Origin of the sequence: Methylobacterium organophilum (assembly GCF_022179465.1) — a bacterium.
Lineage (GTDB): Bacteria > Pseudomonadota > Alphaproteobacteria > Rhizobiales > Beijerinckiaceae > Methylobacterium > Methylobacterium organophilum.
The window spans coordinates 227,299-281,344 of sequence record NZ_BPQV01000001.1 but is presented as its reverse complement, the minus strand read 5'-3'; the positions used below and the strand labels follow the sequence as shown (position 1 = coordinate 281,344).

The following is a 54,046-nucleotide window of genomic DNA, read 5'->3' as shown; positions in this document are numbered from 1 at the left end:
TGAGGAAGCTGCGCGAGGCCTTGGCCGCATTCACCAGGGCTTCGGAGCGCTCGGCCGGGTTGGCCGTGGCGCTCTCCAGGCTGCCCAGCACCTCCAGTACGGCGCCGCCATAGGAGCGGGTCTCGCCCCGGTCGAGCCGGGCCAATTCCTCGATCAGGATGCGCGCCTCGGGATCGAAATCGACCACCGGCACGTAGCGCTCCCGCCGCTCCACCAGCCAGCCGGCATCGAGCAGGCGCCGGTAGACGGCGGAGCGCCGCTCCACCGGGTCGATGGGTGTGGTCTCGTCGTCGGCGATCTCGGGCTGCGTGAAGGCCGCGGAGAAATCCCCGATCGCGGCTAGAAGCTCGCTCTTGCGCACCGGCTCGGCGGTGTCCGCGAAGACCTTGGCGTTCAGGTGCAGCAACAGAGCCGCGTTGAAGGCGCGGCTGGGGGAGGCCAGGGGGCGGAAGAGATCGTCCGAGAGGCGGGTGAAGAGCATTGCGCCGGACAGAATCGACTTTCGTGTCCCCGACGGCAAGGGCCGCCCCTTGCATCGTCCCCGCCTCTTGTCCGTTGTGGCGATGACCTCGCGAGACGATCGCGAAACGACGGCAAGGAGGCCGCCATGCGCATCGAGACCGTCTTCCTGTTCGATCTCGACGGAACGCTCGTCGACAGTGTCTATCAGCACGTGCTCGCCTGGAAGGAAGCCCTCGACGCGGAGGGCATCCCGCTCTCGGTCTGGCGGATCCATCGCAAGATCGGCATGAGCGGCGGCCTGTTCACCAACCAACTCCTGCGCGAGACCGGCCTCGAGATGAACCCGGAGCGGATGGACCGGCTGCGCCGGCTCCACGCGGAGGCTTATGCCCGCCTGTCCAAGGGCGTGGTGCCGCTCCCCGGCGCGAAGGCGCTGCTGCGCACGCTCACGGAGAACCGCATTCCCTGGGCGATCGCCACCAGCGGCCGGATGGAGACGGCGGGCCACAATCTCGTCGCCCTCGAGGTTGATCCCGAGAGCGTGCCGGTGGTGACCCGCGACCTCGTGAAATACGCCAAGCCCGACCCGGACCTGTTCCTCGCCGCCGCGGCCCGGCTCTCGGCCCCGATCGAGCATGCGGTGATCGTCGGCGATTCCATCTGGGACATGCTGGCGGCGCGCCGTTGCCGGGGGCTCGGCGTCGGACTGCTTTCGGGGGGCTACGGTTCGGACGAGCTGGAGCGTTCCGGCGCGGCGCGGGTCTACGCGGATCCGGCCGAGCTGCTCGAGCATCTGGACGAGGTCGGCGGACGGCGTTGAAGCGGGGCGCAGATGCGTCGGTCTGCCGCGCGGGGAGAACCGAATCCCTCGCTCCGTCGTTGGAGGGCCATTCGCTTCAGGCAGGGTTCAGCTTGCCTGTGGCAATTTCGCTTCAACAATCGAGGAGTTGATCGATGAAGAAGATCGCTGTGCTCTCGGCCGCTGCCCTGATGGCTGCCGGCACCCTTGCCTCCACCGGTGCCGAAGCGCGCGGCCGCGGTGGAGCGATCGCCGCGGGTGTGGTCGGTGGCCTTGCCGCCGGCGCTCTGCTCGGTGCCGCCGCCTCCAACAGCTACGGTTACGGCTATGGTGGGGGCTATGGCTACGCCGCCCCGGCCTATGGCTACGGCTACGCTCCGAGCTACGGGTACCGCAGCGTCGGCTACGACGATTACTACTATGCCCGTCCGCGCCGGGTGTATCGCAGCTACGACTACGATGCCGGCTATTCCTGGGGCGGCCCGACCTATTACGGCTACGGTTACTGAGCCGAGACTGACAGAGTCGCACGGATGGAGGGGCCGCACCGGAGGGTGCGGCCCCTCTCTCGTTTCAGGCCGCGTTCGACGCTGCGGCGTCGCGCTGCGCGATCGTCTCCGACCAGACCACGGCACGCCGAGCCATGCTGATATGCTGGCGCTCGTACATGCGCCCCTCGACCTTGATCGCGCCGCGCTTGGCGTTCTCGGGCAGGTCGAAGGCATCGATCACGAGGCGGGCGCGACGGACCTCCTCCTCCGTGGGGGCGAAGGAGGTGTTGGCCGGCTCGATCTGGTTCGGGTGAATCAGGGTCTTGCCGTCGAAGCCGAGATCGCGGGCCTGGCGGCATTCCTCGCGGCAGCCATCCACGTCGGCGATGTCGTTCCAGACGCCGTCGAGGATGGTCAGCCCCTCGGCACGGGCGGCGGCGAGGGTGAACATCATCCACGGCAGCATCGGTACCCGGCCGCGCACCAGCTGTGCCCAAGTGTCCTTGGCAAGGTCGTTGGTGCCGAGCACGAAGCAGGTGAGGCGGGAGCGCCGGTCGCGCCGCGCCTTGGCAATCTCCTGGATGTTGAGAATGGCCGCCGGCGTCTCGATCATCGCCCAGACCGCGATGTCGTCGGGGGCATCGAGCGCCTCGAGATGGTCGGCGATGCTTTCCAGCACTGCCGGGGAGGAGACCTTCGGCATCAGGATCGCGTCGGGCCGGGCCTCGATCGCCGCCCGTAGGTCCGCCTCGCCCCACGGCGTCTGGGGGGCGTTGACGCGGATGATGAGCTCACGGTGGCCGTAGCCGCCGCCCTTGACCGCGGCGCAGACCTGCTCGCGGGCGAGCACCTTCTCGTCAGGTCCGACCGCATCCTCGAGGTCGAGGATCAGGGCGTCGGCCGGCAGCGTCTTCGCCTTGTCGAGGGCTCTCTGGTTCGAGCCGGGCATATAGAGCACGCTGCGGCGCAGGCGCGGATCGGACATTGGCGTGGACTCCCTGTTGTGAAGCCATGGTAGCGCAGCGCAGCACTCATGCCAGCATTGCGCTCCCGCAATGCGGAAAGGCCGGCCACGTTTGAAACACCGGGCTTCGGGGCGCTAATAAGCGAGTCCGATCCGCAACAGCCAGAGTCGGGCGCCTCCCCCAATAGTCCGGAACGACCGATGCCGCTCATCCGCTTCGACCTGATCGAAGGCCGCTCCAAGGCCGAGCTGAAGACTCTGCTCGACGCCGCACACGAGGCGATGCTCGAAGCCTTCCAGGTGCCTGCGGGCGACCGCTACCAGATCGTCACCGAGCACAAGCCTTCGCGCATGATCGTCGAGGATACCGGCCTCGGCATCCCACGGACGAAGGACGTGGTCGTAGTGCAGGTGATCACCCGGCCGCGTGGTCGGGAGAAGAAGGAGCTGTTCTATCGTCTCCTCACCGAGAAGCTGCAGGCCGCCTGCGGCATCGCACCCGCTGACGTGATGATCTCGATGGTGGAGAACACCGACGAGGATTGGTCATTCGGTCACGGCCGCGCCCAGTTCCTCACCGGCGAACTCTGAGGTTCGATCTGCGGCGGCCCGCCCAGGCGAGCCGCCGCGTGCGATACGCCGAGGTCAGGGATGGACAGGACCAGCATCGGCCGGGACACGACCCTGTGCATGTCCCTGGCAGCCCGGCCCGGCACCTTCGGCTCGCGCTTTCATAATCATCTCTACGAACGGCTCGGCCTCGACTACGTCTACAAGGCCTTCACCACGACGGATCTTTCCGCTGCCATCGGGGGGATCCGCGCGCTCGGCATTCGTGGCTGCGCGATCTCGATGCCGTTCAAGGAGGCGGTGATCCCGCTCCTCGACGGGCTGGCCCCATCCGCCCAGGCGATCGACAGCGTCAACACCATCGTCAACGAGGGCGGTCGGCTCACCGGGCACAACACCGATTACAGCGCGGTCCGCAGTCTCCTCGAACAGTCGGGGATCGACCCGGCCACGCCGTTCCTGCTGCGCGGCAGCGGCGGGATGGCCAAGGCCGTCGCTGCGGCGCTGCACGATGGCGGCTTCCGGCAGGGAACGATCGTTGCCCGGAACGGGCGGAGCGGCCCGGCCCTGGCGGAAGCCTACGACTATGGCTGGGCGGAGGATCTCGGGAGCCTCACCGCGCCCGTCCTGATCAACGTCACGCCCCTCGGCATGGCAGGGGGCGGCGAGGGGCAGCTCGCCTTCCCCGAGGCGATGATCGCGGCGGCGCAGGCTGTGTTCGACGTCGTCGCCCTGCCGGTGGAGACACCCTTCCTGCGGGCGGCCCGATCGCGGGGCAAGGCGACGATCTCGGGGGCCGAGGTCGCGGTGCTGCAGGCGCTCGAACAATTCGTGCTCTATACCGGCATCCGCCCCGAGCCAGCGGCCGTCGAGGCGGCGGCTGTCTTAGCCCGCGTCGGCTGATCGCCCTCTTCGATCAGAAGAAGACCGGCCGGGCCGTCGCCGTGTGCTCGGTCAGCACCGAGCCGGTGGCCGGATCGACCTCCTTGAGGAGGACGTCGTAGCCCCAGAGATTGGCGAGGTGCTGCAGCACGCGCCGGGCATCGTCCTTCTGCAGGGTGATGCGATTGAGCGCCTTGTGGTGCAGGATCAGCTTGCGATCGCCTTCGAGGTCGACATCGACCACCTCGATGTCGGGATCGAGCCAGGCCACGTCGTATTGCCGGGCGAAGGAGCGGCGCATCTTGCGGTAGCCGCGCTCGTCATGGATCGCCTCGACCCGCATCTCGGGTTCGTCGGGATCGTCGACGACGTGGAACAGGCGCATGTCGCGCATGAGCTTCGGCGACAGGAACTGGGCGATGAAGCTCTCGTCCCGATAGTTCTCCCAGCAATCGCGCAGGATCTCCATGCCGTCGCCACGGCCGGCGATGTCGGGGAACCACGCCCGATCCTCGTCGGTCGGGTCCTCGGCGATGCGGGCGATGTCCTGCATCATGGCGAAGCCGAGGGCATAGGGGTTGTGGCCGCCGAAGCCGCGCTCGTCGAAATTCGGCTGGCGGATGACGTTGGTGTGCGAGGTCAGGAACTCGAGATAGGCCGCCTCGTTGATCTGGCCCTTCTGCGAGAGCGCGTTCATGATCCGGTAGTGGCAGTAGGTGGCGCAGCCCTCGTTCATGACCTTGGTCTGGCGCTGCGGGTAGAAATACTGCGCCACCAAGCGGACGATGCGCAGGATCTCCCGCTGCCAGGGCCGCAGTCGTGGGGCCACCTTCTCCAAGAAGTAGAGCAGGTTCTCCTGGGGCAGCTCCAGAAGCGCACGGCGGCGGTCGAGGGCCGGATCGGCCTTGGCGGCGCCGGCCTTCTGCGGCAGCGTGCGCCAGAGATCGTTGAAGATCTGCTCGCCGTGCTCCTCCCGTTCCCGCTCCCGGCGCTGCTCGGAGGCGAGGTCCGGCCGCTTCTTGCGGGGATAGCGGTGAACGCCCTGGCTCATCAGCGCATGTGCCGCATCGAGCAACTGCTCGACGGCATGGTGGCCGTAGCGCTCCTCGCAGCGCGCGATGTAGCGCTTGGCGAAATCGAGATAGTCGAGGATGCCCTCGGCATCCGTCCATTGCCGGAAGAGATAGTTGTTCTTGAAGAAGTGGTTGTGGCCGAAGGCGGCGTGCGCGATCACGAGCGTCTGCATCGTGGCCGTGTTCTCCTCCATCACGTAGGAGATGCACGGATCCGAATTGATGACGATCTCATAGGCGAGGCCCATCAGGCCGCGCCGGTAGCTCGACTCGTGCTGAGCGAAGTGCTTGCCGAAGGACCAGTGCTTGTAGAACAGCGGCATGCCGATCGAGGCATAGGCGTCGAGCATCTGCTCGGCGGTGATGATCTCGATCTGGTTCGGATACCAGGACAGGCCGAGTTCGGGGCCGGCGATGCCCTCGCAGGCGTCGTGAATGCGCCGGATCGTATCGAAATCCCAGTCGTTGCCGGTGAACAGCAACTCGCCCGGTTTGGGCGCCGTGGACTTCGTGCGGCTCAGGCTCGCGGCCATGCGAGAATCCTTCTCGACGCGTCTCCCCTCTCCCATGTGGGGAGGGGCAAGGGTAGGGGTGGTTCAGGAGGCCCCGCCGGGCTTTTGTCCGGCACCGTCCCCACCTCCGACTCCTCCCTCGCGAGGGGGAAGAGCATAGAAGCTAGGCCTCCGCCTTGGCGTCCTGGCTTCGCCCGAACAGCTCGCGGAAGACGGGGTAGATATCCCGGCGGTGGTTGACCTTGCGCATGGCCAGCGGTTCGCCCGCCTTGGCCAGCGCCTCGTAGGTGCGCCAGAGCGTGGTCCGGTGCTCCACGAAGCCGGCGCGGGGGCCGTTCTCGTCACCGACCTCGAGATAGGCGAAATGCTGGCAGGCCGGCAGGATGTGGCTGCGCAGAAGCTCGGTCGCGGTCGGTCCGTCGCTCGACACGTTGTCGCCGTCCGAGGCCTGGGCCGCATAGATATTCCAGTCGGCTGGGTCGTAGCGCTCGGTCACGATGCGCTTCATCTCGACCAGAGCCGAGGAGACCAGCGTGCCTCCGGTCTCGCGGGAGCCAAAGAAGGTCTCCTCGTCCACCTCCGTCGCCTTGTCGGTGTGGCGGATGAAGACGATCTCGACATGCTTGTAGCGGCGCGTCAGGAAGATGTGCAGCAGGATGTAGAAGCGCTTGGCGAGGTCCTTCATGTGCTCGGTCATCGAGCCGGACACGTCCATCAGGCAGAACATCACCGCCTGGGCGATGGGCCGCGGATAGGGCTCGAAGCGGCGGAAGCGCAGGTCGATCGGATCGACGTAGGGGATGCGCTTCGAGCGCTCGCGCAGGGCCTCCAGCTCCGCCGTCAGCTTGGGCAGGTCGGGATCGAATTCGTGGGTCTCGGCGATGCGGGCCTCGAGGGCGGCAAGCTCCTCGAGCTTCGGCCGCTTCAGCGCGATGCGCCGGGACATCGAGTTGCGCAGCGTGCGCGACAGGGCGAGGTTCGCCGGGGAACCGGACACCGTATAGCCGGCCCGGCGCAGGCCCTCCGTCTCGACCACCGACAGGCGGCGCTTGGCGAGATCGGGCAGTTCCAGGTCGTCGAGGAAGAGTTCCAGGAACTCGTCCCGGGTCAAGACGAAGTGGAAGGCGTCCTCGCTGTTCTCGGAGCCTTCGCCCCCCTCGCCGGCACCGCCCCCGCCGCCGCCCGGCGGCCGCTCGATGCGGTCGCCCTCGACGTAGGTCTTGTTGCCGGGGATGATGTAGTCCTGCAGGCCCGTGCCGGGCTGGCGGCTGAAGCGGGGCTCGCGCACCCCGTCGCCGGGCACCGAAATCCGGCCATCCTTGCCGAGATCCTTGATGTCCTTCTCGCGGGCCGATTCCCGGACCGCGCGTTGCGCCATGTCCTTGACCCGACGCAGGAAGCGCTGGCGGTTCGGGAGGCTCTTGCCTCCCGGATTGAGCCGACGGTCGACGATGTGCATCCGGTGTCGCTTAGCGCCTCGTCTTCGAACCCTGGTCCCGGCCTGTCCCGGTCCGTGGGACCGGGACAACCGCCTTGAACGTGCGGCGGAGAGTCGGGCAGGCGCCGCATCGTCCGGGGCAGCCCGCTCAGCCCGCCTGTTTGACCCTCATGTACCACTCGACCAGCCGCCGGACCTGCCGTTCGGTATAGCCCCGCTCGGTCATGCGATCGACGAACTCGCCGTGTTTCTTCTCGGTCTCGCTGTCTTTCTTTGAACCAAAGGAAATGACGGGCAGCAGTTCCTCGACCTGGCTGAACATCCGCCGCTCGATCACCTCGCGCAGCTTCTCGTAGGAAGTCCAGGACGGATTGCGCCCGCCATGCTGGGCCCGCGAGCGCAGGGCGAACTTCACCACTTCGTTGCGGAAGTCTTTCGGATTGGCGATGCCCGCCGGCTTCTCGATCTTGGTGAGCTCCTGATTCAGGAGTTCGCGGTTGAGGAGCTGACCGGTCTCGGCGTCCTTGAAGTCCTGATCCTCGATCCAGGCATCGGCGTAGTCGATGTAGCGGTCGAACAGGTTCTGCCCGTAATCGTGGTAGGACTCGAGATAGGCCTTCTGGATCTCGTGGCCGATGAACTCCGCATAGCGCGGGGCCAGCTCGGTCTTGATGAACTCCAAGTAGCGCTTCTCGGTTTCGGGGGCGAGCTGCTCGCGCCGGATCGCCTGTTCCAGCACGTACATCAGGTGCACGGGGTCGGCGGAGACCTCCGTGGTGTCGTGATTGAAGGTTGCGGCAAGCACCTTGAAGGCGAAGCGGGTCGAGATCCCGTCCATGCCCTCGTCGACGCCGGCGGTGTCCTTGTATTCCTGCATCGAGCGGGCGCGGGGATCGACCTCGCGAAGACTCTCGCCGTCATAAACGCGCATCTTCGAGAACAAGTTCGAATTCGCGTGCTCGCGCAGGCGGGAGAGCACCGAGAACCGGGCCAGCATCTCCAGCGTGCCCGGGGCGCAGGCGGCCTGCGACAGCTCTGAGCGGGAGATCAGCTTGTCGTAGATGTGCTGCTCCTCCGTCACTCGGAGGCAGTAGGGCACCTTGATGACGTAGATACGGTCGATGAAGGCTTCGTTGTTCTTATTGGTCTTGAACGACTGCCACTCGGCCTCGTTCGAGTGGGCCAGGATCACGCCCGTGAAGGGGATCGCGCCGATATTCTCGGTGCCGACATAGTTGCCCTCCTGCGTCGCCGTGAGCAGGGGGTGCAGCATCTTGATCGGCGCCTTGAACATCTCGACGAATTCGAGAACGCCCTGGTTCGCCCGGTTGAGGCCACCCGAATAGGAGTAGGCGTCCGGATCGGCCTGGGAGAGGGTCTCAAGACGGCGGATATCCACCTTGCCGACGAGCGAGGAGATGTCCTGGTTGTTCTCGTCGCCCGGCTCGGTCTTGGCGATGGCGATCTGGCGCAGGCGCGAGGGCCGGATCTTGATGACCTTGAAGCGCGAGATGTCGCCGTCGAATTCGTCGAGGCGCTTGAGCGCCCAGGGGCTCATCAGGCCGGTGAGCCGGCGCCGTGGGATGCCGAAGCGCTCCTCGATCTCCTGGCCCATGGTCTCGGGATCGAACAGGCCGAGCGGGCTCTCGAAGACCGGCGAGACCTCATCCCCTGCCTTGAGCACGTAGATCGGGTGCACCTCCATCAGGGCCTTGAGGCGCTCGGCCAGCGAGGATTTGCCGCCGCCGACCGGCCCCAGCAGATAGAGGATCTGCTTGCGCTCTTCGAGACCCTGGGCCGCGTGGCGGAAGAACGAGACGATCCGCTCGATCGTCTCTTCCATGCCATAGAATTCGGAGAAGGCCGGGTAGATCCGGATGGTCCGGTTCATGAACACGCGGCCGAGGCGGGGATCCCGGGCGGTGTCGACCATCTCCGGCTTGCCGATCGCGTCGAGAATGCGCTCGGCCGCGCTCGCGTACATCAGAGGCTCGTCCCGGCAGGCCTCAAGATACTCGGAGAGCGTCATCTCCGTGTCTCGGCGCGCCTCGTAACCACGAGCGAAGCTCTGGAACAGGTCGTTCGTCGAGTGCGTCGGCATTCGAACACCCCTTCACGCTGGAGACAGCTTCATCCTGTCTCGACTCCGATGCAACTGACATCGCATGTTTTGTCGCACCGCAATGACGACGGATCCACCGCGTGGGAAACGGGTCACACCTTTAACGAACGAAGTCGGTTAGATGCCTGGTTACCTCGGTATTGCCCCGCGCACAGGGGCAACAGAGCCCCTGTGCGCTGCAGCAAGCAGGCCTGGAGAGCCGCGCGCTGTTCACAGGTCTGTCGTGCCCTTGGAGCCGACGTCCTTCTTCTTCTCGTCGGCCTTGCCCTCGCCGGCCTTCGCATCGACGGTGATGCGGATATCCTGCTTCTCGACCGTGCCCTCGGCGGTCTTGATTTCCACCGTCACCGCATCGGCGCCGCTGAAGCCGGCCTTGCTCTGGTAGTAGAGCGCCTGCACCTCCGCTTCCTTGTTCGGGCAGCGGTAGCTCGCAGGCGTCTTCAGCTTGGTGGCTCTCGTGACGAGCTTGCCGTTCTTCGGAGCTTCCGTCACGCGGATCTCCGGGGTCGGGCCGGGCGAGCAGTCCTTCTTGAGGTTGGGGGCGATCACGAGACGGACCACCTTGCCCGGTGCCGCGGTCTCGCTGCGGGTCACCGTGGTCTGGGCCAGGGCTGGGCTCGCTGTCAGGAACAGCGCGGCACAGAAGGCGGTGGTCGGACGGAGGGCGGGCATCGTCAGGTCTCTCCCGGTAACACGGCGCGGTTCGTCGCTCGGATCCGCGTCCCCGATGTGGGAGGCGGCGGACGCCACGTCGAGGGTGATCGCGCTGGTTGTGGACCGATCAGTGTTGGAGGGCGGCGGCGACAGCCCCGGTCACCCGGGCGAGCTGGGTTGCGTCAAGTTCTCCGCTCAGGGCCGCGAGCAGATGCTTCTCGATGCGCTCGCGCTCGCCGAGATCGGCAATCGGTGTGACTGGGATGTCGTTTTCCTTGAGCGCGCAGGCCTTGCGGATGGTGTCGGCGGCCTTGAGTAGGTGCTCGCGCTCGCCTGGTCCCATCTCCCAGAGGGGATTGCGCAGGCGGCTGATCACCCGGCGCGCATCGCGATATTCGCGATCAACGGTGGTTAGCGCCTCGATCTGGCTGACGAGGAACATCAGCTCGAGCACTTCCGAGGCGGCATCGGGGCAGATCCGCACGATCCGCATGACGCGGGCGATCAGCTCCTGGGTCGGCGACATCTGGCGGCGGGGCTCGGCCATGGCGCCTCAACGCCCTTCCTCACGCAAAGTTCGATCACGGCCCTCGCGGAGTCAGGGCTCTTCGGAGTCCCCGGCCTCGAGCCGCTGCAGCAAGGCACGGCAGCCTCGAAGCTCGGCGAGCGCGCCCTCAAGGGCGACGCGCCCGCCGGGCGACAGTGTCTCCCCGGGAGCGGCTTCGTTCTCCGGTTCCGGGGCGCCCGCCTCGGCTTCGCCGCGCCCGACCGCCTGCACGAAGCGCACGCCTTTCTCTTTCAGGACACGCTGCGCGCCCTTGATGGTGTAGCCCTGGCGATGGAGCAGGTGCTGCACGCCCTTGATGAGATCGACGTCGTCGGGCCGGTAGTAGCGGCGGCCGCCCGCCCGCTTCAGCGGCTTGATCTGGGGAAAGCGCGTCTCCCAGAAGCGCAGCACGTGCTGGGGCGTCGCCAACTCCTCGGCGACTTCAGTGATGGTTCGGAAGGCGCCGGGGCGCTTGTCGGTCCGATCCTCGTTCGGGCCGGAGGCGAGATTGAGGGCGAGCGGCATCGGTGAGGCTCAGCGGACGGCGTTTCGCGAGACCAGCGACACTTCGGCCCCCTCAATCCTCGTCGGAATCCGCGGTGCCGTTCAGGCCATTGATGCGGGCCTTCAATACGTTGGAGGGCTTGAACACCATGACCTGGCGGGGCTCGATCTCGACCTCGACGCCAGTCTTCGGATTGCGGCCGACCCGCTTGCCCTTGGAGCGCACCACGAAGGAGCCGAAGGAGGACAGCTTCACCGTCTCTCCGGCTTCGAGGGTCCCGCAGATCTCGGCGAGCACGGTTTCGACGAGAGCCGCCGATTCCGAGCGCGACAGGCCGACCTGCTGATAGACGGCCTCGCTCAGATCGGCGCGTGTGACCGTCTTCCCAGACATGCGTTCACCCCCTTTGGGCCGACTCGACCGCGACCGCGTATCTCTATGATGCGGAACGCTAATCGGCGTACAGGCGTGGGTCAACCGAAGCTTGCGGTTGACAGCTCATGCCGCTTCGGGCAACGGCGCCGGCCCGCTCACCAGCGGATCAGGGCGGCGCCCCAGGTGAAGCCGCCACCGATCGCCTCGATCATCACGAGGTCGCCCTCGCGAATGCGCCCGTCCCGGCAGGCGGCATCAAGGGCAAGCGGGATCGAGGCGGCCGACGTGTTGCCGTGCCGGTCGACCGTCAGCACCACCTTCTCGCGGGCGATGCCGAGCTTGTCGGCAGAGGCCTCGATGATCCTGCGATTCGCCTGATGCGGCACGAACCAGCTGAGATCCTCGGCGGTGGTGCCCGAGGCGCGGAAGGTCTCCTCGATCACATCGGTCACCGAGCCGACGGCGAAGCGGAAGACCTCCTTGCCCTCCATGCGCAGCTTGCCAGTGGTCCCGGTCGAGCCCGGACCGCCATCCACGTAGAGCTTCGCGCGGTGACGCCCGTCCGAGCGCAGGCAGCTCGCCAGAACGCCGCGATCGGCTGTGGTGCCGTCGCCCTCCCGCGCTTCGAGGACGACGGCGCCCGCCCCGTCGCCGAACAGCACGCAGGTGGTGCGGTCCTCCCAGTCGACGATGCGGGAGAAGGTCTCTGCCCCGACCACGAGGGCACGCTTGGCTGCGCCGGTGGCGAGATAGCGGTCGGCGGTCGCGACGGCGAAGACGAAGCCGGCACAGACGGCCTGGAGGTCGAAGGCGAATCCGGTCTCGATGCCCAGCATCGCCTGGATCTGGGTGGCGGTGGACGGGAAGGTGTGGTCTGGCGTCGAGGTGGCGCAGATGACGAGATCGATGTCGGCGCCGGAGAGACCAGCCCGATCGAGGGCTGCCTTCGCCGCCTGCGCTCCGAGCACGGAGGTGGTCTCGTCGGGGCCGGCGATGTGGCGCTGCCGGATGCCCGTGCGCTGCACGATCCACTCGTCCGACGTCTCGACCCGGGTTTCCAGATCGGCATTCGTGACGACCTGCCTCGGCAGGTAGGAGCCGCAGCCGACGACGACGGAGCGCAGGAGCGCCATCTGATCGGTCCTTTCTAAATCTGCACGACCGCGGGCGTGCGCTCGAGCATGTCACGGATCGTGCGCATCAGATCGTGGCGGGCCATGTCGTGGGCGAGGTCGACTGCCGCCGCGAAGCCCTGCGCGTTCTCCGAGCCGTGGCTCTTGATGACGATGCCTTCGAGCCCGAGGAACACGCCACCATTGGCCCGGCTCGGATTCATCTTCTCGCGCAGGGCCGCGAAGGCCTGGCGCGCGAAGAGATAGCCGATCTTGGCCGAGAGCGTGCGCCCCATAGCCGCCTTCAGATACGTCGCGATCTGCTTAGCTGTTCCCTCGGCGGTCTTGAGGGCGATGTTACCGGTGAAGCCTTCGGTGACGACGACATCCGTCGTGCCACGGCCGAGATCGGTGCCCTCGACGAAGCCGTAATAGGAGAAATTGGCGGGGTCGTTCTCGCGCAGCAGACGGGCGGCCTCCTTGACGGCCTCGTTACCCTTCATCTCCTCGGTGCCGACATTGAGCAGGCCGACCGAGGGCGTGTCGATGTCGAGGACAATGCGGGCCATGGCCGCGCCCATCACCGCCATCTCGACGAGATGCTCGGCATCGGTGCCGATGGTGGCGCCGACATCGAGCACCACGCTCTCGCCGCGGATCGTTGGCCACAGACAGGCGATGGCCGGGCGTTCGATGCCCGCCATGGTCTTCAGGCAGATCTTCGACATCGCCATGAGCGCGCCGGTATTGCCCGCCGAGACCGCGGCCTGGGCCTCGCCGTCGCGCACCGCCTGGATCGCGCGCCACATCGAGGACTTGCCCCTGCCCTGGCGCACCGCCTGGCTCGGCCTATCGTCCATGGCGACGGAGACCGTGGTGTGGCGGATCTCGACGGCGCCTTTCAGGCGCGGCTCGGCCTCGACGAGGGGGCGGACCACCGCCTCGTCACCGAACATCAGGAAGGTGGTCTCGGGATGCCGTTCCCGGGCGATGGCCGCGCCCGGGACGACGGTCGAGGGTCCGTGATCGCCGCCCATGGCGTCGAGCGAGATGCAAACGCGTGCCGACATGTCTTCCGTGTCGCTGCCTCGGGGAGAGGCTCAGCTTCCGCGGGACCCACGCCTGTCACGCGGCCCGCCCAATGGCGCGCGGAAAATAGCGATCGAGCGGCGGGGGGCAAACGAAAACTGCGGGGCTCGGCTCAGCCCTCCCCCTCGCGCAGGCGACCGAGTGCTGCGAATGGGCTCGTATCTGCCCCGACGCTCACGGTCTCGAAGTCGATGCCGGGCTTGCGCGGATAGGGATCGAGCCCGAGCGCGAGGAACTCCGCGGTGAGAGCGCCGAAATCGATCCGGCCGTTTGTGATGGGGTCGGGGGTGTCGACGTTCTCGGCACCGTCTCCGGCCTCGTCCATCGCGAGGTCGGAGAAGGTGATGTCCACGGGCTCGGACACCGCCGCCTCGAAGCCTTCCAGGCTCGCCGTGCAAGTCTGCGTCACGATGGCTTCGACGCTTCCCGTCACGTGAAGCCGCTCCTGCGAGCCCGAGAGCCGGAAGCGGCCGACGAGGTCGCGGATCGCCGGGAGGCCGAAATCCTGCGCCAGCGCCACGCATTCCGCCTCGCTCGCCTCGACGACGATCTCGGCGCGGTTGCGCAGGAGCCGCTCGACCGGCATCGACCGCGAGAGCGGGCTGGTCTCGGGCCGGGTCGGCCCGGATCGGGTGTCAGAACGCGTCATGCAGCCCTCCCTGGGTGGTGGAATGATGCCGGGTCGGCGAAGCACGGGCCGGACCCGAGCAGGGCGTCGAGATCGAGGCCGGACAGGGTCCCGGCGCTGGCCATCACATAATCGGCCAGGGCGCCGGCTCCCGCCTCGGCCGCCTCGGCGCCGAGCAGGTTGCGCGCCAATGCCGCGGCGAGGCCGGCCCGGTCGCCCGCCCCGAGGGGCGCGCCGTAGCTGTCGGCCCGCCCGTAGAAGGCGGCGGCGAGCTTCTTCATACGCTTGGGAACGCCGATGTCGCCGACGCCGAGCTCGCGCAGGGAGGCGTCGAGCTGGCGGAAGACGGAATCGACGAGGTCCTGCGCCACGTCGGCCGCCGGCGCGGGCAGCGCATCCAGGCGGCGCAGGACGAGGATCACGTGCAGGCACAGGGCCTCGAACCGGCCCTCGACCGTGTCGGGAACGCCGAGCCCCTCGTAGAGGGCCGGCGCCCGGGCCGCCGCGTTGACGCGGGCGTGGAGGAGGCGGATCGCCGCGCCGTTCGGATCCCGGCGGCGCAGGAAGCTCAGGATCATCGCATCCTCCGGATGCCGGCCCGCTGTGGCCGAGCTTGCCTTGTCAAAGCCATAACCCCGCGGTACGGCAGCCAACGGTCAAGGTGCAAGCCCGGTAGACGCGCGAGAGAAATCGCGGTGGGCGCCACCTCCGGAACAAGGGGCCTCGATGTCGCGCCGTCTCGTCTCCTCGCTCGCACGGCTCGCCGTGCTCGGTCTGGTCGGCACGGGGCTCTCCGCCTGCATCGGCGAGGAGCTGCGTCACGGCTACCAGGTCGATCAGGCGGCGCTCGCCACCGTCAAGCCCGGCATGAGCGCCGAGCAGGTGCTGCAGATCCTCGGCACGCCCTCCACCGTGTCCACCGTGGGCAACAAGTCCTGGTACTACATCACCCAGAACACCCGCCGCACGGTGCTGTTCCTGGGCGAGTCGGTCGAGGACCAGAAGGTGACCGCGGTCTATTTCAACGGCGGCATGCGGGTGGAGCGGGTGGCGCTCTACGGCCTGCAGGACGGCCGCATCTTCGACTTCATCGAGCGCACCACGCCGACGAGCGGCGCCGACCGCGCCTTCCTCAGCCAGCTCTTCCGCGGCCTGACCCGCTACGAGCCCTTCGGCTCGGGCGCGGGCGCCTCGGTGGTGCCGGGCGCGAACCGGGGCCAGTAAGGCCCCTCGCCAAGAACCCTCCGCGGAAAGCCAGCCTGAGCCTCAGGCCGGCACCAGGGCTTCGAGCAGCGCCTCCGGCCGGCTCAGCAGAAGATCGGGGCCGCGCGCCGCGAGCGCGTCCGCCCGCGTGTAGCCCCAGCCCACGGCGCCGAAGCGGCAGCCGACGGCGCGGGCGGCCTCCCAGTCCCGGATCTCGTCCCCGATCGACAGCGCCGCGCCCGGCGGGACGCCGCAGCGCCGCAGCAGCGCCTGGAGGCGCCGGGCCTTGCCGAACAACGCCGCGCCGCAGGCGTAGTGCCCGATCCGGGCGGCCGCCTCCGGCCCGAGGACGCGGCGCACATTCGCCTCGGTGTTCGAGCTGAGCAGCGCCAAGGCGAGGCCCTGTGCCTGGAGCGCGGCCAGCATCTCCGGGATGCCGGGAAACAGCCGCATCGTCCCGGCATCCCGGGCGGCGAGCCCGTGCATGTGACGGGCGATGGCGGGGACCTTCCACAGGGGCACGCCGAGCTGCTTGAGAACGCCGTGGGCGTCGAGGCCGCGCAGGGTGTCGATCTCGTGCGCCGCGACCCGGCGGAAGCCGAAGCGGTCGGCGACCTCGTTCAGCACGCCGCAGAACCAGGGAAAGGTGTCGGCGAGCGTCCCGTCGAAATCGAACACGACGAGGCGACAGGCAGGGCGCGTGACGGCGTCCAAGGGGTGGCCTTCTCGTTGGGGTCCGCGGGAACGAAAAAGGGCGCCGCTCGCGCGGCGCCCTCCCTCGTGCGGTCCGATGGCGGGTGCTTACGCGGCCTTGGCCGCGTCGAGGGTCGGATAGTCGATGTAGCCCTCCGGGCCCTGGCTGTACCAGGTCGGCATGTCGTCCTTGTTGAGGGGCGCGCCCTCGGCGATGCGGCGGGGCAGGTCGGGATTGGCGAGGAAGGGGCGCCCGAAGGCGATGGCGTCGGCCTCGCCCGCGTCGAGGGCGGCCTGCGCCTTCGGCCCGTCATAGTCGCAGTTGAGGATGACGGGGCCGCCGAAGGCCTTCTTGATCACCGGGGCGACCGGAGGGACTGTGGCCTTGCCGAAGGTGCCGTTCGGCCCCGGCTCGCGCAGCTCGATATAGGCGAGGCCGATGCGCGCCATCGTCTCGGCGGCGAGCGCGAACAGCGGGTGCGGGTTCGAATCGTCCACGCCCTGGACCGGGCCGTTCGGCGAGAAGCGGATGCCCGTGCGCTCGGGGCCGACCACGCCGGCCACGGTCTGGGCAACCTTGGTCACGAGGCGGACGCGGTTCTCGATGGAGCCGCCGTAGCGGTCGGTGCGCTTGTTGATGCCGTCGCGCAGGAATTCGTCGAGCAGGTAGCCGTTGGCGGCATGGATCTGCACGCCGTCGAAGCCGGCCGCGACCGCGTTCTTGGCCGCGTTCTCGTAATCCGCGAGCAGGCGCGGGATCTCGTCCTCGCGCAGGGGCCGCGCCTCGCCGTAGGGCTTCTTGCCGTCGTAGGTATGGGCCTCGCTCGGTGCGGTCGCGACGGAGGAGGAGACGGGCTTCTCGCCGCCGAGGAAGTCGGGATGGACGAGGTAGCCCATGTGCCAGAGCTGCAGGGCGATGCGGCCGCCCGCATCGTGGACCGCCTTCACCACCGGCTTCCAGGCCTCGACCTGCTCCTGCGACCAGATGCCCGGCGCGTAGGGCCAGCCGAGCCCCTCCTGGCTGATGCCGGTCGCCTCGGAGATGATGAGGCCGGCGCTCGCGCGCTGGGCGTAGTACTCGGCCATGATCGGGGTCGGCACGTGCGTGCGCGTCGCGCGGCCCCGGGTCAGGGGCGCCATGAGGATGCGGTTGGGCAGCTCAAGGCTGCCGAGGCGGATCGGATCGAACAGGGACGGCATGAAATCCTCGTGATCGGCGCGGCCCGCGCGGGGTGCCGGCCCAATTGCCCACTCGGAGAGAGCAGGTTGGGCGGGATCATCCCGCGCGCCAGGGGCGGGAGGTGCGCTCGCGCACCTCTTTCGCACCGCAGCGGGCGGGCTCAGTCGTCGGACAGCGCCTTTTCGTAGCACCAGGCCTCGGTGCCATCCTCGTAATAGTCGGGTTTGGCGCCGTAGCGGACATAGCCGCTGCGCTCGTAGAGGCGGATGGCGGGGCCGTTGTCGACCCGCACCTCGAGGCGCAGCCGGGTGCGGCCGTGGCGGCGCGAATCCGCCTCCGCCGCTGCGAGCAGCTGGGCGCCGAGGCCCTGCCCGGCCCGGGCCGGGGACACGGCGATGGAGGAGAGCCGGGCGATCCGGCTGGTCTTGCGCCGCTCCAGCGTCGCCGCGCCGATGAGGATGTCGCCGTCGCGCTCCTGCGCGACCGCCACGAGCAGGCTCATGCTGGGCGAGCGGATGGCGTGGCGCAGCGCCCGGCGCTCGGCCCGGTCGCCGGCGAAGGCGGCATGCTCCAGGGCGACCAGCGCATCGAGGTCGGCGATCCGCGCCGGCCGGATGGTCGGGGCGAGGCGGGGCGCCCGCTCGGCAGCCGCGGCGCTCACGCGACGGTCCAGGGAAACGACCAGGTCTCGGTCAGCGTGCGGTCCTTGCTGCGCAGGAAGGCGCGCAGCTCGGTGGTGCCCGGCCCGTCGAGGACCGCGTCGACGGCGACCCGGAAGCCGCGCACATACGGGTTCGGCGTGATCGAGGTGGCCGCGATCCGCCCCGCCGTGGCGCTCGCCACGACTTCGAGGGCGGAGGGATCGGGCAGGAAATAGGGCAGGTCGCCCCCGCCGAAATCGATCAGGAAGCGCCGGCGCCGGCGGGCGTCCTGGTCCTCCGGCCTGCGGGCCCCGCCGCTCGCCGCCGAGGCGGCGAGGAAGGTGTTGAGCACCTGGCCGTTCGGGTGGAGCTTGACCCCGGCGAGGGCCCGCATCCGGTAGTTCAGGCGTACGGGGGCGCCGGCCGGGTAGGGCTGCCGCGGGCGCCAGAAGGCGACGATGTTGTCGGCGGCCTCGTTGTCGGTCGGCAACTCGACGAGGACCACGTCGCCCTCGCCCCAGGCCCCCTCCGGCTCCACGAAGTAGCTCGGACGGCGCTGATAGGCGGCCTCCAGGTCCTGGTAGCTCGAGAAGTCCCGGTCGCGCTGCATCAGGCCGAAGCCCTTCGGGTCGCGGTCGCCGAAATAGGAGATCCGCCGCGCCTGCGGGTTGTCGAGGGGGCGCCAGAGCCATTCCCCGGATCCGGCCGCGATCTGCAGCCCGTCGGAATCGTGCAGCTCCGGGCGATAATCGTCGCTGTGGCCCCGGTCGGTCTCGCCGATGAAGTACATCGAGGTCAGCGGCGCGATCCCGACGAGGCCGAGGGCGCGGCGGGGGAACAGGGTCGTCTGCACGGAGACGATGGTCTCCTCGCCCGGCCGCACCACGAAGCGGTAGGCGCCGGTCTGCGAGGGGCCGTCGAGCAGGGCATGGAGCGTGACGGTCTCGGCATCCTTGCCCGGCACCTCCACCCAGAACTCGCGGAAGAACGGGAACTCCTCGGGGCCGTCCTTCGCCTCGGTGTTCACGGCGAGCCCTCGGGCCGAGAGCCCGTAGACCTGGTCGCGCCCGAGGAAGCGGAAATAGCTCGCGCCGACGAAGACGATGAGCTCGTCGAGCAGGTCCGGCTTGTTGAGCGGCGTGTGGATGCGGATGCCGGCAAAGCCGAGATCGAGCGGCAGCGGCCCCGAGACCTTGGTGCGCCCGAAATCGAACAGGTCCGCCTTGTAGGGGATCGGCGTGGCGATGCCGCCGCGCACGAGGTTCACCGTCACCGGCCGCTCGTAGAGGAAGCCGCGGTGGAAGAGCTGCAGGCGGAAGCGGCTGCCCTCCTCCCCGAGGAAGGCCTTGCCCGGCTTGAAGCGGATGTCGCGCCAGGCGTCGTAATCGAGCTGCGCGAAGGCGGGGGGCAGGGCCGGCACCCGGGCGTCGAAGGGTGCGGCGGCGAGCGCCCGGGCCCGCTCCTCGACCTCCTCGAAGCCGAAGGGGCGGGGCGCGTAGCCCTTCTCCTCGGCCGTTGCCGCCAGACCGGACAGGCTCAAGGCTCCGCCTGCGGCAAGGGCCGAGACGACGGCGCGGCGGGTGGGCTCTGTCATGATTCCGTGCAGGCTGCCGGGCCGTCCGCGGGGCCGGCGCGTGGGGTCGAGCGGGGCGGACGAGCCGGATCAATGGACCGTTCCCGCGCCCTTGAAAAGGTGCGGGCGGCCCGGCTGCGGCCATTCTGCAACGTTCCCGTGAGGGCTGGGAAAAACCGCTCGGAATCGCGCGGAGGGCGCTTGTTCCCGAAGGGGCCGATGCGTATATGGCGCCTGCCCAATTTCGCACGTGCCTGTGGCCGCGTGTCGGTTGGTGGGCATCCGGTCAACTGCCGGACAGCCGCCAGGGGTCTTAAAGGATCGATGGTCGCAAGGGTGGATCCCTACGGCCGGCATCCGGGTGGCGACACCAGACCCCGACAACAACCGACAGCCGGAGGCGAAACCGGCGAACCCCGCTCTCCACGGGGGACGCAGCTTAAAGCAACGACGAACGGGCTTTTTTGGTCTCGTCGGCCCTCCAAAGGCCGACACCGAAGAGGCTTGTTTCTCTTTGCCCGGCGTGCGGTTGGGGATTCCCCATCCAATCCACGGCAGCTTCCGGGTGCTCTGCGCCCGCACGGACGTTCGTGTCTCCAAAGCACGGTCGGCCGCGCGACGCATCGCCCCCTGACGCCGACGGCTCCCCGGAGCCGTCCCGATTCGATTCTGCGCCCGAAGACGGCGCCTCGAACCTGGTGGGGACGACCAATGACCGATCGCATCCGCGATTTCCTGCGCGTGCGCCGTGATCTCGGCCGTGACGAGGGCCCGGTGATGGTCCTCGACCTCGAGGTCGTGCGCGAGAACTACACCGCCTTCGCCCGCTCGTTGCCCGACACGCGCGTCTTCTACGCGGTGAAAGCAAATCCCGCGCCGGAGGTGCTGCGCCTGCTCGCCGAGATGGGCTCCTGCTTCGACACCGCCTCCGTCGCCGAGATCGAGATGGCGCTCGCCGCCGGCGCGACCCCCGACCGCGTCTCCTTCGGCAACACCATCAAGAAGGAGCGCGACGTGGTGCGCGCGCTCAAGCTCGGCATCCGCCTCTTCGCGGTCGATTGCCAGGTCGAGGTCGAGAAGATCGCCCGGGCCGCCGGCGCGGCCGGTGTCGAGACCGGCGACATCCAGGTCTTCTGCCGCATCCTCTGCGACGGCGCCGGCGCCGACTGGCCGCTCTCGCGCAAGTTCGGCTGCGAGCCGGAGATGGCGGTGACCGTGCTGGAGCACGCCCACCGGGAGGGCCTGCAGGCCTACGGCGTGTCCTTCCATGTCGGCTCGCAGCAGGCCAACACCGAGGCCTGGGACGGGGCGCTCGCCTCCGCCTCCATGATCTTCCGCGAATGCGCCCTGCGCGGCATCGGCCTGTCGATGGTCAATCTCGGCGGCGGCTTCCCGACCAAGTACCTCAAGGCGGTGCCGGGCGTGGAGAGCTACGGCGATGCGATCTTCCGGGCGCTCACCAAGCATTTCGGCAACCGGATCCCGGAGACGATCATCGAGCCGGGCCGCGGCATGGTCGGCAATGCCGGCCTGATCGAGGCCGAGGTGGTGCTCGTCTCGAAGAAGTCCGAGGCCGAGGACGAGGTGCGCTGGGTCTATCTCGACATCGGCAAGTTCGGCGGCCTCGCCGAGACCATGGACGAGTCGATCCGCTACGCGATCCGCACCGACCACGACGAGGACCGCATGGCCCCCTGCGTGGTCGCCGGCCCGACCTGCGACTCGGTCGACGTGCTCTACGAGAAGAACCATTACCCGCTGCCGGTCTCCCTCTCGATCGGCGACAAGGTCTGGATCGAGGGCACCGGCGCCTACACGACCACCTATTCGGCGGTCGCCTTCAACGGCTTCCCGCCCCTCGAGCAGATCGTGATCTGAACCGGGCGTCCGGTCAGGCTCCGTTCACGCCTTTTCCGCCAGAAGCACGGCGCGGAATGCCCCGCGCCGCTGATCCACCGACGTGTCCCGGACGGCCTGCCCCGGCAGGTGCGAGGGCTGTTTCTTCCCGCTCGATGCGACCTTGGGAGGGTACGGCCGTGATCCAGATCCGTGATGAGATCGCCTCGGACGTCGCGGCTCGCGAGCGCCTGCTCGATGCCTGCTTCGGCCCGGGCCGTTTCCTGAAGAGCTCCCAGCGCCTGCGCGAGGGCCGCCTGCCGGCCGAGGGCCTCGCCCTGGCCGCCACCGACGACGAGGGCCGCCTCGTCGGCACCGTGCGCCTGTGGGACGTGGAGACCGGCTGCGGCCGCCCCGCGCTCCTGCTCGGGCCGCTCGCGGTCGATCCCGCCCTGCAGGGCGCCGGCCTCGGCGGCCGCCTGATGCGCGCGGCCCTAGCCCGCGCCGCCGGGCTCGGCCACGCCGCGGTGCTGCTCGTGGGGGATGCGCCCTACTACGCCCGGTTCGGCTTCGCGCCGGAGAAGGCGGAGGCGCTGTTCATGCCCGGCCCCTTCGAGCGCGAGCGCTTCCTCGGCCTGGAGCTGACGCCCGGCGCCCTGGCCGGGGCCGCCGGCACCCTGCGCCCGACCGGTGCGCCCGATAGGGTCCCCCTCGTCGCGCAGGGCGCGGTGGGCGCCGATGCGGCGGCGGCACGACGACAGGCCGCCTGAGGCGCGGGCGCCCGCGCCCCGCCACCTGCCCGAAACGGGCTAAGCCCCTGCATCCGGGGGACGCTTTCCTTCGGCAAGGACGGCTCGCCCGATCCGCGCGCCGCCGCGCCCGTGGGGCCTTGCGAAAAACGCCGGTTCGTTGCCTGCGCAAACACGGTTGACGCTCGCGGGGGCGCGGGGCAACAGGGCGCCGCCGCGCTTTCCGCGGCCAGGACGGAGCCGCAGACGCATGTCATCCGCAAACCCGCCCGCCATTTCCCCGCTCGCCCCGACCTCCTATCCCGAGCTTCCCCCGATCGCCGGGGTGCGGATCGCCACCGCCGAGGCCGGGATCCGCTATGCGGGGCGCACGGACGTGCTCTGGGTCTCCCTTGAGGCCGGCACCACCGCCGCCGGCGTGTTCACCCGCTCGAAATGCCCCTCGGCCCCGGTCGACTGGTGCCGGCAGGCCCTCGTCGAGGGCGGCGGCGCGGCCCGGGCCCTCGTCGTGAATTCGGGCAACGCCAACGCCTTCACCGGCCTGAAGGGCCGCGACGCCGTGGCGCTGACCGCCGAGATCGCCGCCAAGGCCGGCGACTGCGCCCCGAACGCGGTCTTCATCGCCTCGACCGGAGTGATCGGCGAGCCGCTGGACGCCCGCAAGTTCGAGGGCGTGCTCGAGGCCTGCGCCGCCCGCGCCGAGACCGGCGCGTCCGCCTGGAACGCGGCGGCCCGCGCCATCATGACCACGGACACCTTCCCCAAGCTCGCCACCCGCCGGGTCGAGATCGGGGGCGTCGCGGTCACCCTCAACGGCATCGCCAAGGGCGCGGGCATGATCGCCCCCGACATGGCGACGATGCTGTCCTTCGCCTTCACGGATGCCGCTTTGCCGGCTCACGTTCTCCAGGAGCTGCTTGCGGCCGGCACGCGCAAGAGCTTCAACTGCGTGACCGTGGACGGCGACACCTCGACCTCCGACACGCTGCTCCTGTTCGCCACCGGCAAGGCCGGCAATCCGGCCATCGAGCGCGCCGACGACCCGCGCCTCGACGCTTTCCGGACGGCGCTCGACGAGATCCTGATCGAGCTCGCCCAGCTCGTCGCCAAGGACGGGGAGGGCGCGCGCAAGTTCGTCACCGTCCTGGTCGAGGGCGCCGAGAGCGACGCATCCGCCCACCGCATCGCCCTCTCCATCGCCAATTCGCCGCTGGTGAAGACCGCGGTCGCGGGCGAGGACGCCAATTGGGGCCGCGTGGTCATGGCCGTGGGCAAGGCCGGCGAGCCGGCCGACCGCGACCGCCTCGCGATCTGGTTCGGCGATGTGCGCGTCGCCCACCAGGGCGCCCGCGATCCGGATTACAGCGAGGCCGCGGCGAGCGCGGTGATGCGCGAGCAGGATGTGACCGTGCGGGTCGATCTCGGCCTCGGCGCCGGCCGCGCCCGCGTCTGGACCTGCGACCTGACCAAGGAATACATCGCCATCAACGGGGATTACCGCTCGTGAGGCGGCTCGTCCTCGCCGCCTTCGCGGCGCTGCCCCTCGCCGGTCCGGCGCTCGCGGACGACGAGGGCCGCCTCCGGGTGATCGGCCGGGCCGAGAGCCAGCTGCCGCCGGATTTCGCGGCGGTGATCGTGGGCGTCGAGAGCCGGGGGGCGACCCCGGCGGCCGCCCTCGACACGGCGAGCAAGGCCGCCCGCGGCCTCATCGACACGGCCAAGGGCATGGGCGTGCCGGAGGCCGATATCGGCACCTCCTCGCTCTCGCTCCAGCCGGCTACCAAGTCCGTGCGCCAGCCCGACGGCACGGTGCGCGAGCAGCCGGACGGCTACGTCGCCTCGAACCGCGTCGAGATCCGCCTCGGCGACATGCCGAAGCTGGGCGAGCTGATGCGGCGGGCCCTCGATTCCGGTGCCAACCGCATCGAGGGCGTGAGCTTCGGCCTGCGCGATCCGGCCGCGGCCCTGGCCGCGGTTCAGGTCGCCGCGATGAAGGATGCCCGTGCCCAGGCCGAGCGTCTGGCCCAGGCGGCGGGCGTCACCCTCGGGCCGGCCCTCGCTATCACCACGCCGCCGCGCAACGAGATCGTTACCCGCCCCGCCCCCTATGCCGCCATGGCCAAGGCCGACCGGCGCCAGCGGGCCGCCGTTCCGATCGAGGCGGGCAGCATCGAGACCGGGGCCGAGGTCGAGGCCGTGTTCGTGATCAAGCCGTGAGCGAGACCGCGCCGCTCCGCCTGCTCCTCGTCGTCGCCGTCGCCCTGGTGGATGCGGACGGGCGGATCCTGCTCGCCCAGCGCCCCCCGGGCAAGCAACTCGCCGGCCTGTGGGAGTTCCCCGGCGGCAAGGTCGAGCCGGGGGAGCGGCCCGAGGCGACGCTGATCCGCGAACTGGCGGAGGAGCTCGGCATCGTCGTGAAGGAGCCCTGCCTCGCCCCGCTCACCTTCGCGAGCCACGCCTATCCCGATTTCCATCTGCTGATGCCGCTCTATGTGTGTCGGCGCTGGGAGGGGATCCCCCGCGCCCTCGAAGGCCAGGGGCTGAAATGGGTCAGGCCCGCCGCCCTGCGCGACATGCCGATGCCGCCGGCCGACGAGCCGCTCATCCCCTTTCTGATCGATCTGCTCGGGCCGTGACCGCGGCCCCGTGAGGCGAAGGGCATGGCGCGCAGGACGGCCCCGAAGGTTTCCGGATCCGATGCGAAGCCGGCCCGCAAGCGCGCGAGCCGCTCGACCACGCCCTCCGAGGAGACGCTCGCCGCCCTCGACGCCGCGACGCTGATCCGCCTCGTCCTGGAAGAGACGGGGATCAATGCCGCCTTCCGCAAGCGCGTCAGCGCCGCGCTCGCCGGGTTGCAGGGGGCGGATGCGGTCGCGTCCCTCGTCGACCGCCGGCTCGCCGCCCTGGAAAAGGCCCGCGGCTTCATCGACTGGCAGAAGCGCAAAGCCTTCGCCGCCGATCTCGCGGCGATGCTCGCCACGATCCGCGTCGATCTCAGGCGCCTCGATCCCGGCATGGCGCTCGACCGCCTGGTCCGCTTCCTCGCCGGAGCCGGAGGCGTGCTGGAGCGGGTCGAGGATTCGAGCGGCCAAGTCTACGGGCTCTACGAGACGGCGGCGGAGACGGCCTGTGAAATCGCGGCCGGCCTGACGCCGGAGGCGGCGCTCGCCACCGCGCGGGCCCTGGTGCCGCGGCTCGCGGGGGACGGGCTCGGCCTGCTCGCCGGCGTCGTCGCCGCCCTCATCCCCCCGCTGTCGGGAGAGGCGCTCGAGGCCTTCGACGCCGATCTCGCCGCCGCGACCCCGCCGCTTCCGGCCCGGACGCGGAAGGGGGGCGCCGGCGTCCTCGACTGGGAGACGCGGCTCGACCGGATGCGGCTGATCGAGCTCCGTCAGGCGGTGGCCGATGCCCGGGGCGACGTCGAGGCCTTCATCGCCCTGGAGACGGAGCGTTCCCCCGAGCGGCCGAACGGGGCGGCCATCGCCGAACGACTGATCGCCGCCGGGCGGCCGCAGGAGGCGCTGGACTGGCTGCGCAGGCCGTCCCGGCCCGGCCTCGTCGTCCTGACCCGCGCGGACATGATCGCCGGCACGGCGGGGCCGCGGCCGGACGACCGGCACAGCCGGATCGTGGAAATCGCCGCCCTGGAGGCGCTCGGCCGCCCGGAGGAGGCGCAGGCCCTGCGCTGGGGCCAGTTCGAGCGCGGGCTCGATCCCCAGGCCTTGCGCGACTACCTCGCCCGGCTGCCGGATTTCGAGGACGACGAGGCCCTGGCCCGCGCCTTCGCCCATGCGGCCGCCCGCACGGATCCGCACGGCGCACTCTATTTCTTCCTGCGCTGGCCGGATCTCGGCCGGGCCGCCCGCCTCGTGATCGACCGGCGCACGGAATGGGAGGGCCGAAACTGGGAATTGCTCGCGCCCGCTGCCGAGGCGCTGGAGCCGGACCATCCGCTCGCCGCGAGCCTCCTCTACCGGGCACTCATCGACGACATCCTCGAACGAGGCCGCGCCCCGGCCTATGGCCACGGGGCGCGCCATCTCGCCCGGCTGGAGGCCCTGGAGGCCGAGCTGGCGCCGGGCAGCCTCGTGCCCGACCACGCCGCCTATCGCGAGGGCCTGCGCAGGACCCATGGCCGCAAGAGCGGCTTCTGGAGCCAGGTGGAGGGCTGACGCAGGCGCCGAACGGATCAGCTCATGTAGTTCACGAGGGAGAGCTGCGCGATCTTGGAGGTGAGCTGGTAGCTCGCCTGGAGCTGGGTCTGCAGATCGAGGAGCTTCACCATCACCTCCTCGGTCGAGATGCCCTCGACGCCGTCGATGGCGTTCTGCAACGTCACCTTGGTCTCCGCGGCGTTGGACTTGGCGGCGGTCATCGTCGCGTTGGCGCGGGAGAAATCCGCGCTGATCTGGGTGAGGCCTTCCTTGCTGCCGACGATCAGGGTGTTCGCCTTCTGGGCGAGGGCGGCGTAGCGCGTGGTCGCCACCGTGTCCGAGGCATTGACGCTCCCCTCCGCGGAGACCGCGGCGAGGCTCGCGAGCAGGCCCTTGATCGGCGCCTCGTTGGCCTGCGCCCCGACCTGGACAGTCTGGGTGGCGCCGACCTGGAGCGTGGCGGTGGAGCGGGCATCCGGGGAGGTGTCGTCGCCCTTGTACCAGATCACCGTCCCGGTGCTGGCGGTCTCGGCATAGCCGTTGCCGTCGGCCGAGACCCGGCGGGGGGCGAGCCCGGCGCTGCTCGACCCGTCGAAGAAGTTCTGCGAGGCCCGCAGCGCCGAGCTCGCCGAGAGCGCGGTCTGCGCCGTGTTCTTGAGCGCGTTGGTCAGGGCGGCGGAGAGGTTGGCCGCCGTCGCCGCCGGGGTCGCGCCGATGGCGAAGCTGGTGGTCGAGCTCGCAGCGGCGGTGGCCGCCGCGGTCAGGGTGATGGTCTGCGTGCTGCCGTCATGGAGCCCGACCGTCACCGTCACGGTATCGCCCGCGGCCGGCGTCCCGTTGACGGCGAGGCTGGCCGAGGCCGGGCTTCCGCCGGTGAAGCTGGCGCTGATGCCGGGCGGGCTCGCGCTCTGCACGCTGGCGATCTGCGCGCCCGTTCCCAGGGCCGCCTTCAGGTTCGCCGCCGTCACGGCCGGGTCCCCGCCCGGATCGATCTTGAAGGTGTTGGCGCCCCCGTCCGCGCTGGTCGTGGCGGTCAGGTCGACGATCTTCTGGCTGCCGTCCGATTGCAGCAGGGCGACCCGCACCCGGTCGCCGGCGGCGGGCTGGCTCGCGAAGGCGACGTCCACGTTCGCCGCGGTGGCGGCGATGGGCGTGGCCGCGATCGCGCTGGTGTTCGAGCTCTTGGCCGAGAGGAGCGAGAACCCGAAATTGGCCCGGGCCTCGGCGCTCCCATCCTCGGTCAGCGTCACGGTGGACCCGCTCGCGGTCGGAGTGAGGCGGCCGTCGCCGTTCGGCCCGAGATCGGCGGTCTTCTGCTCGGCGATCAGCGCCTTGAGCCCGACGAGGCCCTTGCTGGCGTCGCCGTTCAGCATGGTGGCGCTGTCGATCACCGGCTCGTTGTCCGAGTCGCGGCCGGCGAAGATGTATTGCCCCGCCGCCGACTGGTTCAGGGCGTCGATGGCGGCGTCGAGGCTGTTGCCGGCGATGCTGCCCACCGTGTTCAGCAGCGTGCTGCTCGAGGGCGACAGATAGGCGGTGATGCTGCGCTGGACCGTGTCCGAGAGGGTCGAGAGCTGGGTCAGGCCGGCGCTCGCCAGGCTGACGCGGGTCGTCCCGGCGGTGATGGCCGCGGTGTAGCCGTCGAGGGCGCTGATCGCGGCGCGGGCGGAGAGGCTGGTGGTGCGCCCGGCGCCCAGGCCGCCGTAGCTCTGCGCCGACTGGCCCGTGGTGAGCTGCGTCGTCAGCGCGGCGAGCTGGCCCTTCAGCTTGACGAGATTGGCGGTCTGCCGGTCGGAGGCGTAGCTGCCGGCGGCGAAGGGGGGAATGTTGCTCATGCCTCAGATCCCCGTCAGATGCGCAGCAGCGTGTCGAGCATGTCCCGCGCCGCCGAGAGCACCCGGGCATTGGCGGAATAGGCCTGCTGCAGCTCGATCAGCTTCGACATTTCCTCGTCGATGTTGACGCCCGATTGCGAGGCGAAGCGGCTCTGCGCCGTCGACAGGGCGATGGACTGGCCCTCGTCGAGGCTCTTGGCGGTGGTCGCCGCCTGGCCCTGGCTCGCGATGACGTTCTGGAGGAAGCTCGCCAGCGTCGACGCGGTCGGGGCATCGACCCCGCCGATCCCGCTCGCCGCGGAGAAGGTCTGGTTGGTCTTGGTCAGGGCGTCGTAGAGGGCCTGCGCCCGGGTGCCGTCGCCGGTGCTGCTGGTCGCGCTCGATACCACCAGGGTCGCGTTGTTGTTCGCGACCGTCGGGTTGACGGTGATGCGCTGGGCGAAGCCCGTGAGCTGCGCGCCGCCGTCGAAGGAGCCGGTGTAGAGGCCCTTGTCGGCGCCGTCGACGAAGAGCGCGATCTGCGCGTTGCCGCTCTTGGTGTCGCTCGTCGAGGCGACCCGGGTGACGCTGGCATTGGCCGCGAGCAGGCTCGGGTCGCCGGAGGCGCCGTTCGAGAGGATGCGCACGGCTCCGCTCGCCCCGCCCGGCACGGCGGAGACGGTGAAGCTCGATCCCAGGGCGTTGGCGATCGCCGTGCGAACCGCGCTCGGGTCCGACGAGGACGGATTCGGGATGGTGATGGGGACGATCGTGGCGTTCGGATCGTTGGTCAGGGCGGCGGGGACGCTCGCGGGCGGCGTCGTGTTCGACGGCATCAGGATCAGGTTGCGGGTGGCGCCCGCGGAATCCTTCAGCGTGAGGGTGATCGCGTTGCCGGCGGAGAGGCCGGTGAGGTCGAGGTCGAAGCCGGACTTACCGCCGGCGCTCGCCGCGGTGCCCGTCACCTGCGCGTCGGTCAGGGCCCGGGACAGGCCGGCGGCGAGGTCGTCCATCTGCCGCTGGGCCTGCGGCAGCACGCTGTCGCGCAGCTCCAGCTCGGCGGCGAGGCTGCCCGAGCGGATCGCCCCGGAGGCGACGAGGTCGATCGTCGCCCCTCCCGGCGTGGTCGCGACGATGGTTCCGACGCCGCGCTTCGTCGGGTCGTTGTCGTAGGTGGCGCCCGCCGTCAGGGTCCCGCGGGAATCGAAGCTGAGGCTCGCCGCCGCGGCATGGTCGACGAGGGTAGCGCCCGCCGTCGTCAGCACGGTGACCGTGCCGTCGGTTTGGGGCACGGCGTTCACGTCCATCAGCGCCGACAGGCTGGTGAGGGCCTGGTCGCGCTGGTCCTCGAGATCGGCCCGGCTGCCGTCGCTTTCCGGCGTCGCCGTGATCTTGGCGTTCAGCGAGGCGATGGAGGCGAGATAGGTGCTGGCCTGCGACGTGTCGGTGGAGAGCTGCGCCTCCATCGCCGTGCGCAGGGACTGGATGCCCTCGGCGACGCCGTTGATCCCCGAGGCGAGGCTCGAGGCGGCCGCCACCACCTGCGAGCGCGCCGCCGTCGAGGTCGGGTCGGAGGACAGCGTCTGCAGCGACTGCGTGAAGGTGTTCATCAGCCCGTCGAGGGCGTTCGCGCTGCCCGGCGTGCCGAACAGCGTGTCGATCTGGCTGCGCACCTGCGCGATCATCGAGGTATAGGCGGCGCCCGAGGTCTCCGAGCGCAGCTGCTTGAGGGCGGCGGCGTCGATGACGCGGGCGATGGTGCCGGTGGCGACGCCCGCATTGCCGGCATTGGTGAAGACCGTGTCGAGCGTGCGCTTGACGTAGCCCGTCGTGCCGACATTCGCGATGTTCTGCGAAACGACGCCGATCTGGGCCTGCGTCGCCTTGAGGCCGGCGGCAGCGGTATTCAGGGCGCTGAACGACACCTCGGCCTCCTTCCACGCTCAGAGCGTATGATCTCGCGTCCTCAGCGGATGACGTTCAGCAGGTCCGACATCATGTTCTGCGCGGTCGACATGACCCGCGTGTTCGCAGAATAGGCCTGTTGGGTTACGATCATCTTCGAGAATTCGCTCGCAATGTCGGTGTTCGAGGCCTCGACGTTGGAGCCCACGATCGTCGTGGCCCCCAGACCGCTGAGGGGCTCGCCCGAATCCGCCGTCTGCGCGTAGGTGCCGGAGGAATCGGCGACCAGGCCGTCCGCATTGGCAAAGCGCGCCGTCGCGGCCGTGGCGAGGCTCAGGGTGCGCCCGTTGGTGTAGGTGCCCTGGATGGTGCCGTTCTCGGTGACGGAGAGCGACTTCAGCGTGCCCGCGCTGTAGCCGTCCTGGGACAGGGCGTTGGTGATCGCGGTGCCGGCCGAGGAGGCCTGTTGCGTGAGGCCGCCCGAGCCGAGCTTGAGCGTGAGGTTGCCGAGCGCGGTCCCGCCAATGGTCACGTTCGAGAGCGGGACCGAGCCGCCGGTCGGTGCGGAGAGCTGCCCGCTGGAATTGAAGGTGAAGGCCTGGCCGACATTGGTCCAGCTCGTGTCCGTGCCGGTCGAGGTGTTGTTGTTGGCGTAGAACAGGTTCCAGGTGTCGCTGGTCCCCGCGCTGGCGCTGGCATTGGCGACCTTGGCCCAGCGGGTCTGGATCGTCGTGGCGTCGCCGCCCGCCGAGTAGACGGTCAGCGTCGGGCCGGTGATGCTGTCGTTGACGAAGGTCGACGCATTGGCCGTCGTCACCGTGCCGGTGCCGGTGCCCGAGAGAACGCGGGCATCGGTGCCGTCCGAGAAGGCGGGCAGCAGGGACGAGGAGGTGTTCCCGGTGGCCGGCGTCTTGGGCAGAATGGCCGAGTAGGTGATGGTCGAGGTGGCCTTGGCCGGAAGCGTGGCGCTGGAGATCTGGATCGGCGAGCCCGTCGCGGTGACGTTCCCGGTCGCCGGATCGAGGGTGGAGCCCGTCAGGTAGGCGCCGCCGCCGTTGACGAGGTAGCCGTTCTTGTCGAGGGCGAAGTCGCCGCGCCGGGTATAGACGTCGCCGGAGAAGGTCGACGTGCTGCCGGACATGCCGGTCTTGGTCTGGACCACGAAGAAGCCGTCGCCGTTCAGCGCCATGTTGGTGGCGGTGTCGGTGGCGCTGATCAGGCCCTGGACCGAGGTGGTCTTGCGGGAATCGGCCGCGACCGAGCCGGCGACCTGCCGCTTCGGGTTGTCGAACTCGGTCACGAGGTCGCTGAAGCTCGTATCGGTCCGCTTGTAGGCAGTGGTCGCCGAATTGGCGATGTTGCCCGAGATGTTGTCGAGCGCGAAGGATTGGGCCTTCAGGCCCGAGACTGCCGTCTGCAGCGCCGAGAACACGTCCATGATCGAAGCCCCGCGTTTTGCGCACTCACCCTCGGGGGAGGCGGCGCAAGGCCAGTGCCAGATCTAAGTCTTTGATTTTTATGGATCCGGTCGCGGGCTGCCGGGCAAATTCGGCCCTCCTGACCCGGCCACCCCGGCAGTTTCTGCCGGCCGAGCCGGCGTTTCCGGCTAGATTCCCGCCCCTGGAATCCCGTCACGAAGACGGGAATCTCGCTCTGGACGTTTACGCCACGTTATAGCCGCCGCCGTAACGATCGCTTCCGAGTGATTGAGAGCGGACCCCATGCGACAGAAGAGGTCGAGCCTCGTCCACCTGATCTACTTCTCCCGCCTCAACCTTTCGGCGGAGCCGGCGGTGCGGGCGCGCGAGCTCGGCGAGATCACGCGCCAGGCGCAGAAGAAGAACGAGTTCGCGGTGGTGACGAGCTTCATGATCGTGGAAGGCAATTTCGCCATGCAGGTGCTCGAGGGCGAGCGCCAGTCGATTCACGACACCTTCCAGCGCATCTCCGTCGACCAGCGCCATCGCGAGGTGCAGATCATCGAGTGGCGGGAGATCACCAAGCGCGAATTCGTGACCTCCTTCACCTGCGTCTCGCGCAACGGCACCAACGATACGCATTTCAATAAGGCGGCGCTGCTGCCCGCGCTCCAGCGCGGCACCCCGCGCGGCGCTGCCATCCACGCCTTGGCGATCACGTTGCAATCCGAATCGATGTCCCGCCAGGGCATCGACCATCTGTTCGTGTGAATGGCTTCGTGCAGAAGCGATAGGTGGCCATGAGCGAAGCGCCTCCCCCGATCTTGATCGTCGACGATCAAGCCAAGCTCCTCCGGCTCGAGGTCGAGCTGATGACGCGCCTCGGCTTCCCCGAGGTCGAGGGCGTGTCGGACGCGGCCGAGGCGCTGGAGAAGCTGCGTACGCGCAAATACGCCCTGGTGATCTCCGATCTCGACATGGAGCCGATCGACGGGATTCAGCTCCTGCGCGAGATCCGGGCCGACGATGCCCTGACGAACACGCCCTTCATCCTGACGGAGACGTCGTTCAACTTCGAGGACATCAACGTCGCGCATCTCGCAGGCGCGGATGCCTTCATCCTCAAGCCCTTCGACATCGCCCTGCTCAAGACCAAGCTGAAGCAGGTCCTCAACCGCAAGCCGCGCCGCCGCGAGGCGCCGCTGCCGACCGAATCGTCCCTGAGCCAGGACTTCCCGCTGCTCGGCAAGTTCTGAGGGCGGTCAGGGCACCAGCCAGCACTCGACCCAGCCCGCGTCGCTGCGCAGCCAGAGGCCGCGGCGATGGCCGCGATGGTCGAGGTAGAGAAATTCCAGCCGTTCCGCGTGCAGCACCACGGCCGCGAAGTTCTTCCGGCCCGCCGCGATCGCCTGTGGCGTGTCGGGCAGCGTGTAGTCGCCGCCCTCCCGCAGCGCCGTGCCGGGGCTCGGCGCGATCCCGTAGCAGAGGCGGCTCTGCTCCCGGGATTCCCGCCAGGCTTCGTCCGCCAGGAGGTCGTCGGTGTGGAGGCGCGCGCTGCCCTCCACCCGGATCTGGATCCTCGCGCCCGCGTCGAAGGCCTGCAGGGAGGCACCGCCGTTCAGGGCGATCTCGGTGGCCTTCTCCGAGCGGCGGTCGCAGTGGAAGCGGAGGGTGCCGCCATAGGCGTCGGCGGCCCTGAGCACGACGGTGCGGATCTGGGCCCGGCCCTGGGCGTCGACCGTCCCCAGCGTCGGGGTATGGAAGGCGCTGCGACGGTCGTGCACCCCATCCTCGAGAAGTCGCCAGAGCGCCTCGTGTGCGGCGTCGAGGTTGTCGTAAAAGGGTGGCAGGGCGTCCACAGATCGGCTCGTCGAGGCGGGCAGAACAACAGCCTTCTTAGAGTAATAATACGGTAAGGAAGTTCAATTGCGCATCAGGGAATTTTGCGCATAGCAGGGCCGGCGGGCAATGGGGCCGGGGCTGGCCGACGGGCCTGCTTGGGATCGTCTTGATCTGTGCTCGCCGTTCCGTTCGTTTCACCCTGTGCGGCGCCCGGCCTTCGCGAGGAACGGGTCCCGGATCGGCGTCCGACGGGAAAGTCTAGCGCTTCGCTCCCTCGCGGCGCCGCTCCCGGAAGATCAGCGCGAGGTTGCGCAGGTAGATGCCGGTGGACAGGCCCTGGCCGATGATGATCACCGGCTCCTTGCGGACGAAGCCGTAGACCAGGGTCATCAGGCCGCCGACGATCGAGATGAACCAGAACGAGAGCGGCATCACGCTGCGGCCGGCCTTCTCGCTCGCCAGCCATTGCAGGATGAAGCGCGCCCCGAAGACGAGCTGGGCGGTGACGCCGAACACCAGCCAGAAGTCGAAGCGGGTGACGAACACCTCGTAGAAATAGGCCGGCAGGTCCTCGGCGAGCTGGATCAGCATGGATCAGCGGGCTCCTTCGCGCAGCGTTTCGCTCGCCCGCGGCGCGGGGCGCCGGCGGCGGATCAGCCACCACACGCCGGCGAGGTCGAGGATGCCGACCCAGAGCCGGTCGAACAGGCCGTAATTCGAGCGCCCGGTGAAGCGCGGCCGGTCGACCACGTCCCGGTGCACCACGCGGAAGCCCTCGCGGTTCACCAGGGCCGGCATGAAGCGGTGGAGCGCATCGAAATAGGGCAGGGCGAGATAGACCTCCCGGCGGAAGACCTTGAGGCCGCAGCCGGTGTCCCGGGTCGCATCCCGCAGGATGCGGCCGCGCACGCCGTTGGCGATGCGGGACTGGATCGTCTTCAGGCGGCCGTCCTTGCGGCCGACCCGCTGGCCCTGCGCGAGGCCGACGCCCGGGCCGCCCTCGTCGAGGGCCGCGACCAGGGCGGGGATGAAGGCCGGATCATTCTGGCCGTCGCCGTCGAGGGTGGCGATGACGGGGGCCCGCGCCCGCAGCACGCCGCTGCGGATCGCGGCGCTCTGCCCGCCGCTGCGATCGTGCCGGACGATGCGCAGCCAGGGCCGGGTGGCGCGGGCCCGCTCCAGCACCGCGAAGGTGTCGTCGGTCGAGCCGTCGTCGACATAGATCACCTCGAAGGGCGTCAGCGCGGCGCAGGCGGCCCCGATCTCGGAGACCAGCGCCTCGACATTGCCGCTCTCGTTCTTGACCGGCACCACCACGCTGAGGCGGGGGGCGGGCGCCCCGGAATGCGTCGCGTCGTTCACGGTGAGGGGGTCCCGGAGGCGTAGGCGGAGAGCGCGACCGGCTTGCCGCCATTGATGTTGAAGCCCGTCACCCGGCCGACCGGCCGCGGCGCGAGGCCGGAGGCCGTGGCGGCGGCCGCGAATTCGGCGGCGGAGCGGTCCTCGACGAAGGCGAGGCGGCAGCCGGGCTCCCGCAGGAAGGCGGCGGTCTCCGCCCCCGTCGCGGGCGTGGCGAGATCGGTGCCGATCAGGAAGACGAGGCTTGGCTCGCGGTAGCCGAGGCTCGCCACCTTCGGATCCGCGCAGCCGAGGCCGTCGCGGATCGCGGCGAGGCGGGGCGAGACTTTGAGGCTCGCCAGGACCGGCTGGGTCAGCCCGAACACCGCGGGCGCGAGCAGGGCGGAGGCCGCGACCGCGATCGCCAGCGCCGCCTCCACCGCGCCGCGGGCGAAGGCGGCGACCGCCAGGGCGGCGACGCCGCAGGCGGCCAGCAGCAGGGGCAGGGCGGCGAGGGGCACGGACCGGTCGAAATGCCAGGCGGCGAAGACGAGGCCGCCGGCGATGCCGGCCGGGATCAGCGCGGCGAGGCTCGCCACCGCCACGGCGCCGCGTCGGGCGGGATCGAGCCCGCCGCGCAGGGCCGCGAGCACGGTCAGGATCGCCACCGCCGGCATCAGGGGCAGCACGTAATGGGGCAGCTTGGTCGGCACCGCCTCGAACAGGAGCCAGGCGGGCACGATCCAGGCGAGCAGGAAGGCGACCGCCTCCGTGCGCCGCTCCCGCCAGGCGAAGGGGATCGCCAGGGCGGCGAAGGCGGCGCCCGGCCAGAAGGTCGCGAAGAAGGCGAGCGCATAGGCGCCGGGCGGCCCCCAATGCCGCTCCGCGCCGCCGCCGACCTTGCCGAGCATGTCGTGCCCGACGGCCTCGCCGTAGAAGGCCCCCGCCGTCCGCCAGGCGATCGCGACGAACCAGGGCGCCACCACGAGGAGCGTCAGGGCAAGCCCCGGCAGGGGCCGCAGGCGCAGCAACCAGCGGGCGGAGCGGGCGCGCCAGGACAGAACCAGGGCGGCGAGGCCGACGAAGAGCGGCACCATCGGCCCCTTCACCAGGACGCCGAGGGCGAGGAAGACCCAGAACAGGGCCCCGCCCCGCCGCGACAGCGGCTCCGGCCGCAGGAAGGCCCGGGCGAGCCCCCCCATCGCCGCCGCGGCGCAGGCGCAGAGCAGGGCGTCGGTCTTGGCGAGCCGCGCCTCCGCCGAGAGCATCACGCAGGCGGTGAACAGGGCGGCGGCGAGCAGCGCCCCGCGCCGCGGCAGGACGGCGAGGGCGGCCCAGTAGGTCAGCAGCCCGGCCGCCAGCGCCCCGAGGAGCGAGGGAATCCGGTAGAGCGCGATGGTCCGGCGCGCCTCCGGCACCCCGAGGGCCTCCGCCGCGGCGACCGAGGCGGCCTGGACCCAGTAGATCCCGACCGGCTTCTTGTGGCGGGCCTCGCCCTGGAAGCGGATGTCGACGAGGTCGCCCGTCTCCAGCATCTGCTTGGAGGCCTGGGCGAAGCGCGGCTCGTCCCGGTCCATCGGCTGCAGCGAGACGAAGCCGGGCAGGAAGCAGATCAGGCCGAGCGCCAGGAGGGCGGCGCAGGCGCGCCCGTGGCTCGCGGAGAGGAGGGCCAGAAGGTCTTCGACGCGGCCGGGGGCGCCCCGTCGCGCCCGGTCCCGCGCGGGAGAAGCGGCATAGCTCGTCACGCGGCGACGCCCGCGGAGGAGGGAAGGCCGCTCGAGGGGAAGGGGAGGCGGGTCATGCGGTTGTCCGGACCTTCACGGTCTCCGCCATGCGGCCGCACCCCTCGCGCGCCGGCAGCTTTCGCCAGATCCCGGCCGGCGGATCGCGCGCCCGGGAAGAAGGTCCGCCGTGTCGATGAATCCGCTCGCATTGTCAAATGCGGTGCGTGCCATGCAGTTCTCGATGGTCATGGTGCGCTGCGGGGGTATGGAAGAGGCCGCGGCGGCACCCTATATGGCAGCCATGAGCAACGACACGCAGCATCCCTACTCCCTCGAAATCTCCGCCTGCGACCGCCCCGCCGGTCACTTCACCTGGGCGATCCGCAAGAACGGCAAGCTCTTCCAGAGGGCCGATCGGCTCCAGACCACGGAAGAGGCGGCGGAGCGCAGCGGCCTTGCCGCGCTCGAGAAGCTCCTGAGCGGCCGCGACCGGTAAATTCCCGTCACGACGACCGTTTGGAGCCCGCGGCGAGGACCTCGCCGCGGGCTTTTTCGTGCGCGCCGGCCGGGGCAGCCCGCCCTTGCCCTTCGGCCTCGCCGCGACAGGTCGGGCTCGGCGCTCGCCGCCAGACCAGGGAGGCTCGGACGATGAAGCACGGTGCCCGCAACGACATCCCGACGGAGGTCGTCGCCATCAAGCGCGGATCGGTGATGGCGCAGGTCGAGGCGCGGATCGAAGGCACCGATTTCCTCGTCACCTCCGTCATGACCCGCGACTCGCTCGAGGCCCTCGATTTGAAGGAAGGCGACCGCGTCCAGGTCGTCGCCAAGGCGGTGAACGTGCTGCTGGTCAAACCTTGACCCCTCCCGAGGGCGGGTTCGCCCGGAGCCTTCCCTCCCCTCGCCGGCATTGACGGCGGCCCGAGCTTGGCCATAGGCCAGGGCATGCGGATGCGCGTGCCGGGATGGGCTGCCTGCCGCGCGGTCATCGCCGTGGCCGCGCTCTACGCGCTCGCCCTGCACGTGGTGCTCGGCACGGCCGTCTTCCCCGCGAGCTTCGGCCCGGCCCACATCCTCTGCGCGCCCGAGGCGGGCACCCCGGACGCGCCCGACGGGAAGCATCCCGTCCACGGGCATCTTCCCTGCTGCCCTTCCGCCCAGGCCGGCGCCGGACTCGTCGCGCCGGCGCTCGCGGCCCAGCCCGTCGTCTGGCCGGTCCCGGCGGCGACCCGCATCGCCTGGCGTCCCGAGACCGTTGCCCTTCCCCGCGCCCCGCCCAGGCGCCCCGCCAACGCGCGCGCCCCGCCCGTCGCCTGATCGATCGCCTTTTTCCGATCCTTCAGACCACGGATTCTCGTCATGCTGCCTCTTCCACGGGTCGCGCGTCACGCCGCCCTGTTCTCGACCCTGCTCGCCTCCTCCTCCGCCCTCGCGCAATCCGCCGGCACCCACGCGACCACCCTGTCCGAAATCAGCGTCGCCGGCGCGAGCGTGCCGGTCGCGCCCTCCGGCGAGGCCTCGGGATCCGTCACCGTACCGAGCGTGGCGGCGCAGCGGGCCGCCGTGAATGCCACCGTCGGCTCGGTCGCCTTCGTCGATGCGGCGAGCTTCCAGAACCGCTACGCCAACACCGTGCGGGACGTGCTCAAGGACGTGCCCGGCGTGTTCGTGCAGGAGCGCTACGGCCAGGAGATGCGCCTCTCCGTGCGCGGCTCGGGCATCGCCCGCGGCTTCCATGTCCGCGGCATCGAGCTCCTGCAGGACGGCATCCCGCTCAACCTCGCCGATGGCAGCGGCGACTTCTACCAGATCGATCCGCTCGCCCTGCGCTCCGTCGAGGTCTACAAGGGCGGCAACGCCCTCGCCTTCGGCGCGACCATGCTGGGCGGCGCGGTCAATTTCGTGACGCCGACCGCCTATACGGCCTTCGCGCCGAACATCGCCCGGTTCGAGGTGGGCAGCTTCAACACCTTCCGCGAGAGCTTCCAGGTCTCCCGCATCCTCGGGCCGGTGGATGTCCTGGTCTCGGGCACGCTCACCGATTCGAGCGGCTACCGGGATCACGAGACCCAATCCACCCGGAACTTCAACGCCAATCTCGGCTACCGGCTCGCGCCGGGCGTGGAGACGCGGTTCTATCTCGGCGCCTACCTGACCGACCAGAAGCTGCCCGGCACGCTGACCCTCTCGGACGCCCTGAACAATCCGACCATCGCCAGCCGCAACGCCCTGATCGGCAACCAGTCGCGCAAGGTCGAGACCGAGCGGCTCGCCAACCGCACCTCCTTCGTGCTCGATGTCGGCAAGCTCGATATCGACAGCTGGGTCATTCACAAGAATCTCTATCACCCGATTTTCCAGGTGATCGACCAGGACGGCTGGACCTACGGCATCGCGCCCCGTTGGGCGGGCACCTTCGACATCGCTGGCTACCGCAACGACCTGATCCTCGGCCTGCGCGCCTTCGCCGGCATCAACGCGGCGCGCCAATACGTGAACCTGGCGGGCCGGCGCGGCGCCCAGACGCTCGACGCCCTGCAGAGCGCCTCGAACTACGAGGCCTATGCCGAGAACCGGTTCTGGTTCCTGCCGGACGTGGCGCTGATGACGGGCGCCAAGCTGTTCTCCTCGAACCGCACCTACAGCAACAAGGGCGGCCTGCCCGGCAATCCGAACGTCCAGTTCGCCAACGCGACCTACGAGGGCGTGAACCCGAAGCTCGGCCTGCTCTGGCAGCCGCTGCCGGACATCCAGGTCTTCGGCGACATCACCCGCTCGCGGGACGTGCCGGATTTCTCGGACCTCGCGCAGACGAACAATCTCCGCACCACCTTCGTGCCCCTGGCGGCGCAGCGCGGCTGGACCTACGAAGCCGGCACCCGCGGGCGCCTCGACCGCCTGGCCTGGGACGTGACCCTCTACCGGGCCGAGATCCGCGACGAGTTGATCAACTTCTCGATCAATCCGGGTCTGAACATCCCCTCGGCGACCTTCAACGCCCCGCGCACCCGGCACCAGGGCGTGGAGGCCGCGGTCTCCCTCGACCTCGTCCGCGACCTGACCGGCATCGGCGACACGCTCGTCGCCACGCAGATCTGGACGCACAACGACTTCCGCTTCGTCGGCGACCCGGTCTACGGCAACAACCTCATCGCCGGGCTGCCCAGCGACGTGCTGCGCACGGTGCTGAGCTACGCCCATCCGAGCGGCTTCTACGTGTCGCCCTCGGTCGACTGGGTGCCGCACGGCGCCTTCGCCGACCATGCCAACACCCTCAAGGTGCCGGGCTACGCGCTGTTCAACGTGCAGACGGGGATCGAATTCAAGAACGGCGTCGCCCTGTTCGTGGATGCCCGCAACCTGACGGATGCGCGCTACATCTCCGATATCTCGGTGGTGACCAACGCCACCACGATGGCGGGCGGCGCGGCGGCGCTCGCCGCCTTCTATCCCGGCAACGGCCGCAGCGTTTTCGGCGGCATCCGCGCCTCGTTCTGAGGATCCTGCGCCAAGGGGCCTCCCCGCTCCGTGGCGCCCCGTGATGCCCCTGGGGCATCAACGGGTCCGGTCCCTCAGAAGCGTGCGGTCAGGAACAGCCGGAGATTGCGCCCCGGCAGCACGACCTCGTCCTTCTTGAAGGAGGCGGCATTCCGGATCACATCGTCGAGCAGGTTGGTGCCGCGCAGGCCGAGGCTGACCTCGCTCAGGCCATCCACCGTGGGATCCAGGGCCCGGGTATAGGCGACCTCGGCCTTCAGGTCGTTGTAGCCCGGCGTGGCGGTCTCCAGGGCCGCGTTCCGTGTCTGTGCGAAGGCGTGGAGCAGGCTGACCTGGGCGTACCAGGCGCCCGAGCGCAGGAACACGCCACCGCCCACCCGGTGGGGCGGGATGCGCGGCACGAAGCTGCCGTCGTCGAACTGCGCCCGCACGAAATCGTACTGCGCGCTGAGCCCGGCGAAGCCGTCGCCGACGGGGATCAGGTCGAGCTGGCTCGCGATCTCGGCGCCGTAGAACGTGGTGTTGGCCTGCGCATAGGCGACCTGCCGGAAGGGGCCGCCGTCGAGGCCGCAGGTGTCGAAGGTGTCGCCGCAGGTGAAACCGGTCAGACGCTTGAAGATGAAGCCGGTGTAGCGCGTCACATAGCCGGTGGCATCGAGCCGGAACGGTCCCGACGCGCGGCGCAGGCCGAGTTCGAGGGTGCGCGCGCGTTCGAGCTTCAGGTCCGGGTCGCCGATCTCGAAGGTCCCGGGCGCGTCGTGCGGCCCGCGGGAGAACAGCTCCGCCGCCGCCGGCGCACGCTCGACATAGGAGGCCGTGAGGCTGCCGACGAGATCGTAGGGCAGGTCCCGAAGCAGGCCGAAGCTCGCGCTCTTCGGCGCGAATCGCCTGCGGCGCCCGAACTCCGCCGGCTCGTCGCCGGGGCCGTCCGGCAGGTAGCCGGGCGGGAAGACCGCCTCCGTCCCGCTGACCCGGTTGCCCTCGATGCGGCCGGCGGCCTGCAGGCGCAGGCCGTGCTCCAGCGAGAGTTCCTCGAACAGATAGGCGGCGTTGGCGCGGGTGTCGCTGGGGCGCAGGAGCCCGCCCTCGGCCCCCGAGATGCTGAGCTTGCGCCGGTCCGACTGGAAGCCGAGGGTGCCGCTCAGGGTGCCGAAGGCGGTCTCCACCGGCACGTGCTGCAATTCCAGCCGTCCCTCGGCCTCCCGGTTCTTGAAGGTCGCCTGGATGCCGTCGGCGCCGCCGGGGCCGAGGCCGATCTCGTTGTGGCGGTAATGCGCGCCGCCGAGCCAGAAGCGGATGGCGGAGAACGGCCCCTCCCGCGGCCGGTATTCCCCGCGGGCCTGCAGCTTGTCCTGGGTGGGGTCGAGGCGGGTGCGCCGGGCCGCCGAGGCGAGGCCGGGGATCTGGTAGAGCGCGTCGTAATGGCTGAACGAGAGCCCGACGAAGCCGCGGTCGAAGATGTAGGAGGTTCCGAGCGCCCCGCCCTGGGATTTGGAGGCTGAGTTGCGCTGGATTCCGAGGGGCGTGTCGTAGCTGTCGGCGACGCTGCGGAAGCCGTCGGCATGGACGGCCACGTTCCCGCTGCCGGCATCCACGGTGGCGGCGACGTTGCGGCCGTTATCGACCGCGGAAAAGCCGCTCGTGACCCGGCTGCCGAAGCCGCCGGAGGGGAGGACGGTCGGGATGCGGTTGTTCTCGGCCGAGACCACCCCGCCGATGGCCTGGGATCCGTAGCGGAGCCCGGCCGGCCCCCGGATCACCTCGATGCGGTCGTTGACGAGGGGGTTGATCGGGACGGCGTGATCTTCCCCGAGATCCGACACGTCCTGCACGCCGGAACCGTTCTCCTGGATACGGACGCGGCTGTTGTCGAGGCCGCGGATGATCGGGCGGGAGGCCGATCCCGGCGCGAAGGTGGAGGCGGACAGGCCCGGCCTGTCGAACAGGGCGTCACCGAGGGAGGTCGGCTGCGACCGCGCAAGCTCGCTGCCCGGCACCACCGTCACCGACGAGAAGCTGTCACTCACCACCGGCAGCACCCCCACCGGAACTCGCCGGTCATCCCCTGCACCGGCGCCGCCGGAGGGCGCGCCCGGCCGACTCACGGCGGTCACCGCGATTTCCTCGAGGCTCGTCTCCTCCGCCTCCGCCGGCATGGCGCCGAAGCCGACGAGACCGATGCCGGCCCGGCACACCACCGCAGCGAACCCTCGCGGCATGTTAGCTCCATAAACAGATTATAGCTTGTGCTATATGATGGAGCTAAAGCTTGCCGACGTGTCAAGGGCTCGTCGCTTTCGGTGTCTTCGAGAGGGGTGGGATCAGGGCGCGATGCAAGCCATGGCAGTGCCAGGACAAGAAGCCGTCGCGGTACCAAACACGTTCGGCGCCGTTGATGCATCGGATATGGGGGGACGCTCAGGCGGTCGGCGTGCCGCAGTTTTCGAACCTCTATGCCCGGGTACGCCCGGCGCGGCTGCGTCGTCCTCCGGCAACTGCCAGCGCAGCATGAACAAGCGGGCCTTGCCCAGATCGACAAGCAGGTCGATCAGCTGGTGGACCGCATCGTCGAGACGAGCGTCCCGGCGGTGGTTCGCGCCCTCGAAGAAAAGCTGCAACGCCTGGAGAACGAGAAGCTGCTCCTGCGCGAAAAGAGCGCGTCCGGCGCGGCTCCACGGGGCAACTTCGATCTGCGACTTAGAACCGCCTTGGCGTTCATCGCAAACCCTTGGAATCTTTGGAGTACCGGCCGGATCGAGGACCGCCGCGCGGTGCTCAAACTCACCTTCGCCGACCGGCTTCGCTACAAGCGCGGGGAAGGATTTAGAACCGCAAATTTGACCTTGCCGTTCAAGGTCTTAGCGGATGTTTTAGCGGTAAAACGGGAATGGCGCACCCGACACGATTCGAACGTGTGACCTTTGCCTTCGGAGGGCAACGCTCTATCCAGCTGAGCTACGGGTGCTAGCCGTGGGCGATGGAGTAGCCCAAGCGGGGCGTCGGCGCAATGGTGGCTGTGTGGGCCTTTTTGCTCAAAGGGATGGCTGCGTGGTGCTCCGAAGGCAAAGGTCACACGTTCGAATCATGTCGGGTTGCGCCAGGGAGCGGCGGAGGGGCCGCTCAGGCACTGGCAATGTGTCCGCAGATGCGGACGGCATGTGGTGCGGCCCAAGCGCATGTGCCGCGCGTGCGCCGCTGCTGGCACGAGCACGGCACGGGGATGACACGTCCGATCGCTGGGACGCACTAAACCATCTTGCTCTGCTAGACCTCACGGCTCGAGCAGCACGTCGCCGAGACGCTTGCGGTCTGTCGTGCGGATCCAGTCCCCGTGTCCCGTTGGGATTGCCCCGTTTTTGTGGACGGTTGAGGGGGCTTGGCTGAGCAGGGTCTCGATTGGCGGTTTTGATCCGACCTCCTGCCCGTAGACGACCGGCGAGCGGTAGCCGAGCGCCGAGTGTCGGCGCAGCGGGTTGTAGAAGCCCTCAATGTAGCTGAAGACGGCCATGCGTGCCTCCGCCTGCGAGCGGAAGCGGCGGCGGGCGAGCACCTCGCATTCGAGGGGCCGGGCCTATGTCGCCGACACGCTGGTGCCTGCACTGAAGCCGGGTGACACCGTCATTCTGGACAACCTGGGCGCTCACAAGGTGGCCGGTGTGCGCGAGGCGATACAGGCAGCGGGAGCTAAGGTGCTCTACCTTCCGCCCTACTCGCCCGACTTCAACCCGATCGAGCAGATCTTCGCCAAGCTGAAGGCAGACCTGCGCAAAACCGCCGCCCGCCCGCTTCCCGACTTGAAAGCGGCCATCCGCTCAGCCTTCGACAGACTCACACAAGGCCTGCCGCAACTGCCTCGCCGCCGCTGGATACGACGCGTACGATCCAACCTGATCGGCAACAGCTCTAACTTGGATTGGCTTAGCAGCACTCCCTGCCAGAGAAGCAATCGAAGAGCCGGAGACTTCGACGTTACATTCTTCGAAACGAACGAAGCTGTCTCACGCTGGTGCGTCGCACCAGATCCGGGCTCGGCTCGCGATGCCGGCGCGGCGGGTCAGGTCGGCGGCTGCCGCCTGAGCCCGGGCCCGCACTGCCCCCTCATCGGCGCTCAGCAGCTGACGATCGCGCATGACGAGGCGGCCGTCGATCAGGACGTGCCGTGTCTCGTGGCCGAGCGCTGCATACACGAGAGAGGAGACCGGGTCGTGGATCGGCGACGCAAAGGCGTCGCGCAGGTCGACTACGGCGAGGTCAGCTTTCTTGCCGAGCTCGATCGAACCGATTTCGGCCTCGAGTCCGACCGCGCGGGCGCCTCCGATTGTGGCCATCTCCAGGGCGTCCCGCGCCGTCATGATCTCGGGGTCGCGGTGGAAACCTTTTTGGGTGAGAGCAGCGAACTTCATCGCCTGGAACAGGCTGTGATTGTTGCTGCTCGCCGGGCCATCGCTGGCAAGGCCCACTGGTATCCCTGCCTTCCGCATGGCCGGGATCGGGGCGAGGCCCGAGGCGAGATACATGTTGCTGCAGGGATTGTGCGAGACCTTCGCGCCGTGGCGAGCGAGCAGGGCAATGTCGGCGCTGCCGCACTGGACGCAATGCACCGCCAGCACGTCCGGCTTCAGGAAGCCGATATCGCTCAGATAGGCTGTGTCGGTGCGGCCGTAGCGCTCGGCTGCGACCTCTATCTCGAAGGGAGTCTCGGCGACATGGATGGTCACGAGAACACCGAGCTCGTCGGCGAGCGCCCGCGTTGCATGCAGGCTCGCCTCGTCGAGGGACCAGATCATGCAGGGCGCGAGCCCCACCTGCACGCGGCCGCCGGGGCGGTTCTGCGCCAGGATCTGAGCGCGAGCATCAGCTAGGGCCGCCTGCACCGTCTCGATTAGCGGCTCCGGCACACCGTATTGAAGGCCATCCGTTAGGAAGCCGCGACAGACGAAGCCGCGCATGCCTGTGGCCTCGTAGGCCTCGACCACGGCGCGGGTCAGTCCGGGGCGCGGATGGGCATACATGAAGTCAACCAGGGTTGTGACCCCCGAGCGGATCGACTCCACGCACCCATGTGTCGCCGCCGCGCTCACATCCGCCTCCGTAAGGTTGCAGGCCGCCGGTCCGGTCATGCAGGCGAACCACTTCTTGAGCACCATGTCGTCGCCTGGCCCCTTGAGTAGGGTCTGAAACAGGTGCGTGTGCGTGTTCACCATGCCGGGAATCACGATCATCCCGGCGCAATCGAGGATCTCGGCCTCGGGAGCCCGGGCAGACAGGCTCGCCCGGCTGCCGATGCCGGCGATACGATCCGCTTCCACGAGCAGGCTCGCCCGCTCTAAGATCTCCCAATTCGGGTTCATGGTGACGAGACAAGCATCCGCGAGGATGAGGCTCATGCGGCATTGTCCTTAATCGCGTCCTTGGCGGAGGCCGCGGCCTCCCGGATCAGGCGGAGGAGGGTCGGAGGCGTGAACGGACCGTCGCCCTCGATCACGACACCCAGGGGTGCGAGCGCGTCGGCCACGGCGCCGGTGATCGCGGCAACCGAGCCGGTGGTGCCACCCTCGCCCGCGCCCTTCATGCCGAAGGGGTTGAGCGGAGAGGGGCTCTCCATCGAACCGGTCCGGATCACCCGCGGCATGTCCGCCGCGGTAGGCAGCAGATAATCGGCGAAGCTCTGCGCTAGGGGGCGACCCTGCGCGTCGTAACGGATCTCCTCGAACAGGGTGCCACCGAGCCCCTGGGCGAGGCCGCCGATCACCTGTCCCTCCACGATCATTGGGTTGATGACCGTGCCGCAATCGTGGATCACGGCATAGGTCGTTACCGCGAGTTCACCGGTGCGCGGGTCAATCTCGACCTCGCATAGGTGGGTGGCGTTAGCGAAGGCGATGCCTGTGACCTGATGGTGGGCCTCCCCGGCCAAGTTGAAGGACGTGAGGCCGTCCGGCATCGCGTTCCAGGCCGTGGCCCTCCCGGCAATCGCCGCAAGGCTGGCGCTGGCGCCGTTGGGCGCACGAGCCTCACCCTCGGCCCAGGTGAGATCCTCGGGTTTCGCCTGAAGCATCTCGGCGGCGACGTGCAGCGCCTTCTCGCGGACCTTGCGGGCAGCGAGCCGCGCGGCGGCGCCGGCGATGGCTCCACCGCGGCTCGCGAAGGTGCCGACGCCGTCGGGCAGCAGGTCGGTGTCACCGTGGCGCACGACTACCCGGTCGATGTCGATCTCGAGTTCTTCCGCCACCAATTGGGCGAGGGCCGTGGCGGTGCCCTGGCCGTGAGGCGAGGCGCCGGTGAGGACCGTCACCTTGCCCGAGCCGTCGACCCTCACGTTGCCGGTCTCGTAGGGGCCGATCGCGGTCTCCTCCACGAAGCAGGCGAGGCCGACCCCGTGCAGCCGACCGCGGGCGCGCGCCGCCTCGGCCCGGGCGCCGCGGCTCTCCCACAGGCCGAGGGTGAGCGCTTGGTCGAGGGAGGCGGGATAGTCGCCGCTGTCGTAGACGACCTTGCCGGCGAGCACTATGGCCGTGCCGCGGTCGAGCGGCAGCTCGGCGGGCGTTATCATGTTGCGGCGGCGCAGATCCACCCGGTCGAGGCCGGTGTCCCGGGCTATGTGGTCGAGCATCAGCTCCATGCAGAGCGTCGCCTGGGGGTGCCCGGCGCCGCGATAGACCGCGAGCGGCGTCTTGTTCGTGACCACGGAATGCGACTCCGCCCGGTAGTTCGGGACGCGGTAGGGGCCGCGCAGCATGGCCGAGGAGATCGAGGCCGGAGTCACAGAGAGAGTGGCCGCCGCCGCGCCGTTATCGGTCAGCGAGTGCAGCGTCATGGCGGTGACGATACCATCCGCGTCCAGCGCCGCGCGGACACGGTGAACCTGCTCGCGGGCATGGGTCGTCGCCACGAAGTGCTCCGCTCGGCTCTCGATCCAACGGACCGGGCGCCCGAGGCGCCGGGCGGCCACCACGGCCAAGATCTCCTCAGGATAGAACTCGCACTTCACCCCGAAACCGCCGCCGACATCCGGAGCGACTACCCGCAGGTCCGCCTCAGGCAGGCCGAGCACGCCGGCGAGGAAGCCGCGCAGAAGATGCGGGAACTGGGTCGAGCTGTAGAGGGTAATGCGCTCGCCTTGGCCGGTCGGGTCGGCAAGCACGCCGCGGGTCTCCATCGGGGCGGCGACGTAGCGGTGGATGCGGAAGGTCTTTTCGAACACCCGGTCCGCCGCGGCGAAGGCGGCGTCCGGGTCACCGACCTCCTGCCGGCAGGTATGGATGACGTTGCAGCCGAGCCGCTCGTAGAGCAGGGCGGGGGGAGTGGCAGAGGCGGCGGCTTCCGCGTCGAGCACCACCGGCAGCGGTTGGTAGGCAATCTCGATCAGGGCAGCGGCGTCGGCAGCCATGAAGGGATCCTCGGCGACCACTACGGCGACCGGCTCGCCGACAAAGCGCACCCGGTCGGTGGCGAGCACTCGCTGGAGTGCGGCATTGCCCTCACCCGCGAGGTCGATCGATGGTAGGGGGCCGACGCTATCGGAGAGGTCCGCGCCTGTCAGGATGAGGCGAACACCGGCGGCCGAAGCAGCCGCGGTGATATCGATGCCTTTAATGAGGGCATGGGCGTGATCGGAGCGCACCACCGCCATATGCAGCATCCGCGGCAGGGCGATGTCGGCCACAAAGCGGGCTTGGCCGAGGAGGAGGCGGCGATCCTCCTTGCGGGGCACGGGGGTTCCGACAAGACGGCTGGCTGCCATGGCTCAGACCTCCGGCTGCGCGGGAATGGCGAGGGTGGCCAGGGCCTCGGCGATGTTGCGGTAGCCGGTGCAGCGGCAGAGATGACCCTGCAGCATTGCGTCGAGCGCCTCCGGAGAGGGCTGCGGATCCTCCCGGAACAGGGACACCGCGGCCATCACGATCCCCGGGGTGCAGAAGCCGCATTGCAAGGCGTGATGATCCTGAAAGGCCTGCTGGACCGGATGCAGTCCCTCTGGGCCACCGACGCTCTCGATCGTCTCGATGGTCGCGCCGTCCGCTTGCACAGCCAGCATCAGGCAAGCGCGCATCGGCGCCCCATCGACGAGCACGGTGCAACTGCCGCAGGCGCCGGTGCCGCAGCCGACATGGGTGCCAGTGAGCCCGAGCCGGTCGCGGAGAAGCTCGCTGAGCAGAAGGCGAGGCGGGACAGTTGCCTCCGCTGGCTCGCCGTTGACGGTGGCAGCGATCCGATGGAGCGCCGGCTTGGCTGCGGCTGGGAAGGTCGATCCGCTCATGCCGCGTCCTCCTGAAAGCGGTCGGCGAGGCGGGCGAGCGCCCGCTCGAGGAGAATTGGTAGGACGACCAGGGCATAGGCTGCCTCGGGCACGTCGGGATGCAGGGCCAATCCCTCATTGGACCAAGCGGGCACCGGCTCCCCGAGCCGTCGGCCCACCAGCGCAGCCTCGGCCACCGGACAGGAAGCTGGAACGCCGGTCACGCCGCCAACAACGATCCGGACGCCCGCAATCACGCCGTCGGGATCAAGGCTGGCGGCGACCGCCAGGCAGGCGAGAGGCGGTGCTCCGGCCCTCGGGGCGATCTCCTCGAAGGCACCAAGCAGTGCCGGAGCAGACGCAGGCACGGTAATCGCGGTGACGATCTCGCCGGGCGCGAGGGCGGTGCGATGAGGACCGACGAAGAAGTCCTGCGCCGGCAGGCTGCGTTTGCTGGAGCGGCTGCGCAGGGTCAGGGCCGCGTTGAGGGCAACCATCGCCACGGGCAATTCGCTGGTTGGGCTCGCCCGCACAAGGTTACCGGCAAGCGTCGCACGGTTGCGCACGGCCGGGCTCGCCACGGAGGAGAGCGCCTCCCTCAGGAGCGGCCAGGCAGAGAGGTCCGGGCAAGCCAGGATCCGCGACAGGCTCACGCCACTGCCGATCCGCAAACCGGTGGCATCCGCGGTGATCGTCCCGATTTCGGGAAGCCGGCCGATATCCACGACAAGCCCAGGACGCAGCGATCGCTCGTTCAGGAGAGGGATCAGGCTCTGGCCGCCTGCCATGGGGAGGGCGTTAGGGTCCTCGAGAAGGCTCAGCGCCTCATCGAGGCTTGAGGGCCGCACGTATTCGAAGGACGCCGCTCGCATCAAAGGCTCCCACTTCGCCCGGATCCTGATGACACAATCAGGATCTAGCATGCTCCATGCCAATGCGGGGATTTACCGACGGGCTGGCGTTCCGGCGCGCGCCGATAGATGACACGCATGAGGGAACGGGAAGGAGAAGCGCATGGAGGCGACCCGTGCAGCGGCGGCCCAGGCGAAGGCAAGGATCCGGGCTCGCGCAGAGGAGCGGATCCTGGACGCGGCCGCCGAGATCTTCGCGCGGGAAGGACGTGCCGGCGCCACCATGGCTGCCATCGCCGACGCGGCGGCGATGGCAGCGGCCACAGTTCACTATTATTACGGCACCAAGGCTGCCCTCTACGACGCCGTTCTCGACCGAACTTTGAGTCTGTGGCTCACCGAACTCGCCTGCATCGACGAGGAAAAGGCACCAGCGGACGCGATCGCGGACTACATCCGCGCCAAGATGCGTGTGTCCCAGGCTCATTCGGCTGCCTCACGGATCGTGGCAGGGGAGGTCCTGAACGGTAGCCGGCGCATCGCTCAGTTCCTGGAGGAGGAGCTGAAACCAGTCCTGGAGCGCAAGCTCGGCCGCGTGCACACTTGGCAGTTAGGCGGCGCACTGGCGCCTGTCGACGCGCGGCACCTGTTCTTCCTGATCTGGGCAGCCACGGAGTTCTACGCCAACAGCGCCATCGAGGTCGCGACCGTGCTCGGCCATGGAGCAACCGAAGAGACGACGATGGAACAGGCGGCTTGGGACAGTGCTGCGGAGAGCATCATTCATATCGTGCTTCACGGCGTCAGACACCGGCCGTGATCCAAGGCTTTGTACTCTGATCCCGAGGCTCATCGAGCGCACTGATGAGCGCCACGATACCGAGCCTGCGCGATGTTCCAGGTCGAAGTTCTACGTCAAGCCCAGCAACTCACCGCAGCGCATGCCAGTCTCGCCGACAAGTTCAATCACCGGTTCAATCACCGGATGAAGATAAACCGCTTGGCCCCGGTCAGCGGCAGCGCGCGGACGCTGTTCCTCGTCGCCTTCTATTCGCCCCGTGCGGCCCTTGGGCGGTGATGGTCGTCGCACGAACGCGCACTTGAGGCGCTCAGAGCTTGATCCTGTTGCAGCTCGTGCGATGCTTAGCTTCGCTCATGCGACGAGCTGTTTCCAGTGCGCGGTGCTCGGCGATAATACTCCAGAGCGCCGTCGTGCCGCGCGTCGAGCTGGGTCAGGGTCCGATGGCAGAGGGAGCGTCGCAAGATGGTGTTGGTGCGCGCGACCTCGGTCACCGCACTCCGCTTCGTCGGTGAGACCATGTCTCGGTAGCGGGTAAGGACCTGAGCGAGAGTCGTGTTCTCTGCGGGACGAGTGTCTGGCAGCACGCCGCTTCGATCGAGCTCCGCCTCAAGGCTACGTGCCCACGCAAGAACACCGACTACCTGATCGTCGGCATCGCATTGTCCTGGATATCCCAGGACGGGCAGGCATGGCTTCGGGTCATCTCGCGGCTGTCGAACTTCAATCCGGCCTTCGTGAACAGCGAGATTTTCGGCCTCGTGAAGCTGGTGACCGTCGTGGCCGCCGTGCTCCACATCGTGCCGAAGGGCGCGGTCAACGGCGTCATCCCGCGCGGCAACACCTATTCGGTGGTGGTCGCTTTCCTGGTCGCTGCCGTGCTGGCCGTAGGATTGCTATCCTGGAAGCCGAAACCGCAGCCGCAGATTGAGCGCATGCCGGGTTGGACCCGGGACCTGTTCCAGACTGGCGCGGTAAGGGTTGAAGGGGCGCCGTCCTAGCGGCCCGATCCGGCCGTCCACCCCGTCGCCTCCCGTTCCCGATAATGCGCGCCCATGTCCCGCATCAGCGACACGTTGCGGGAGCCGCAGGCCGTGCAGCGCAGGCGCCTGACGATCTGGTCGCGGATCGTGCGTGATCGAAGCCGGCGATGTCGAGGATGGAGCGGTGACCGCAGCCAGCGCCGTTGCAGAACAGCTCCATCGTCTTCGACCCTTCGGCAAGCCAGTCGGCGACGGTCGTAGGTTGGGAGGCGCGGTTCGAATCGGCCATGCGGCACCGCGAAAAAAGGAATTTTGGGGGAATATCTGGGGAACCCAGCGCCTGACGCCACCCCGATCAGCTCTAAGCCATTGAAATTATTGGTGCCGCAAGAGGGATTCGAACCCCCGACCCTCTCATTACGAATGAGATGCTCTACCAGCTGAGCTATTGCGGCGGCGCGCTCGCGGCGAAAGGCCGGAACGATCGGGGATCCGTCTAGACGGGCCGTGCCGCCTTGGCAAGGCGTTCGCGTGCACGGAAACGGTGCGATCACCGCGAGAGCGACCCTGTCGCGCAGCCGGCCGGCCGATGCAACCGGGACACGCAGGGCCCGGAACCGGCCGCCCGGCGTCGGAAGGCGGGTTCGCTCGCTTGACGGAGGCTCGGCCTGCAATCGAGGCTGGCGGGGCTCCGCTTGTTCAGGGACGGGTCATGGCCCTCGTCGACCGACTCATCGCCTATGCCGCCGCTGCCTTCGGCCAGCCCGCCGCGCCCGACATCGCCCCGGAGGAGGAGGCGCCCATCGCCGTGGTCGCCCTCCTCGTGCATGTGGCGCGGGCGGACGGGGTGCTGGCCGCGGAGGAGATGGAGCGTCTGGTGCGCCTGGTGCGCACGCAATACGCCGTCTCGGAGGCGGAGGCGCGCAGCCTGATCGCCCGCGCCGGCACCTTCGAGGCCGAGACCCGCGACCTTGCGGGGCTCGTCGAGGGCATCGGCGCGACCGACGAAGCCGAGCGGGCGCGTCTCGTCGCCATGGCCTGGTCGGTGGCGGGCGCGGACGGCGCGGTGCACGAATTCGAGGAGGCGCTGGTCTGCCGCCTCGGCACCCTGTTCGGCCTCGACGAGGCGCGCGTGGCCAAAGCCCGGGCGGCGGCGGTTTCCACGATCCCGCCTTCGGCATGATCGTCGCCCTCGCGCTCATCCTGTCGGCGCAGCTCCTCGGCGAGGTCGCCGCCCGCAGCATCGGCCTGCCGGTGCCCGGCCCGGTGATCGGCATGGCGCTGATGCTCGGCTTCCTCTGCCTGCGGGACGCCTCGCCCCGCGCATCTGCGCGGATCCTGCCGCCGCCCCTCGTCGACGGCACTGTCGAGGACACCTGCAAGCGGCTGCTCGCGCATCTGTCGCTGATGTTCGTGCCCGCCGGGGTCGGTATCGTCGGCCGGCTCGACGTGCTCGCCGCCAACGGCCTCTCCCTCGCGATCGTCCTGCTCGTCTCGGTGGCGGCCACCCTGACGGCGACGGTGGCGACCTTCGTCTGGGTGTCGCGCCTCGTGGCGCGCCGGTCGGGCGACACGATGGGCGGCGGGGAGTCGTGAGCGGCGAATTCGCCCTCTGGGTCTATCTCTCCCGCACGCCGCTGCTCTGGTTGACGGTGACCCTGATCGCCTATGCTGTCGCCGACCGGGTCTCGGCGGCGACCGACCGGCATCCCCTGGCCAATCCCGTCCTGCACGCGATCTGGATGACGGGCCTCGTCCTGAAGCTCACCGGCACGCCCTACCCGACCTATTTCGAGGGCGCGCAATTCGTGCACTTCCTGCTCGGGCCGGCCACCGTGGCCCTGGCGATTCCCCTCTACGAGCGGCGCGTCACCGTGATGCGCGCCCTGGTGCCGATGCTCGCGGCGCTGGCGGTCGGCTGCGTGACGGCGCTCGGCACCGCGATGGTGCTCGCCCAGGCGCTCGGCATCCCGCATCCGGTCATCGTGGCGCTGGCGCCGAAATCCGTGACGACCGGCGTCGCCATGGGCATCAGCGAGACCCTGGGCGGTGACCCGACCCTGACCGCCGTGCTCGTGATGATCACGGGGGTGGCCGGCGCGGTGATCGTCTCGCCGCTGATGGCGCTCCTGCGCGTCACCGACATGCGCGCCCGCGGCTTCGCGGCGGGGCTCGCCGCCCACGGCCTCGGCACGGCCCGGGCCTTCCAGGTGAGCGAGGTCGCCGGCACCTTCGCCGGCATCGCCATGGGGCTGAACGCCTTCCTCACCGCGATCCTGGTGCCGGTGGCGGTCAGCCTGCTGCGCTGAGGTTCTCCCGTCACTCCGCCGCGGCCGGGGCCGGCAGGGCCTTGGGCACGAAGCGGCCGTCATTGGCCGGCTGCAGGTCGATGCGGGCGTCGTGATGGGCGTGCAGGGTCGAGCGGTGGCCGATCGAGACGATGGTCGTGCCCGGCAGCTTCTCGCGCAGCATCGTGTAGATCTTGGCCTCGCTGTCCTCGTCGAGGGCGGCGGTGGATTCGTCGAGGAAGAGCCAGTCCGGCTTGGCGAGCACGGCCCGGGCGATGGCGAGGCGCTGCTGCTCGCCGCCGGACAGGCGCTGGTCCCAGGCGTCGACCTCGTCGAGGCGCTCGGCGAGCTGGGGCAGCTGCGCGGCGACGAGGGCTTCCTTGATCGCCGCGTCGGAGAACTGGTCGGTGGTGCTCGGATAGACCACCGCCCCCCGCAGAGTGCCGAGAGGCAGGTAGGGCCGCTGCGGCAGGAGCAGGGCGGACTGGCCCGCCGGCACGTCGATGCGGCCCTTGCCGAAGGGCCAGATCCCGGCGATCGCCCGGAACAGGGTCGACTTGCCCGAGCCCGAGGGGCCGGTCACCAGCGTGGCGGCGCCCTTGCGCAGGGACAGGCCCTCCGTGCGCAGGATCTCGCGGCCGTCCGGCAGGCTCAGGCCCAGATCCTTGGCGGTCACGTCGCGGCCGGTCTCGTTGCCCTGGACGAGGCCGTAGCCGGCCCCGGTCAGCGCCTCCGCCTTGGTCATGGCGCGCTTGAAGGAGGCGAGGCGGTTGGTGTTCGCCTTGTAGGAGGCGATCGTGGTGTAGGAGCTGATGAAGAACGACAGCGAGGACTGCACGCTGGAGAAGGCGTCGCCCGTCTGCTGGAACTGGCCGAGGGTGATCTTCTTGGCGAAGTAGGAGGGCGCGGCGAGGATGTAGGGGAAGACCACGCTGATCTGGCTGTAGGACAGCGTGAAGCTGCCGAGCTTGATCCGCCGGTAGATGATCCCGAGGTAGTTCTCGATGATCGAGCCGAACAGGCCCCAGAGCCGCACCGTCTCGGCGCGCTCGCCGCGCAGGAGCGCGATCTGCTCCGAGTAGATGCGCGAGCGGG

54 protein-coding genes, 2 tRNA genes and 2 pseudogenes (2 of these 58 running past the window's edge) are annotated in these 54,046 nt (G+C 69.3%); 25 read left to right on the top strand and 33 right to left on the bottom strand.

The genetic code is table 11. The features are described from left to right. A protein-coding gene (locus MFF21_RS01250) for a Wadjet anti-phage system protein JetA family protein (protein ID WP_238309371.1) crosses the window boundary here: on the bottom strand, positions 1 to 481 show its beginning. Its footprint begins 935 nt before the window's first position; only the first 481 of its 1,416 coding nucleotides appear in the window; it begins with the start codon at positions 479 to 481; the stop codon falls past the left edge of the window. Positions 482 to 607: 126 nt separating this feature from the next. On the opposite strand from MFF21_RS01250, the gene MFF21_RS01245 reads away from it, so the two are divergent. Beyond that, positions 608 to 1,282 (top strand): HAD family hydrolase, encoded by a 675-nt coding sequence (locus tag MFF21_RS01245; RefSeq protein ID WP_238309370.1) that lies wholly within the window; start codon positions 608 to 610, stop codon positions 1,280 to 1,282. Positions 1,283 to 1,416: 134 nt separating this feature from the next. Then, positions 1,417 to 1,770 (top strand): hypothetical protein, encoded by a 354-nt coding sequence (locus MFF21_RS01240; protein ID WP_238309369.1) that lies wholly within the window; start codon positions 1,417 to 1,419, stop codon positions 1,768 to 1,770. A gap of 64 nt (positions 1,771 to 1,834) precedes the next feature. On the opposite strand, the gene MFF21_RS01235 is transcribed toward MFF21_RS01240, so the two are convergent. After that, positions 1,835 to 2,737 carry an HpcH/HpaI aldolase/citrate lyase family protein gene (locus tag MFF21_RS01235; protein WP_238309368.1) on the bottom strand — a complete coding sequence of 301 codons (903 nt, stop codon included), beginning with the start codon at positions 2,735 to 2,737 and terminating at the stop codon, positions 1,835 to 1,837. 180 nt (positions 2,738 to 2,917) lie between these two features. Here MFF21_RS01235 and MFF21_RS01230 point away from each other — a divergent pair, with 180 nt between their 5' ends. After that, the gene (locus MFF21_RS01230) at positions 2,918 to 3,307 is read left to right on the top strand and encodes a tautomerase family protein (protein WP_238309367.1); all 390 of its coding nucleotides are present in this window, start codon (positions 2,918 to 2,920) and stop codon (positions 3,305 to 3,307) included. A 60-nt stretch (positions 3,308 to 3,367) separates the two neighbouring features. Further along, entirely contained in the window at positions 3,368 to 4,189 is an 822-nt protein-coding gene (locus MFF21_RS01225) for a shikimate 5-dehydrogenase (RefSeq protein ID WP_238309366.1), read from the top strand. A gap of 13 nt (positions 4,190 to 4,202) precedes the next feature. Here MFF21_RS01225 and MFF21_RS01220 read toward each other — a convergent pair whose 3' ends face one another. From MFF21_RS01220 to MFF21_RS01170, 11 genes are all read right to left on the bottom strand, one after another. Continuing rightward, the gene (locus MFF21_RS01220; RefSeq protein WP_238309365.1) at positions 4,203 to 5,774 is read right to left on the bottom strand and encodes a SpoVR family protein; all 1,572 of its coding nucleotides are present in this window, start codon (positions 5,772 to 5,774) and stop codon (positions 4,203 to 4,205) included. Positions 5,775 to 5,916: 142 nt separating this feature from the next. Continuing rightward, positions 5,917 to 7,212: a YeaH/YhbH family protein gene (locus tag MFF21_RS01215; RefSeq protein ID WP_238309364.1), complete on the bottom strand. Its 1,296-nt coding sequence runs from the start codon at positions 7,210 to 7,212 to the stop codon at positions 5,917 to 5,919. 127 nt (positions 7,213 to 7,339) lie between these two features. Continuing rightward, a complete protein-coding gene (locus MFF21_RS01210; RefSeq protein ID WP_238309363.1) occupies positions 7,340 to 9,292 on the bottom strand; it encodes a PrkA family serine protein kinase in 1,953 nt (650 codons plus the stop codon). A 231-nt stretch (positions 9,293 to 9,523) separates the two neighbouring features. Continuing rightward, a complete protein-coding gene (locus tag MFF21_RS01205; protein ID WP_238309362.1) occupies positions 9,524 to 9,985 on the bottom strand; it encodes a 4-aminobutyrate aminotransferase in 462 nt (153 codons plus the stop codon). A gap of 109 nt (positions 9,986 to 10,094) precedes the next feature. After that, complete coding sequence (locus MFF21_RS01200; protein WP_238309361.1) at positions 10,095 to 10,514, bottom strand: hypothetical protein; 420 nt, start codon at positions 10,512 to 10,514, stop codon at positions 10,095 to 10,097. Between the two features lie 51 nt (positions 10,515 to 10,565). Next, on the bottom strand, positions 10,566 to 11,039 hold the full coding sequence (locus tag MFF21_RS01195) for a MerR family transcriptional regulator (protein WP_238309360.1): 474 nt from the start codon (positions 11,037 to 11,039) through the stop codon (positions 10,566 to 10,568). Positions 11,040 to 11,091: 52 nt separating this feature from the next. Next, entirely contained in the window at positions 11,092 to 11,412 is a 321-nt protein-coding gene (locus MFF21_RS01190; protein ID WP_238309359.1) for an integration host factor subunit alpha, read from the bottom strand. 137 nt (positions 11,413 to 11,549) lie between these two features. After that, positions 11,550 to 12,527 (bottom strand): beta-ketoacyl-ACP synthase III, encoded by a 978-nt coding sequence (locus MFF21_RS01185; RefSeq protein ID WP_238309358.1) that lies wholly within the window; start codon positions 12,525 to 12,527, stop codon positions 11,550 to 11,552. A 14-nt stretch (positions 12,528 to 12,541) separates the two neighbouring features. Then, positions 12,542 to 13,576, bottom strand: a complete 1,035-nt coding sequence (gene plsX, locus MFF21_RS01180; RefSeq protein WP_238309357.1) for a phosphate acyltransferase PlsX — start codon at positions 13,574 to 13,576, stop codon at positions 12,542 to 12,544. A 131-nt stretch (positions 13,577 to 13,707) separates the two neighbouring features. Next, positions 13,708 to 14,244 carry a YceD family protein gene (locus MFF21_RS01175; RefSeq protein WP_238309356.1) on the bottom strand — a complete coding sequence of 179 codons (537 nt, stop codon included), beginning with the start codon at positions 14,242 to 14,244 and terminating at the stop codon, positions 13,708 to 13,710. Then, positions 14,241 to 14,801, bottom strand: a complete 561-nt coding sequence (locus tag MFF21_RS01170; protein WP_238309355.1) for a ubiquinol-cytochrome C chaperone family protein — start codon at positions 14,799 to 14,801, stop codon at positions 14,241 to 14,243. Before MFF21_RS01170 ends, MFF21_RS01175 begins: the two co-directional genes overlap by 4 nt. A gap of 148 nt (positions 14,802 to 14,949) precedes the next feature. Between MFF21_RS01170 and MFF21_RS01165 the strand changes: the two genes are divergently transcribed. Next, positions 14,950 to 15,447 (top strand): outer membrane protein assembly factor BamE, encoded by a 498-nt coding sequence (locus MFF21_RS01165; protein WP_238309354.1) that lies wholly within the window; start codon positions 14,950 to 14,952, stop codon positions 15,445 to 15,447. A gap of 42 nt (positions 15,448 to 15,489) precedes the next feature. Here MFF21_RS01165 and MFF21_RS01160 read toward each other — a convergent pair whose 3' ends face one another. The 4 genes from MFF21_RS01160 to MFF21_RS01145 all read right to left on the bottom strand — a co-directional run bounded on the left by MFF21_RS01160 (position 15,490) and on the right by MFF21_RS01145 (position 19,534). Beyond that, positions 15,490 to 16,140, bottom strand: a complete 651-nt coding sequence (locus MFF21_RS01160) for an HAD hydrolase-like protein (protein WP_238309353.1) — start codon at positions 16,138 to 16,140, stop codon at positions 15,490 to 15,492. An 87-nt stretch (positions 16,141 to 16,227) separates the two neighbouring features. Beyond that, a complete protein-coding gene (locus MFF21_RS01155) occupies positions 16,228 to 17,319 on the bottom strand; it encodes an alkene reductase (protein WP_238309352.1) in 1,092 nt (363 codons plus the stop codon). Between the two features lie 140 nt (positions 17,320 to 17,459). Continuing rightward, complete coding sequence (locus MFF21_RS01150) at positions 17,460 to 17,960, bottom strand: GNAT family N-acetyltransferase (RefSeq protein ID WP_238309351.1); 501 nt, start codon at positions 17,958 to 17,960, stop codon at positions 17,460 to 17,462. Beyond that, complete coding sequence (locus MFF21_RS01145) at positions 17,957 to 19,534, bottom strand: glucan biosynthesis protein G (RefSeq protein WP_238309350.1); 1,578 nt, start codon at positions 19,532 to 19,534, stop codon at positions 17,957 to 17,959. The genes MFF21_RS01150 and MFF21_RS01145 overlap by 4 nt, the downstream gene beginning before the upstream one ends. Before the next feature lie 690 nt (positions 19,535 to 20,224). Here MFF21_RS01145 and MFF21_RS01140 point away from each other — a divergent pair. The 6 genes from MFF21_RS01140 (at position 20,225) to MFF21_RS01115 (ending at position 26,270) form a co-directional block, all read left to right on the top strand. After that, positions 20,225 to 21,391, top strand: a complete 1,167-nt coding sequence (locus tag MFF21_RS01140; protein WP_238309349.1) for a type III PLP-dependent enzyme — start codon at positions 20,225 to 20,227, stop codon at positions 21,389 to 21,391. 158 nt (positions 21,392 to 21,549) lie between these two features. Beyond that, entirely contained in the window at positions 21,550 to 22,119 is a 570-nt protein-coding gene (locus tag MFF21_RS01135) for a GNAT family N-acetyltransferase (protein WP_238309348.1), read from the top strand. Between the two features lie 229 nt (positions 22,120 to 22,348). Then, entirely contained in the window at positions 22,349 to 23,605 is a 1,257-nt protein-coding gene (gene argJ, locus MFF21_RS01130) for a bifunctional glutamate N-acetyltransferase/amino-acid acetyltransferase ArgJ (protein ID WP_238309347.1), read from the top strand. Next, the gene (locus MFF21_RS01125; protein ID WP_238309346.1) at positions 23,602 to 24,315 is read left to right on the top strand and encodes an SIMPL domain-containing protein; all 714 of its coding nucleotides are present in this window, start codon (positions 23,602 to 23,604) and stop codon (positions 24,313 to 24,315) included. The genes argJ and MFF21_RS01125 overlap by 4 nt, the downstream gene beginning before the upstream one ends. Further along, positions 24,312 to 24,734, top strand: coding sequence for a (deoxy)nucleoside triphosphate pyrophosphohydrolase (locus MFF21_RS01120; protein WP_238309345.1), 423 nt, complete (start codon positions 24,312 to 24,314; stop codon positions 24,732 to 24,734). Before MFF21_RS01125 ends, MFF21_RS01120 begins: the two co-directional genes overlap by 4 nt. A 24-nt stretch (positions 24,735 to 24,758) precedes the next feature. Next, positions 24,759 to 26,270: a DUF6880 family protein gene (locus MFF21_RS01115; protein WP_238309344.1), complete on the top strand. Its 1,512-nt coding sequence runs from the start codon at positions 24,759 to 24,761 to the stop codon at positions 26,268 to 26,270. 17 nt (positions 26,271 to 26,287) lie between these two features. Here the strand turns inward: MFF21_RS01115 and MFF21_RS01110 are convergent, their stop codons facing one another. The 3 genes from MFF21_RS01110 to MFF21_RS01100 are packed head-to-tail and all read right to left on the bottom strand — an operon-like array spanning position 26,288 to position 31,409. Continuing rightward, positions 26,288 to 28,087, bottom strand: a complete 1,800-nt coding sequence (locus MFF21_RS01110) for a flagellin family protein (RefSeq protein WP_238309343.1) — start codon at positions 28,085 to 28,087, stop codon at positions 26,288 to 26,290. 14 nt (positions 28,088 to 28,101) lie between these two features. Beyond that, a complete protein-coding gene (gene flgK / locus MFF21_RS01105; protein ID WP_238309342.1) occupies positions 28,102 to 29,991 on the bottom strand; it encodes a flagellar hook-associated protein FlgK in 1,890 nt (629 codons plus the stop codon). Between the two features lie 41 nt (positions 29,992 to 30,032). Continuing rightward, positions 30,033 to 31,409, bottom strand: a complete 1,377-nt coding sequence (locus MFF21_RS01100; protein ID WP_238309341.1) for a flagellar hook protein FlgE — start codon at positions 31,407 to 31,409, stop codon at positions 30,033 to 30,035. 283 nt (positions 31,410 to 31,692) lie between these two features. Here MFF21_RS01100 and MFF21_RS01095 point away from each other — a divergent pair, with 283 nt between their 5' ends. Together MFF21_RS01095 and MFF21_RS01090 are read left to right on the top strand one after the other, a co-directional pair. Continuing rightward, positions 31,693 to 32,160, top strand: a complete 468-nt coding sequence (locus MFF21_RS01095) for a BLUF domain-containing protein (protein WP_238309340.1) — start codon at positions 31,693 to 31,695, stop codon at positions 32,158 to 32,160. A gap of 29 nt (positions 32,161 to 32,189) precedes the next feature. Continuing rightward, positions 32,190 to 32,645 (top strand): response regulator, encoded by a 456-nt coding sequence (locus tag MFF21_RS01090; RefSeq protein ID WP_238309339.1) that lies wholly within the window; start codon positions 32,190 to 32,192, stop codon positions 32,643 to 32,645. 6 nt (positions 32,646 to 32,651) lie between these two features. Here the strand turns inward: MFF21_RS01090 and MFF21_RS01085 are convergent, their stop codons facing one another. The 4 genes from MFF21_RS01085 to MFF21_RS01070 all read right to left on the bottom strand — a co-directional run bounded on the left by MFF21_RS01085 (position 32,652) and on the right by MFF21_RS01070 (position 36,314). Continuing rightward, the gene (locus tag MFF21_RS01085) at positions 32,652 to 33,248 is read right to left on the bottom strand and encodes a pyridoxamine 5'-phosphate oxidase family protein (RefSeq protein ID WP_238309338.1); all 597 of its coding nucleotides are present in this window, start codon (positions 33,246 to 33,248) and stop codon (positions 32,652 to 32,654) included. Between the two features lie 241 nt (positions 33,249 to 33,489). Further along, the gene (locus MFF21_RS01080) at positions 33,490 to 33,822 is read right to left on the bottom strand and encodes a lipid-A-disaccharide synthase N-terminal domain-containing protein (RefSeq protein ID WP_238309337.1); all 333 of its coding nucleotides are present in this window, start codon (positions 33,820 to 33,822) and stop codon (positions 33,490 to 33,492) included. Positions 33,823 to 33,825: 3 nt separating this feature from the next. After that, positions 33,826 to 34,593, bottom strand: a complete 768-nt coding sequence (locus MFF21_RS01075; protein ID WP_238309336.1) for a glycosyltransferase family 2 protein — start codon at positions 34,591 to 34,593, stop codon at positions 33,826 to 33,828. Beyond that, on the bottom strand, positions 34,590 to 36,314 hold the full coding sequence (locus tag MFF21_RS01070) for an ArnT family glycosyltransferase (protein ID WP_238309335.1): 1,725 nt from the start codon (positions 36,312 to 36,314) through the stop codon (positions 34,590 to 34,592). Before MFF21_RS01070 ends, MFF21_RS01075 begins: the two co-directional genes overlap by 4 nt. 208 nt (positions 36,315 to 36,522) lie before the next feature. Here MFF21_RS01070 and MFF21_RS01065 point away from each other — a divergent pair, with 208 nt between their 5' ends. From MFF21_RS01065 to MFF21_RS01050, 4 genes are all read left to right on the top strand, one after another. Beyond that, positions 36,523 to 36,789: a hypothetical protein gene (locus MFF21_RS01065; protein ID WP_238309334.1), complete on the top strand. Its 267-nt coding sequence runs from the start codon at positions 36,523 to 36,525 to the stop codon at positions 36,787 to 36,789. Positions 36,790 to 36,941: 152 nt separating this feature from the next. Beyond that, complete coding sequence (locus MFF21_RS01060; RefSeq protein WP_238309333.1) at positions 36,942 to 37,154, top strand: TOBE domain-containing protein; 213 nt, start codon at positions 36,942 to 36,944, stop codon at positions 37,152 to 37,154. 90 nt (positions 37,155 to 37,244) lie between these two features. Then, a complete protein-coding gene (locus MFF21_RS01055) occupies positions 37,245 to 37,610 on the top strand; it encodes a hypothetical protein (RefSeq protein WP_238309630.1) in 366 nt (121 codons plus the stop codon). Between the two features lie 42 nt (positions 37,611 to 37,652). Next, positions 37,653 to 39,791 carry a TonB-dependent receptor family protein gene (locus MFF21_RS01050; protein ID WP_238309332.1) on the top strand — a complete coding sequence of 713 codons (2,139 nt, stop codon included), beginning with the start codon at positions 37,653 to 37,655 and terminating at the stop codon, positions 39,789 to 39,791. Positions 39,792 to 39,865: 74 nt separating this feature from the next. Here MFF21_RS01050 and MFF21_RS01045 read toward each other — a convergent pair whose 3' ends face one another. Continuing rightward, positions 39,866 to 42,010, bottom strand: coding sequence for a TonB-dependent receptor (locus MFF21_RS01045; RefSeq protein ID WP_238309331.1), 2,145 nt, complete (start codon positions 42,008 to 42,010; stop codon positions 39,866 to 39,868). 234 nt (positions 42,011 to 42,244) lie between these two features. Here MFF21_RS01045 and MFF21_RS01040 point away from each other — a divergent pair, with 234 nt between their 5' ends. Next, entirely contained in the window at positions 42,245 to 42,709 is a 465-nt protein-coding gene (locus MFF21_RS01040) for a hypothetical protein (RefSeq protein ID WP_238309330.1), read from the top strand. Here the strand turns inward: MFF21_RS01040 and MFF21_RS01035 are convergent. Together MFF21_RS01035 and MFF21_RS01030 are read right to left on the bottom strand one after the other, a co-directional pair. Continuing rightward, positions 42,680 to 42,756 (bottom strand) — tRNA-Arg (locus MFF21_RS01035). The two genes, MFF21_RS01040 and MFF21_RS01035, sit on opposite strands and share 30 nt — an antisense overlap. Positions 42,757 to 43,203: 447 nt before the next feature. Then, a pseudogene (locus MFF21_RS01030) lies at positions 43,204 to 43,353 on the bottom strand (IS3 family transposase); the annotation flags it as partial. On the opposite strand from MFF21_RS01030, the pseudogene MFF21_RS01025 reads away from it, so the two are divergent. After that, positions 43,352 to 43,682: pseudogene (locus MFF21_RS01025) on the top strand (transposase); the annotation flags it as partial. The pseudogenes MFF21_RS01030 and MFF21_RS01025 sit on opposite strands and share 2 nt — an antisense overlap. A gap of 107 nt (positions 43,683 to 43,789) precedes the next feature. Here the strand turns inward: MFF21_RS01025 and MFF21_RS01020 are convergent. The 4 genes from MFF21_RS01020 to MFF21_RS01005 are packed head-to-tail and all read right to left on the bottom strand — an operon-like array spanning position 43,790 to position 48,902. After that, entirely contained in the window at positions 43,790 to 45,178 is a 1,389-nt protein-coding gene (locus MFF21_RS01020; RefSeq protein WP_238309329.1) for an amidohydrolase family protein, read from the bottom strand. After that, the gene (locus MFF21_RS01015; RefSeq protein WP_238309328.1) at positions 45,175 to 47,535 is read right to left on the bottom strand and encodes a xanthine dehydrogenase family protein molybdopterin-binding subunit; all 2,361 of its coding nucleotides are present in this window, start codon (positions 47,533 to 47,535) and stop codon (positions 45,175 to 45,177) included. Before MFF21_RS01015 ends, MFF21_RS01020 begins: the two co-directional genes overlap by 4 nt. Before the next feature lie 3 nt (positions 47,536 to 47,538). Continuing rightward, positions 47,539 to 48,051 carry a (2Fe-2S)-binding protein gene (locus tag MFF21_RS01010; protein WP_238309327.1) on the bottom strand — a complete coding sequence of 171 codons (513 nt, stop codon included), beginning with the start codon at positions 48,049 to 48,051 and terminating at the stop codon, positions 47,539 to 47,541. Beyond that, on the bottom strand, positions 48,048 to 48,902 hold the full coding sequence (locus MFF21_RS01005; protein ID WP_238309326.1) for an FAD binding domain-containing protein: 855 nt from the start codon (positions 48,900 to 48,902) through the stop codon (positions 48,048 to 48,050). The genes MFF21_RS01010 and MFF21_RS01005 overlap by 4 nt, the downstream gene beginning before the upstream one ends. Positions 48,903 to 49,044: 142 nt before the next feature. Here MFF21_RS01005 and MFF21_RS01000 point away from each other — a divergent pair, with 142 nt between their 5' ends. From MFF21_RS01000 to MFF21_RS00990, 3 genes are all read left to right on the top strand, one after another. Next, complete coding sequence (locus MFF21_RS01000) at positions 49,045 to 49,701, top strand: TetR family transcriptional regulator C-terminal domain-containing protein (RefSeq protein ID WP_238309325.1); 657 nt, start codon at positions 49,045 to 49,047, stop codon at positions 49,699 to 49,701. A 72-nt stretch (positions 49,702 to 49,773) separates the two neighbouring features. Beyond that, positions 49,774 to 49,959, top strand: a complete 186-nt coding sequence (locus tag MFF21_RS00995) for a hypothetical protein (RefSeq protein ID WP_238309324.1) — start codon at positions 49,774 to 49,776, stop codon at positions 49,957 to 49,959. A gap of 383 nt (positions 49,960 to 50,342) precedes the next feature. Then, on the top strand, positions 50,343 to 50,681 hold the full coding sequence (locus MFF21_RS00990) for a hypothetical protein (protein WP_238309323.1): 339 nt from the start codon (positions 50,343 to 50,345) through the stop codon (positions 50,679 to 50,681). A 361-nt stretch (positions 50,682 to 51,042) separates the two neighbouring features. Here MFF21_RS00990 and MFF21_RS00985 read toward each other — a convergent pair. Then, a tRNA-Thr gene (locus tag MFF21_RS00985) sits at positions 51,043 to 51,118 on the bottom strand. A gap of 257 nt (positions 51,119 to 51,375) precedes the next feature. On the opposite strand from MFF21_RS00985, the gene MFF21_RS00980 reads away from it, so the two are divergent. From MFF21_RS00980 to MFF21_RS00970, 3 genes are read left to right on the top strand one after another with little or no spacing between them, the layout of a single operon-like run. Continuing rightward, positions 51,376 to 51,846 carry a tellurite resistance TerB family protein gene (locus tag MFF21_RS00980; protein ID WP_238309322.1) on the top strand — a complete coding sequence of 157 codons (471 nt, stop codon included), beginning with the start codon at positions 51,376 to 51,378 and terminating at the stop codon, positions 51,844 to 51,846. Next, positions 51,843 to 52,259 (top strand): CidA/LrgA family protein, encoded by a 417-nt coding sequence (locus tag MFF21_RS00975; protein ID WP_238309321.1) that lies wholly within the window; start codon positions 51,843 to 51,845, stop codon positions 52,257 to 52,259. Before MFF21_RS00980 ends, MFF21_RS00975 begins: the two co-directional genes overlap by 4 nt. Further along, entirely contained in the window at positions 52,256 to 52,972 is a 717-nt protein-coding gene (locus MFF21_RS00970; RefSeq protein ID WP_238309320.1) for an LrgB family protein, read from the top strand. Before MFF21_RS00975 ends, MFF21_RS00970 begins: the two co-directional genes overlap by 4 nt. A 10-nt stretch (positions 52,973 to 52,982) precedes the next feature. On the opposite strand, the gene MFF21_RS00965 is transcribed toward MFF21_RS00970, so the two are convergent. Then, positions 52,983 to 54,046: the 3' portion of an ABC transporter ATP-binding protein/permease gene (locus MFF21_RS00965; RefSeq protein WP_238309319.1), read on the bottom strand. 1,051 nt of this gene lie beyond the right edge of the window; 1,064 of the gene's 2,115 nt are visible here — the last part of the coding sequence; its start codon lies beyond the right edge, outside the window; it ends in the stop codon at positions 52,983 to 52,985.

Excerpts from the sequence above, each read along its gene's own strand:
- MFF21_RS01145 (WP_238309350.1), bottom strand. The coding sequence starts at position 19,534 with ATGACAGAGCCCACCCGCCGCGCCGTCGTCTCGGCCCTTGCCGCAGGC.
- MFF21_RS01095 (WP_238309340.1), top strand. The coding sequence starts at position 31,693 with ATGCGACAGAAGAGGTCGAGCCTCGTCCACCTGATCTACTTCTCCCGC.
- MFF21_RS01225 (WP_238309366.1), top strand. The coding sequence starts at position 3,368 with ATGGACAGGACCAGCATCGGCCGGGACACGACCCTGTGCATGTCCCTG.
- MFF21_RS01185 (WP_238309358.1), bottom strand. The coding sequence starts at position 12,527 with ATGGCGCTCCTGCGCTCCGTCGTCGTCGGCTGCGGCTCCTACCTGCCG.
- MFF21_RS01175 (WP_238309356.1), bottom strand. The coding sequence starts at position 14,244 with ATGACGCGTTCTGACACCCGATCCGGGCCGACCCGGCCCGAGACCAGC.
- plsX (WP_238309357.1), bottom strand. The coding sequence starts at position 13,576 with ATGTCGGCACGCGTTTGCATCTCGCTCGACGCCATGGGCGGCGATCAC.
- MFF21_RS01100 (WP_238309341.1), bottom strand. The coding sequence starts at position 31,409 with ATGGACGTGTTCTCGGCGCTGCAGACGGCAGTCTCGGGCCTGAAGGCC.
- MFF21_RS01045 (WP_238309331.1), bottom strand. The coding sequence starts at position 42,010 with ATGCCGCGAGGGTTCGCTGCGGTGGTGTGCCGGGCCGGCATCGGTCTC.
- MFF21_RS01235 (WP_238309368.1), bottom strand. The coding sequence starts at position 2,737 with ATGTCCGATCCGCGCCTGCGCCGCAGCGTGCTCTATATGCCCGGCTCG.
- MFF21_RS01230 (WP_238309367.1), top strand. The coding sequence starts at position 2,918 with ATGCCGCTCATCCGCTTCGACCTGATCGAAGGCCGCTCCAAGGCCGAG.
- MFF21_RS01090 (WP_238309339.1), top strand. The coding sequence starts at position 32,190 with ATGAGCGAAGCGCCTCCCCCGATCTTGATCGTCGACGATCAAGCCAAG.
- MFF21_RS01200 (WP_238309361.1), bottom strand. The coding sequence starts at position 10,514 with ATGGCCGAGCCCCGCCGCCAGATGTCGCCGACCCAGGAGCTGATCGCC.
- MFF21_RS01165 (WP_238309354.1), top strand. The coding sequence starts at position 14,950 with ATGTCGCGCCGTCTCGTCTCCTCGCTCGCACGGCTCGCCGTGCTCGGT.
- MFF21_RS01005 (WP_238309326.1), bottom strand. The coding sequence starts at position 48,902 with ATGCGAGCGGCGTCCTTCGAATACGTGCGGCCCTCAAGCCTCGATGAG.
- MFF21_RS00995 (WP_238309324.1), top strand. The coding sequence starts at position 49,774 with ATGTTCCAGGTCGAAGTTCTACGTCAAGCCCAGCAACTCACCGCAGCG.
- MFF21_RS00980 (WP_238309322.1), top strand. The coding sequence starts at position 51,376 with ATGGCCCTCGTCGACCGACTCATCGCCTATGCCGCCGCTGCCTTCGGC.
- MFF21_RS01000 (WP_238309325.1), top strand. The coding sequence starts at position 49,045 with ATGGAGGCGACCCGTGCAGCGGCGGCCCAGGCGAAGGCAAGGATCCGG.
- MFF21_RS01155 (WP_238309352.1), bottom strand. The coding sequence starts at position 17,319 with ATGCCGTCCCTGTTCGATCCGATCCGCCTCGGCAGCCTTGAGCTGCCC.
- MFF21_RS01060 (WP_238309333.1), top strand. The coding sequence starts at position 36,942 with ATGAAGCACGGTGCCCGCAACGACATCCCGACGGAGGTCGTCGCCATC.
- MFF21_RS01195 (WP_238309360.1), bottom strand. The coding sequence starts at position 11,039 with ATGCCGCTCGCCCTCAATCTCGCCTCCGGCCCGAACGAGGATCGGACC.
- MFF21_RS01170 (WP_238309355.1), bottom strand. The coding sequence starts at position 14,801 with ATGATCCTGAGCTTCCTGCGCCGCCGGGATCCGAACGGCGCGGCGATC.
- MFF21_RS01040 (WP_238309330.1), top strand. The coding sequence starts at position 42,245 with ATGCCCGGGTACGCCCGGCGCGGCTGCGTCGTCCTCCGGCAACTGCCA.
- MFF21_RS01205 (WP_238309362.1), bottom strand. The coding sequence starts at position 9,985 with ATGCCCGCCCTCCGTCCGACCACCGCCTTCTGTGCCGCGCTGTTCCTG.
- MFF21_RS01065 (WP_238309334.1), top strand. The coding sequence starts at position 36,523 with ATGCAGTTCTCGATGGTCATGGTGCGCTGCGGGGGTATGGAAGAGGCC.
- MFF21_RS01215 (WP_238309364.1), bottom strand. The coding sequence starts at position 7,212 with ATGCACATCGTCGACCGTCGGCTCAATCCGGGAGGCAAGAGCCTCCCG.
- MFF21_RS01055 (WP_238309630.1), top strand. The coding sequence starts at position 37,245 with ATGCGCGTGCCGGGATGGGCTGCCTGCCGCGCGGTCATCGCCGTGGCC.
- MFF21_RS00975 (WP_238309321.1), top strand. The coding sequence starts at position 51,843 with ATGATCGTCGCCCTCGCGCTCATCCTGTCGGCGCAGCTCCTCGGCGAG.
- MFF21_RS01050 (WP_238309332.1), top strand. The coding sequence starts at position 37,653 with ATGCTGCCTCTTCCACGGGTCGCGCGTCACGCCGCCCTGTTCTCGACC.
- MFF21_RS01110 (WP_238309343.1), bottom strand. The coding sequence starts at position 28,087 with ATGAGCAACATTCCCCCCTTCGCCGCCGGCAGCTACGCCTCCGACCGG.
- MFF21_RS01210 (WP_238309363.1), bottom strand. The coding sequence starts at position 9,292 with ATGCCGACGCACTCGACGAACGACCTGTTCCAGAGCTTCGCTCGTGGT.
- MFF21_RS01015 (WP_238309328.1), bottom strand. The coding sequence starts at position 47,535 with ATGGCAGCCAGCCGTCTTGTCGGAACCCCCGTGCCCCGCAAGGAGGAT.
- MFF21_RS01115 (WP_238309344.1), top strand. The coding sequence starts at position 24,759 with ATGGCGCGCAGGACGGCCCCGAAGGTTTCCGGATCCGATGCGAAGCCG.
- MFF21_RS01140 (WP_238309349.1), top strand. The coding sequence starts at position 20,225 with ATGACCGATCGCATCCGCGATTTCCTGCGCGTGCGCCGTGATCTCGGC.
- MFF21_RS01080 (WP_238309337.1), bottom strand. The coding sequence starts at position 33,822 with ATGCTGATCCAGCTCGCCGAGGACCTGCCGGCCTATTTCTACGAGGTG.
- MFF21_RS01245 (WP_238309370.1), top strand. The coding sequence starts at position 608 with ATGCGCATCGAGACCGTCTTCCTGTTCGATCTCGACGGAACGCTCGTC.
- MFF21_RS01020 (WP_238309329.1), bottom strand. The coding sequence starts at position 45,178 with ATGAGCCTCATCCTCGCGGATGCTTGTCTCGTCACCATGAACCCGAAT.
- MFF21_RS01190 (WP_238309359.1), bottom strand. The coding sequence starts at position 11,412 with ATGTCTGGGAAGACGGTCACACGCGCCGATCTGAGCGAGGCCGTCTAT.
- MFF21_RS01220 (WP_238309365.1), bottom strand. The coding sequence starts at position 5,774 with ATGGCCGCGAGCCTGAGCCGCACGAAGTCCACGGCGCCCAAACCGGGC.
- MFF21_RS01010 (WP_238309327.1), bottom strand. The coding sequence starts at position 48,051 with ATGAGCGGATCGACCTTCCCAGCCGCAGCCAAGCCGGCGCTCCATCGG.
- argJ (WP_238309347.1), top strand. The coding sequence starts at position 22,349 with ATGTCATCCGCAAACCCGCCCGCCATTTCCCCGCTCGCCCCGACCTCC.
- MFF21_RS01240 (WP_238309369.1), top strand. The coding sequence starts at position 1,417 with ATGAAGAAGATCGCTGTGCTCTCGGCCGCTGCCCTGATGGCTGCCGGC.